Source organism: Jeotgalibacillus malaysiensis, from assembly GCF_044789845.1.
Taxonomy (GTDB): domain Bacteria; phylum Bacillota; class Bacilli; order Bacillales; family Jeotgalibacillaceae; genus Jeotgalibacillus; species Jeotgalibacillus malaysiensis_A.
In genome coordinates, this window is the sequence record NZ_CP085252.1 from 2,078,396 (window position 1) to 2,136,066 (window position 57,671).

A 57,671-nucleotide genomic window follows, 5' to 3' on the forward strand; every position below is an offset into this window, starting at 1 on the left:
AGCTTTACGACAATCAGGTTTTTACCTTCTCCGATGCCGTGCATTTCATTGTTCACATCTGCTTTGTTTGCCTGAACGTAATTGTTCACGTCAACCAGTGCATCGCTGTCTGCAAGTGCACGCTGCGCAGACTGTTTCGATTGAAGGTACACATCGTAAATGTGATAGTTGTACGTTCCGATGTTCTTAACAAGCATTTCACGGTCAAATGTACGTGTTAAAAGCTGTGGACGTTCAGTTTCGGCTAAACCGAGGTTTAAGAAGAATGTAGCAATTGCTACAAGAAAGTACGCTCTTCTATTAACCTTTGTCGGTTCTTTAAACACCATGAATGACGGTTTATATTTTGCAAGTACAATTAAAATCAGCACATCTACAAAATAAAGTGCATCAGTCATATAAATGTTTTCTACGGCACTTCCACCAAGATCTCCAAAGTTACTTGTCTGGAATAATACCGGCAATGTAATAAAGTCATTAAAGAAGCGATAGAAAACCATATTTGCAAACAAAATGGCTGTCAGTACAAAACTTGTAATAATCACGTAGTTGTTTCTGGTTTTTTCTTTTTTAAACAGCAGCCCTACACCAAAGATCAGTAATAGAAAGCTGAGCGGGTTAATAAACAGGATCAGATCCTGCATGAAATTATCTGTGCTGATATTAAAGCTTGCGTGATAGGCAATAAATGTCTTAATCCAAAGGAACGCAATGGCAATAATGACAAGCGACAGCTTTGGCATCGACCATCTTTTGTTCATATAATTTCCTCCTACACTTCCAATTACAATTTGTGGATATAATATCTATCCCATAATCATACTCCTGATTGTAAATAAAATCAAACGGCATCTTTACATACTTAAAATCTTATTTACAATTCCACCTTTATAGACGTCTCAAACATTAAAAAGTTTCGTTTTTCTCAGTTTTAATAAAAATCAGCCAATAGTCTTGCACATCGTTTTTACTATAAATGAAGGATTTAAAATTGAACTAAGCTTTAATTTTACCCGAATTGTGTTAAATGTAAAGCAAATACACTGTTATTGTAAAAGCCTGATTATTCATAAGAATCATGACATAAAAAAACCCCCTGCTTTGCAGGAGGTCACTGAAATCATTAATGTTTATATTTGATCAGCCAGGCAGCTCCAATAACTCCGGCATCATTTCCAAGTGTAGCAATTTTAATGTCTGTTGATTCTGCTACTGTTGGAAAAGCATATAATCTGAATTTCTCATTAATACCGTCAAGTAATATACTTCCGGCTTTTGATACACCGCCGCCAATAACAATTCTCTCCGGATTTAATGCACTCCCGAGATTTGCAAGTGCAAGACCGAGATAAAATGTCAGGCGCTCTACAGCTGCAGAGGCAGCTGGATCACCATTTTTCGCCTCATCAAATACATTTTTAGCACTAATCGCATTATGCTCGCCCATGATTTTGTGAAGTGCTGAAACGCCATCAGCTTTTTCCATCTCTTCTTTTGCAAGTCTAACTACCCCAGTTGCAGAAGCTACTGTCTCAAGACAGCCTTTTTTGCCGCAGTTACACTGGTAGCCTCTTTCAGGTACAGCCGTAATATGACCAATCTCTCCAGCCGCTCCTTTAATACCATGAGCGATATCACCGTTTACAATTACGCCTCCACCGACACCGGTGCCAAGCGTTACGCATACTACATCTCTTGCTCCGCCTCCTGCACCTTTCCACATTTCACCAAGGGCTGCTGCATTTGCATCATTTTCAATCACTACAGGCAGGCCGGTCTGCTGTGACAACTCATCTCTTAATGCTACGGGCTTATCCCACCCGATATTAACGCCTGTATACAAAATCCCTGTCTGCATATTTACCGGACCAGGAGCACCTACTCCGATACCGATGACGGCTTCTTTACCCAGATTCATCTGCGTCATTTTTAACTTAACCGCTGCTGCAATATCAGGTATAATACTGATTCCTTTATTTGATGTATTAGTGGGGATTTCCCACTTTTCAACGATCATTCCTTCATCTGTAATGACTGCCAGTTTCGTTGTTGTTCCACCAATATCTACTCCGAAAATGTATTCTGCTTTCATCTTACTGATCACCTTGACTTTCTTTTCTGATTTCATTTTTTAATACCATTAAAGCTTTTAAATAGTCATCCCGTTCCAGCATACCTGCTTCATATAAATCTCTCACTTCAATTTCCATTAATTCAAGTGTAGCGAGTCTGCCCGGACCGTAGACATATTGTCCGTATCTTTTAAGCAGCATCTGAACGTCATGCATGGTATTGAAATTCATAACTAGGCACTCCCTGTATCATGTATTATTGCTCTGTCAAAATCCGCATGACCGGTATATCAAAGCTTTCAGCAAAATCTTCGTTGATCAGCTGAAAACTGTATGCCATTGATAAACTGTTTCCATTATAATCTTTTAGAAAACGGTCGTAGTATCCCCCGCCAAATCCAATTCTGTAGCCTGAGTGTGAAAAAGCGAGGCCTGGTACGATCACCAGGTCAATCTCATTCTTTTCAGCAGTCGGCAGGTACGGTCCTGGTTCTAGCAAACCGTAGAATGACGGCTTGGCATCACTTAAAGACGTTATGTAGTGAAAAAATAAAGCTTTTGTTGCGGGCTCACATCTGGGCACACAGATTTTTTTCCCCTGCTTCAGTGCGGCTGAAATAAGTGTGGTGGTATCAATTTCCAATCCTTGCGATATTGTTACTGCAATGACTTCAGCATGCTGCCACTCAGGTGAGGTCAGAACTTTTTGATGCACCCTTTTAGTATATAATACTTTCGTCTCTTCAGGAAGATTCTTCAGCTGCTCCTGTATTTGCTGCCTGATGACTTTTTTATTCATAGCCTTCCTCCCCCTCCCAGACATGATAAAAAAGCCGAAAATGCACAATACATTTTCGGCTGTCGTTCATTATTTTGTCTCGCGGTGAAGAGTCACTTTCTTCAGGCGCGGACTGTATTTTTTAAGTTCAATACGATCTGGATTGTTACGCTTGTTCTTAGTAGTGATGTAGTTACGATCACCAGTTTCAGTGCAAGCAAGAGTAATGTTTACACGCATCTTTATCCCTCCAAACATTCAAATGCTGTTTGTTACATACTTCGATTCATACGACTTACTTATAATATCATTGTTCAGAAAAAAAATCTACTATCTTTTTATAAGCTTTTACAAATCATTTACGCTGAACATGGTACAATAGAACCCGAATCCCATGGAGGTGAGTATATGGAATGGATCACGCTTGCTGCAGGCGGCCTGGGCCTTATTCTATTTATATTATCTTTCTTTTTAAGAGACCGATCCAAAGAGACTGAAGAAGAGTTACACGAGTTGTCAATGAGCCTTTATCAGGAGCTGTATCAGCTTAAGAAAAGAACGAAACTGCTTGAAGAGGAATTGATGATTGAACCGGCTGCTGGTCATAAAAAGCCAAAACCTAAACAAATCAATGAGATTCTGATTAATCAGGTGCTTTCTCTTCATAAGCAGGGAATGAAACCCGATCAGATCTCAGCGCTTTCTTCACTCCACGTAAGTGATGTCAGACGCATTATAAATGAGTAAATTAAGGAGTGTACATAAGTGGATCGAAAAATTATCCGCTCGACAGGAGTCGGTATGATGGCAAGTGCGCTTTTCATTTTTGGTGCAGGTGCTCTTACAGAGGAAGCACCAGAAGCACAATCTCCTCTTCAGGAAAATGAAATGATTATCAGCACTGATGAATACGAGTCTCTTCAGAATGAAATTGCAGGATGGGAAGATAGGATGAACCAGATTGAATCAACTGATGAAACGCCAAATGAGGAAATCACACGCATGATTTTATCTGTGGAATCAGGGATGACCTCTCCCGATATTAGTTCAGCTTTATATCAAAATGGTCTGATTCCGGATGAAAGTGCTTTTAATGATTATTTAGCTGATCAGGGGCTGACTGACAGAATTCAGATCGGCGAGTATGATTTAAATTCCACCATGACGATTGAGCAAATGGCAAAGCTGATTACTCAATAATAGTGCTGAAAAAAATGAGTATGAAAAAAGAAGCCCGGGGGCTTCTTTTTTATTTGTTCAAATCGTATCTTTTTCCTTTAACAAGATAAAAAATGTTCTCAGAGATGTTTGTCACGTGATCAGCTGCGCGCTCCAGATAGCGGCAGATAAATGTTAATTGAGTGATTTGTGCAAGCTTTTCTGGCTGAGCAGCGCTTGATGATAACAGGTCTTTAATTGTTTCACCATAAAGCTGGTCGACTCCATCATCAAGTTCTGCAATTTTCTTTGCTTTTACTACGTCTTCATCAGTATAAGCTTCGAGTACAAGTTCAATCATTTCTTCAGTGATATTATACATTTCATGCACATTATCAATCGAGTTAACAAAGCTGTCGTTACCAATGCGGATTGTGGACTTTGCAATATTGACTGCAAAGTCAGCGATCCTTTCAAGATCTGCTGCAATCTTGATTGCGACAATAATTCTTCTGAGATCAGTTGCAACCGGCTGCTGCTTGGCAATTAATAAAATCGCCAGGTCATTAATTTCTTCTTCAATTCTATTCGCTTTAATGTCTTCATCCATAATGATCAGTGACTTTTCAATGTCTCTGTTATCAAGTGCTGTAAGTGAATCTTTCAGTGCGACCTGAGCAAAACGCCCAAGCTCAACAATTTTATTATTCAGTACTTCTAATTCTGTATCATACCGCTCTCTGACTGACAATGTATTCACTCCTTATCCGAATCTGCCTGAAATATAATCTTCTGTTCTTTCATCTGAAGGATTAGAGAATATTTTATTCGTTTCATCGTATTCAACAACCTCACCATGAAGGAAAAATGCCGTTTTATCAGAAATACGTGCTGCCTGCTGCATATTGTGAGTGACAATGATAATGCTGTAATCCTTTTTCAGATCCTGTACAAGCTCTTCAACTTTTAACGTAGAAATCGGGTCAAGCGCTGATGTTGGCTCGTCCATTAATATAACGTCAGGCTCAATGGCAAGACACCTTGCAATACAAATACGCTGCTGCTGACCACCGGAAAGTCCGTAAGCATTCTCACTAAGACGATCTTTTACCTCATCCCAAATTGCTGCTCCACGAAGTGATTTTTCTACAATTTCATCGAGAATCTTTTTATTCTTAATGCCGTGAATTCTCGGTCCATAAGCAATGTTATCGTAGATAGACTTTGGAAATGGATTAGGCTTTTGGAAAACCATACCGACTTTTGTACGCAACTCTTCTACCTGATAATCCTTACCGAAGATGTTACGGTCACGGTAGATGATTTCACCTGAAGTTTTAACAGATGGAATGGTTTCGATCATACGGTTCAGCGTTTTAATATAGGTTGATTTCCCACATCCTGAAGGACCAATGATCGCAGTTACTTCGTTTTCTTTTATATCAAGATCAATATTTTTTAATGCGTGGTTGGATCCATACCATAAATTTAGCTGATTCGTTTTATATACAGAGGCTTTTGACCCCTTTACATGAGGTTCCTTATTTTCAAGAACATCTGTAGCCGGTTTAATTGTCGTAGTCATATTGAAAAGCTCCCTTCACCCAAATAAATTAATAACGCTTTTGGAATTTGTTTCGAATTAACACTGCAATTGAATTCATGATAAGCAGCAGCCCCATCAGTACGATGATCCCCGCAGCAGCTACGTCATGGAATTCAACCTGCGGACGTTTTGTCCAGTCGTAAATCTGCATCGGGAGTGCTGTAAACGTACTCGTCAGACCATCCGGCATAAACATTAAAATTGTTGGTATTCCGATTACAACAAGCGGTGCTGTTTCACCAATCGCTCTTGAAAGTGCAAGAATGCTACCAGTTAGAATCCCAGGGATCGAAGCAGGTAGAATGACACGAAGAATCGTCTGCCATTTAGTAGCACCCATAGCAAAAGAAGCATCTTTGAGCTCATTTGGCACTGCTCTTATTGCCTCCTGTGACGCGACAATAATGATTGGCAGAATAAGCAGACTCATTGTCAGACCTGCTGCTAAGATCGAAATCCCTAAACCAAAATATCGAACAAAAATCGTCAGACCGAGAAGACCGAATACAACAGAAGGTACCCCTGCTAGATTTGAAATATTGACCTTAATTAAATCATTAAATTTATTTTTAGTTGCATATTCCTCAAGATAAATAGCTGTCCCAACTCCCAAGAACATAGAAACAGGAGCTACTACAAGCATTAAATAGATTGAACCGACAACAGCTGCCCGAATGCCGGAATTTTCAGGAATTCGAGAAGAATAATTTGTGAAAAAATCAAGGCTCAAATAGCCAGTTCCTTGAGTGATGATACGATAGAGTAAGATCGCAAGAACAATAAGACCAAATGCAGTCGCTGCTGCAAATACGCCTTTTAATAGCAGGTTTTTTGTTAATCTTTTTTTCGTTCTGACTGCGACTTCTTCATGATTGATATACCTCATATTAATACTCCTCTCTAAAGCGCTTGGAGATGAATTGTGCCAGCATATTCATAAATAGCGTGAATAGGAATAACGTAAATCCTACTGCATAAATGCTGTAATAGATCGTTGTTCCATATCCGGCATCACCAGTTGTAACCTGAACAATATAGGCTGTCATTGTTTGTATAGAGCCCGTAACATCAAGGTTAAATCCTGGAGTTGATCCTGCTGCAAGGGCAACAATCATTGTTTCTCCAATAGCTCGCGAAATCGCAAGGACAGTAGATGCTACAATTCCAGACAGAGCTGCCGGTAAAACAATCTTAATTGCAACTTCGAGTCTGGTTGATCCCAGTGCATATGCCCCGTCCCGCATCGCATTTGGTACTGAAGACATCGCGTCCTCAGAAAGAGAGGCAATCATCGGTATGATCATGATTCCTACAACGATTCCCGGGCTGAGTGCATTAAATATCCCAATCTCGGGAAACAGCGAACGAAGTACAGGTGTGACAAATGTTAATGCAAAATATCCATAAACAATCGTAGGAACGCCGGCAAGCACTTCGAGTACAGGCTTTACAATACGTCTTACTCGCTCACTCGCATACTCACTCAAAAAAATGGCCGTTGCAATACCGATCGGTACAGCAACAACTGTAGCTATTGCTGCGATTTTTAAAGTTCCAGCTATTAAAGGAAGAATCCCATAGGTAGGGGTTGAGTTGGCAAATGGATACCATTCTGTTCCTGTTAAAAAATCAAAGATACTAACCCGTGAGAAAAAAATAGTTGTTTCCACAATCAGCGTTAATACAATGCCGATTGTCGTCAATACAGATACCGCCGCAATAGCCAGCAGTAATTTAGGAATTACTTTTTCGATAAACGCCAGAAGACCCCTGTTGCTTTTCTTGGCGATTAGTTCCTGAACCGATACCTGCTTTGGTTCATTCATTGCCATGGTTGAAAACCTCCTTATTATCCAAGAACATAATGAGACGAGAAGCGTGACCTGCACGCTTCCCGGCTCCTATTTAATTATTCACCTGCAAGTTCTTCAATTGTTGCCATATCTTCGTCATAGATTTCTTGTGGTGCTCTTACATACCCTACCGCTTCAGATAGATCGCCGGCATTTTCAATTGCAAACTTAATGAAGTCTGCAACAGCTGGATCTTCTGCTACCATGTCATTTCTTACATAAGTAAACATTGGACGGGAAAGTGGAGCATATTCGCCTGATTCGATTGTTTCGTTCGTTGGTTCAACAGGACCTTCCCCATTGTCAATCGGTACTACCTTCAACGTGTCCTGATTTTCAATATAATAAGCATATCCGAAGTAGCCAACTGCGTTCGGTGATCCAGTTACACCTTGAACCAGAACGTTATCATCTTCAGAAAGTGTAGCAGAACGCACGATATCTTCATCTTCAAGGATTACTTCATTGAAATAATCATAAGTTCCTGAATCTGTTCCCGGAGAGTAGTACTCAATTGGTTCTTCCGGCCAACCTTCACGGATATCAGCCCAAGTTTTTTCTTCTCCTGTTTCAACCCACATTTCTTTAAGCTCTTCAACTGTTAGGTGATCGATAAAGTCGTTTTCCTGACTCACTACTACTGAAAGTCCATCAAAGCCAAGTTCAACCTCTGTGTACTCAACACCCTGTTCTTCAAGACCTGCTGCTTCTTCTTCTTTAATTGGACGGGATGCATTTGAGAATGAAGTTTCTCCAGCAATAAACTTTTCAAAGCCGCCACCTGTACCAGATACACCTGATGAAACCTGTACGCCTGGCTGAGCAGCTGCGTATTCTTCTACAATTGCCTCCATGATAGGTGCTACAGTTGAAGAACCGTCACCGCGTACCTGACCGCTAAGCTCTTCTGATGAACCTTCAGAAGGAGTACCAGATCCAGTTGATTCATCGTCTCCACCGCAAGCAGCTAAAAATACTGCTGACCCTAAAATAGTAGACATTGCTAGATGTTTTGCGCTTTTCATTCTGTAATTCCCCCTGTGATATGGTTGATTTGTCCTACAGCTAATACAATACACCCCTTCTATTAATCTCATATAAATCTAATGTAAAGGTCTTGTAAAGGTCTTGTAAATGCATAAAAAAACTGAGTACCGCAATATGCGATACTCAGTTTCATATATTTTCATTGCCCTTCTTCAGCCTGTTCTGCTGTTACTTCAACCTGCTGATCCTCGTCAGCTCCGCCTTCATTCATTCGTTGTTCTCTCATATCAAAATAAACTTCAAGCGCTGCTGTTCCTACATTCTCGTTTACATCTTCACGTAATGCAGTACTGCCATCGTTAGGGTAAACCCATGGTGCAAGTACTGAGAACGCTACTTCAGGCTTATCAAATGGCGCAAATCCTACGATTGTAGAATTTGTGGTCTCTGGTGGTGGCAAATCACGTGAACGGTAAAGATCTTCGTATTTAGGTCCAAAATATACAACCTCTGCTGTACCAGTTTTACCCCCGGCTACATATCCGTTGCCTACAAAGTCTCTACCTGTTCCTTGAGGTCCATTGAATGACCGGTAAAATCCTTGTTTTACGTGATCAAGCTCAGCCTGTGAGTTATTGAGTTTATTCAATACACGCGGTTTCATTGCTTTTACTAACGGACCAAGCGTATCATTATCTGAACTAGGCTCACGAATCTCTTTAACAATCGTAGGAGCTACTCTGTTCCCTCCATTAATCACAGTAGAGACGTATTGAACCATTTGCATTGGAGTATATGTGTCAAACTGTCCAATAGATAAGTCGAGCAATTTACCTGGTGTTAAATCCAGTGGATTATTTGTCTGATAACCAACACTTTCACCTGGTAAATCAATACCTGTTTCACTGCCAAGACCAAATTGACCGAAATAGTTTCTCATTTTAGTAAAAGCATTGGCTCCTATATCGATCGGTTCATTCGCTACATAAGTAGCTCCAGCCATATTAATTGCAATTTTAAACATATAACCGTTTGATGAACGTTCCAATGCATAAAGATCGCTAATTGAAATATTTCCTTCACTGGAATAATACCAGGATGCCTTGGGTTCAGTTCCTCTAATTCGAATAACTTCATCATATAAGTAAGAACCGGGCTGAATAATGTTATCCTGATAACCCGAAAGCACAGTAGCCCCCTTAATAGAAGACCCAGCCTCATAAGCACTCGTAAATGTTCCGATATTATAATCCTGAATTTCAGGACCTTCATCAGTTTCTACATACTGTTTACCTGCCATTGCAAGCAGTTCACCTGTATTTGGATCCATCATAACAAGAAACAGCCTGTCCATCAGGTTACGACCCGGATCCTGCTTCAATCGTCTTAATTCATCTTCAACTACCTGTTCAAGTGCCTGCTGCAGTTCAATATCAATAGAAAGTACAAGATCTTTTCCGCGCTCACCCTGCTGAATTAACTGTGAATCGATCACATTTCCAGCTTTGTCCGTGATGGTACGTACTTTTGACTTTTGTCCCTGAAGCACTTCTTCATATTCGAGCTCCAGATAACTTGTACCGACTCTGTCATTTCGTGCATAGTCTCTTGCAAGGTAATATTCGATCTGATCTTCCGGAATTGATCTGACGCTTCCCAGTACAGATCTTAAGACATCACCGTAAGGGTATTCTCTTTGCCAGTCTACAGTTGAATTAACGCCAGGAAGAGAACCTAAATGTTCACTCACAGTAGCAAATTCTTCATCTGTTACACCTTCATTTTTAATGATTTGAGGTGACAGGTTATAACCGGTTTGCATCTGACGATAGATTGCGAGTATTTCCATTTGCTGATCTGTAATTTCTGCCAGTTCTTCTTCAGTAAGACGGTCGCGGATTAGCTTATCATAGTCATTTTGCGATAGATCGCCTTCATCATAAAGGGCACGCTCTTCATCTGTAATTTTTTCCTCGGCCCTGTCTTTATTTTCACGGATCCAGAAATCCTGTATATCCCGGTCCTGTACACCTTTAGTATCCAGCTCAATCATATCTGCGAGCTTTGTTGCAACTTCCATCATTTCTTCCTGGGAAGTCTGCTGGGTTTTTGTATAGGTAATCGCGTTTACAGGTCGATTGTCTACAATCACATTTCCGTTCCGGTCAAAAATCTTACCACGTGGCACACTGGCATTTACAACAACTTCTTCAGTTCTCTCCAGCTGCCTTGTAAAATCTTCTCCGTTAACAATCTGCAGCACACCAAGACGTAAAATGAGTGCTGAAAATAATAAAAATACTGCAAAGAATAGAATATTCATTCTTGCAGCAAGAAAATTCTTTTTAATTTTCTTAGCGTTCTTTGTACGGGACTGATTCTTTTTCAATAAGAGTCTCCCTTTCTTTTATAGATTCACATAACTTAATTTTATAGGAATCTATCAATTATTACTAGAGGATGACGTGTTATTTCATTAAAAGGTCAAATACTTGTATCATTCCTACATTTGGCTCATGAACCATTTACATACAAAAAAGACTGACGAAATGAACTCGTCAGTCTTTTTGAATCAATTATTTTGCTGAAGTATAAAGCTTTTCAACAGCATTCCAGTCAACAACGCTCCAGAAAGCGTTGATGTAGTCAGGACGCTTGTTCTGATACTTCAGATAGTATGCATGCTCCCAAACATCCAGACCAAGAACAGGTGTCTTTCCATCTGTTAATGGTGAATCCTGATTTGGTGTGCTTGTGATTTCAAGCTCTCCATTGTTTACTACAAGCCAAGCCCAGCCTGAACCAAAGCGGCCTGCACCAGCTGCAGCGAATTCTTCTTTGAATTTCTCAAAGCTTCCAAATTTGCTGTTGATTGCAGAAGCAAGGTCACCTGAGGGTTCGCCGCCACCGTTTGGTGATAGAATCTTCCAGAAGAATGAGTGGTTAGCGTGACCGCCACCGTTGTTACGAACTGCTGTGCGGATTGATTCCGGTACGCTGTTCAGATCAGCTACAAGCTCATCAATTGATTTTGCCTGAAGATCATCGTGCCCTTCAAGTGCATCGTTTAATTTTGTTACATAAGTGTTGTGATGTTTCGTGTGGTGGATATTCATTGTTTCCTTGTCAATATGCGGTTCTAACGCATCGTAAGAATAAGGTAGTTCTGGTAAAGTATAAGCCATGATTGAATTCCTCCTTGTATGTAGTATAATTTTCCGCTTGATGCGGAATCAACTGTTTTCAGATTATCAGAATAGATCATTCTATTCAATTAATAAGCATTGCAAACGCTTTTTTCAGTCTTAAGACCGAAATCACACATACAAAAAGAAAATAATGATCATAATTGCCTGTATCGTTCCCTTTGTAATGACAGAAGTGATAAACCCGATCAGTGAGCCAAAACCTATCTTAAGCGCCTGTTTAAATGGTGTTTTATTTACTAACAGTTCACCGATTACTGCACCTGCAAGCGGACCGATCAGAATCCCGATGACCGGGATAATAAATGGCCCGATTAAAAGGCCGATCGTACTTCCCCAGATACCGGCTTTAGAGCCCCCGAACCTTTTAACACCGAACAAATTGGCAGCATAATCAGCACCGAAAAGTAAAATGACAAACAGAATCTGTACAGTCCAGAAAAACCAGGTGAAATCTGAAAAAGTAAAAAACAAACCATACAATATAAACCCAAGCAATATAAATAATACACTTGGAATGATTGGATAAATCAGTCCGATAAATGCGATGGCAAAGCTCAAAATGATGAAGATCCAAAAAATCGCTTCTATGTCTCTCATCCCCCTTCTTAACAATATACTTTCAACCAGTATAACAAAAAATGCCGGCTGAAGTGTCAGCCGGCATGATCTATTATTTTCTGATTCCAAGTACTGCTTCTGCAATATTAACTGAGTGATCCCCGATACGTTCAAGGTTGGAAACAATGTCTACAAACACGATTCCAGCCTGTCCGCTGCAAACACCCTCGTTCAGACGGAGAATATGCTTTTTACGGAATTTACGTTCCATCTTATCGATAAGATCTTCTTTTTCAGCTACACTTCGAGCCTTATCGTGATCATTCGTATCAAGAGATTCGATTGATTGAGATACTGCTTCAATCGTCAATGTGAACATTTCATTCAGATCTGCCATTGCTTCATCAGTCATTTTTACTTTATTTGCCTGCTGATAGTCCACAAGCTCAATCACGTTTTCAAAATGGTCACCGATACGTTCAATATCACGAACTGTGTCCATCAGTACTGAATGACGTTCAGACTCCTGAGCAGATAAAGAACTTCCTGATAATTGAATCAGATAATCTGTAATTTTTGCATCAAGATTGTTTATTGCATCCTCAACCTGATAGCCGAGTTCTGCATTTTTTTTATTTTTAGTTTTCAGATATTCATATGATTCACTCAGACCCTGTACTGCAAATTGTCCCATGCGCAGCACTTCTTCTTTTGCCTGTCCAAGCGCAATAGATGGCGACTGCTCAATAAAATGAGGATCAAGATGTTTCGGTTTGAATTCTACCACCACATCTTTACCTGGCACAATTCGAGTTACAATCCATGCAAGTGCAGCAATGAACGGGAATTGAACAATTGTATTAGTTACATTAAATGTACCGTGAGCGAATGCAATTTGCATAGCCGGCTCAAGATTTAAGAACTGATCGATCCACGTAATAAATGCTGTGAACGGAATCAGTAAAATCATAAATATAGCAGTACCAATAATGTTAAACAATACATGCACTGCAGCAGCACGCTTCGCAGCTACTGAAGCACCGATTGCAGCTAAAACAGCAGTAATTGTTGTTCCAATGTTATCACCGAACAGTACCGGAATTGCGGCGTTCAGTGAAATTAAGTCTTCAGAATATAATCCCTGTAGTACACCAATTGTTGCACTTGAACTTTGAACAATCATAGTAAATACCGTACCTACAACAACACCGAGTATTGGAACATCACTCATGCTTTGAGTCAGGTCAATAAATGCCTGAAGTTCTCTAAGGGGCTTCATTCCCTCACTCATTAACTCCAATCCATAGAAAAGAGCACCGAAACCAAATACAATTTGACCGAAATTATTAACTTTATGATTTTTAACGAAAAACAGAAGTATCGCACCAGCTGCAATAATAGGAAGTGCATAAGCACCAATATCGATCCCGATAATAAATGCTGTAACAGTTGTACCGATATTTGCTCCCATGATCACACCGATTGCCTGACGTAACGTCATAAAACCGGCGCTGACAAGTCCAATTGTGATAACAGTTGTACCTGTGCTAGTTTGTAATAAGACAGTTACAAATATACCTGCTAAAACACCCATAAAAGGATTAGTCGTGAAACGATCCAGGATTTCACGCAGACGATCACCTGCAGACTTTTGCAGGCCATCACCCATATACTTCAAACCAAATAGAAATATCCCAAGTCCCCCAATAAACATAAAGAAGACTTCCTGCCAATTCACTTCCATGATTTCAACCCCTGTTAAACAAATTTAGTCATACTTCTTGAAAACCCTCCACAATTATTAATTCTTTGCAGGACATAAGTAAAGGGGTTAGATGAAATCTTTACAATCGGTTAATAATAGCGGGTTAATATTACAGTTATGTTACAAAAAACAAGCGCTTACTTTCTTATTTTTCTCACATTTGCCCTTTTCTATGTCATAAAAGTACAATATATAAGTGTCTAACTTACATCGGAGGGTTTATGATTGAACATTTTCAAACAACTATTTAAAAGCCTGTATTCACCAAAAGATATTGCCAGATTCCGCTTTCAGGGGATAGGTAAAACGATTTTATTTGTGTTTATCCTTGGATTTCTTTCTATTATACCTGCCATTATTCAGGTTGCTACGATTGGAGAAGGACTATTTTCTGAGGGTGAAGAGCTGCTGCTAAATGACCTTCCTTCATTTGAAGTTCAAAATGGCCAGCTGCAGACTGACGTTTCTTCCACAGTTGAAGCAAGCAGCAGCGGGATTACTTTTTATGTAGACGGATCCGATGAATTGGCTTCTGATGGATTAACGAATGAAGATGCTGCTGTAGCCTTCTTATCTGACCGTCTGGCTGTTGCTACTGGCGGCAGCGTTCAGGAATATCAATATGATACGTTTGAAGGATTTGACTTAAGCAGCGCAGGAATTGCTTCTTTACTCAATTCTCTTGAAGGTGCTAAATTCATCATATACTTTTTCATTCTTGCATTCATTTTTATTCTGGTAGCAGGGATGCTGTTTATTAAAGCGACGATATTCGGGTGGATCGGAACTAAGCTTGCCGCTTCTACAGAAAGGAAACTGACTTACCGTCACAGCTTCAGAATGGCCGCCTATAGTTCTGCACTGCCTGCCGTATTTTTCCTGATAGCAGATCTCGCGGGATCCATTATTCCATTTGGAACACTTATTAACTGGTTTGTTACAGGCTTAATTCTTTACCTGTCGATTAAGGAAATCCCTAAGCCTAAAAAGAAAGCTGTTAGCGCGTAAATGATTAGCGTATTCACCGTTCATTTAGTTGTCAATGTGAATTCAACACTGTTAGAATAAGTAGGAATAGAAATTTGAGTAAATGAAAAAGGAGCGAATGACTGGTGGGAGACATTACACATCGTTCGAATACGCGCCCTGTAAAAGTCGGGGATTTAACTATAGGTGGAAATAATGAACTTGTAATTCAAAGTATGACTACTACAAAAACACATGATGTAGAAGCAACAGTTGCTGAAATCATGCGACTTGAAGAAGCCGGATGCCAGATTGTCCGTGTAGCATGTCCTGATGAAAGAGCTGCTGATGCGATTCCTGAAATTAAAAAAAGAATTAATATTCCTTTAGTCGTAGATATTCATTTTGACTATAAGCTTGCATTAAAAGCAATTGAAGGCGGAGCAGATAAGATCAGAATCAACCCTGGTAATATCGGACGCCGTGAGAAAGTTGAAGCAGTTGTAAAAGCTGCTAAAGAGAAAAATATTCCGATCCGTATTGGAGTAAACGCAGGAAGCCTGGAAAGAAAGATCCTTGAGAAATACGGCTATCCGACTGCTGACGGTATGGTTGAAAGCGCGCTGCATCATATCAAGATTCTTGAAGACCTTGATTTCCATGACATTATTGTGTCAATGAAGGCGTCTGATGTAAATCTTGCGATTGAAGCTTATGAGAAAGCAGCTAAGGCATTTGATTACCCGCTGCATTTGGGTATTACTGAATCAGGTACCCTTTTTGCAGGAACTGTGAAGAGTGCTGCCGGTCTTGGAGCAATCTTAAGTAAAGGCATTGGTAATACACTTAGAATTTCACTTAGTGCAGATCCTGTAGAAGAAGTAAAAGTAGCAAGAGAATTGTTAAAGTCATTTGGTCTGGCATCAAATGCAGCAACACTCATTTCATGCCCTACCTGCGGAAGAATTGAGATTGACCTGATTTCAATTGCGAATGAAGTTGAAGAGTATATTTCAACGATCAAAGCACCACTGAAGGTTGCAGTACTCGGCTGTGCAGTAAATGGTCCTGGGGAAGCCCGTGAAGCGGATATCGGTATTGCAGGTGCCAGAGGCGAAGGTCTTCTCTTTATGAAAGGGAAAACTGTACGCAAAGTACCTGAGGAAACAATGGTTGAAGAACTTAAAGTTGAAATTGATAAGCTTGCTGAAGAGCACTACCGTAAGCAGGCTGAAGAAGCAGCGATGCAGAAATAACCCAATCCCGGCTTTTATGAGCCGGGATTTTTTTATAACAATGGATAAATGATGAGCCCTAGCAGCATGGCAATCAGCCCGATTGCAATTCCGATGCCTCCCGCTTTTGCCTCATCAGATCTTCTCGCAAGAAAACCTAAAATAATGGCTGCTGCTCCAAAAATTACCGGGGCAGTAAAAAATGCCAGAATCCCCAGAATAATCGACGCATATGCGAGCCAGATTCCCTTGTTTGTATTTTTGATTACACCGTCTCTTTTTCTTTCCGTATCTGCATACCATGATGGGCTGAATTGAGACAGTTCATTCCCTACCTCCGTATCATACTCCGTTTTAATAACTTCTTTATTTTTTTCTTCATTTTTCTCATCATTCAATCATATTCCCTCCTCCGGTTTCTTTCTTTAGCTTTAGCAATGCACATGAATCTATGTATAGAAAATTGTTTTTCTGTGTTATTGTATTGATAAAGAATGTAAAAAGGAGTCAATATAACATGCGCTTAGGAATTGACATAGATGGAACAGTAACCTGTCCCTCATCACTGATCCCGTACATTAACCGTGCATTTAACAGTCGTCTGACACTGGATGATATAAAGGAATATGATTTGACTAAGGCTTTGCCTGAAGTGCATCCCCAGACATTTTCAGATTGGTTTGAATCGTCAGAAGCGGAAATTTATGAAGCCTCTCCAATGAATGAGCAGGCCGATACTGTATTAAAGGATTTACAGTCATCCCACGAGCTCATTTATATCAGTGCAAGAGGCACTGAACATCATCATCTGACAAAAGAATGGTTTTACCGCCATAATATACATTTTGATAAGATCGTGTTAACAGGCTCTCATGATAAACTGACTGCAGTAAAAGATCATCATATTGACCTGTTCCTTGAGGACAAACACGATAATGCTGTGGATATTCATGAAGACACAGGAATTCCCGTTCTGCTGTTTGATGCCCCTTATAACAGAGCACCACATCCTGAAGGCGTCATTAGAATTTCTTCGTGGCATGAAGCAAAAATGTATATTCAGCAATTCGAAAAAAAGCTCAGTTCGCAAAAATAAGCGAACTGAGCTTTTCGTTTATTGGCATTCAGGACAGGTGCCGTATATCTCAAATTTGTGTCCCGATACATCATAGCCGCTCAAATTTTCATTTAAAGCTGACATTGGACACGTATGAATCTGTTTAGTCTTGCCACAGTCCAGACAAATAAAATGATGATGGTGATGTCCACTGTCACATACAAAACGGAAATGCTTTTCCCCTGACAATTCAGTTTCCTCAAGTATATTCAGTGAGACAAATGTAGAAAGATTCCTGTAAATTGTATCAAAGCTCAAGCCTTTATGATGCAGACTCATTTCTTCAAGGACTTCTTTAGCAGTCATATAACGGTCATGCTGATCAAACAGCTCGAGCATCATTTTCCTTTTACCTGTTTGCTTGTAGCCCTCTTGCTTTAATAACCCGATTGCTTCCTGAAGGTTCACATCTATCACCCCATTGTTATTTCTTTACAGCGAACCAATTACGATAACCAATTGCAGCGAGCAGGATCAATATAGATGACACGACAATTGTTCCACCTGGTGCAAGATCAAGATAAAATGCACTGATTAAACCAACGATTACTGCAATTTCCCCAAATAATATAGACAGTCCAATTGTTTGTTTAAATCCTTTGGATATTCTCATTGCAGCTGCTACTGGCAGTGTCATCAATGAAGAAACCAGCAGAATCCCGACAATTCTCATCGACGCCGCAATCACGAGCGCTGTCATCACCATGAAGATCAAATGAAGCGCTTTTGTAGATAACCCTGATGCTTTACCGAATTCCTCATCAAATGATAACAAAAACAGTTCTTTATATAATAACGATACTATAATCAGCACGATGATTGCGATCCCTGTGATCAGAAACAGATCGCTTCTGCCAACTGCACTGACACTTCCGAATAAATAACTGAATAAATCAGTGTTAAAGCCGTCAGCAAGTGAAATGAAAATAACCCCTACTCCGATCCCTCCTGATAACAGGATCGGAATCGCAAGCTCCTGGTAATGCTTATAGACGGCTCTAAGTCTTTCGATTAACAGTGAGCCTGCCACAGAGAAGCCCATTCCAAGCCATAACGGATTTAATCCGTTAAAAGCCACTACCGTTTTACTTAAGAACAGGCTGGCTGCAATGCCTGATAAGGTTACGTGACTCAGCGCATCAGCAATTAATGATAGCCTTCTGACAACAATGAATGCCCCAAGTAAAGGTGCAATCAGACCAATTAAAATACCTGCTGCAAATGCATTCTGTAAAAATTCATATCTTAAGATCGCTTCTAACATTTAATGCACCCCGTGACTGTGATCATGGTGAATGGTCTGAACATCATGCCCGTAAAATGCAGACAGTTCACGATCTTTAACCTGTTCAAAATCCGCTGCACTTCCGTGAAAATGTAACGTATTATTCAGACATGCTACATGTGTAATTTTATTTGAAACCGTGCCAGTATCATGTGTGACCAAAACAAGCGTAATACCAAGTTCAACATTCAGGCGTTCAAGCATATCATAAAATGTCTGAACGTTTTTTGCATCTACACCAACTGTCGGCTCATCGAGGATCAGTACCTCCGGCTGGCTGACGATCGCCCGTGCGATGAAAATCCGCTGCTGCTGACCGCCCGAGAGTTCACCAATATTTCTGTACACAAAATCCTGCATATCCACAGCTTTGATTGCTTCCATAATTTCAGCTTTATATTTCCGCTCAACTCTTTTAAACAACCCTGCTTTTTTTGTGAGTCCGCTTGCTACTACCTCATATACTGTGGCAGGAAATCCGGTATTAAAAGCGTTCGCTTTCTGAGAGACATAACCGATTTTTTCCCACTCTCTGAATTTATGAAGCGGCTGACCAAACAGCTTCACTTCACCTTCTCTTGCTTTAAGAAGGCCAAGAATTAATTTCAGCATTGTTGATTTACCAGATCCATTAGGCCCGACTACTGCCAGAAATGAACTTCTTGGAACGGCAAGGTTTATGTCAGTCAGTACCTGCTCCTGGTCATACCGGTAATAAACATGTTTAAGTTCTATGACATGATTGCTCATCGTGCCACCTCTTTCAAATTAGAATCGTTCCGATTTAACAATTCATTAGTATACACCTCTGAATCCACGATGTAAACGAATTTAGTCCCATTTTCTCCGGATCGCATAAAACAGTGGTGAATAAAGAATAAACCTGGAGGCGTTATGAAAAAATATCCGATTAATATTGAGTATCTTTTAACTGTTTCACCGGCAAAAATGCAGCTTTATCTGATCGCTGCAGGCATTTCTTTATCTGTACAGGAATGTACAAAAATGCAGGATCTCTTAAAAAGCAATATCCGCTGTATCCAGTCTCTGCCGCAGATTCTAAATGATGCTGAACAGATATTAGGTAAAAAAAGAACAAAAGAATTAATCACCAAAGCTACGTCATTTCTATAAACATTTAAAAAGGGCTGTCCGCAGACAGCCCTTTTTAAGCATTCCCTTTAATTTCATCAATTAATTGTTCGTTAAATGCTCTGTTTTGAAGCATTTGAATTTCATGTTTATAAGGGGCTTTCTTATCGTTCTTGTCTTCACCGACGTATGGTGTTTCAAGAATCTTTGGAATCTGTGAAAAAACCTCATGGTGAACGATCCGGTCCAGCGCATCATATCCAATATGGCCAAACCCGATATTTTCATGACGGTCTTTAGAAGCACCTTTTGGATTTTTACTATCGTTTACGTGAACAACTTTAATCCGGTCCAGCCCTACAATTCTATCAAACTGCTCTAACACACCGTCTAAATCATTCACAATATCATAACCCGCATCATGCACGTGACATGTATCAAAGCATACTGACAGCCTCTCGTTATGCGTGACGCCATCGATGATCTTTGCAAGTTCATCAAATGAACGGCCGCACTCAGAGCCTTTTCCAGCCATCGTTTCCAGAGCAACCTGAACAGTCTGATCTTTTGTCAGAACTTCATTCAGTCCCTCGATAATTCGTTCAATTCCCTTGTCTGCTCCTGCTCCTACATGGGCACCAGGATGCAATACAATCTGTTTCGCCCCAAGTGCAGCGGTTCTTTCTGTTTCAGACCTCAGGAAATTTACACCTAATTCAAATGTTTCCGGCTTCGTTGTATTAGCGATATTGATGATGTACGGTGCATGTACAACAATATCTTCAATCCCGTGCTCTTTCATATGCGCAAGGCCTGCTTCGATATTTAAATCTTCGATCGGCTTTCTTCTTGTATTCTGAGGGGCGCCTGTATAAATCATAAAAGTGGATGATCCGTATGACACCGCTTCTTCACTTGCTCCGAGAAGCATTTTCTTGCCGCCCATTGACACATGTGATCCGATTTTCAACATACTGATTTCCCCCAATCAACTATTATTTCTTCTATTTTTTCTGCGTTCTTTTTTCTTAATCTGCTCCATCTTATCGTTCATCTTTTTCTTATAGCCCGGTTTAACCTTTTTAGGTTTACGAACAAGTGATTTTGCTTTTTTATCTATTTCATTTTCGCCTTTTGGACGAGTTGACCGTTTATGCCGATCATTCAGGGTAACCCACTCACCGGCTTTTACTTCCTGGTGACTGAACTTAATACCCTTCTTTTCAATTTGTGCAAGTGCATCTTCATCAGATGTCTCATAAATTGTAATGGCTGTACCTGAGTGACCCGCACGTGCAGTTCTTCCTACACGATGGATGAAGAAATCAAGATCCTGCGGAAGTTCAAAGTTAATGATATGGCTGACACCCGGAATATCAATTCCCCGTGCAGCAAGATCAGTTGCAACAATGTACTGATATTCAAGGTCTCTGATCTGCTTCATCATTTTATTTCGCTCACGCGGTGAAAGACCCCCGTGAACACGTCCCGTTTTAAGACCTTTATTAAGAAGGTAATCAGCAACTTCATCCGCTTTGGATTTTGTATTGGTAAATACAATTGCCAGGTAAGGGTTAATCGCATTTAAAGTATCAAGCAGCACAGCCTCACGTGAACGGCTCTTTTGCGGCACAAGAATAAATTCAATGTTCTCTGCCTGAATCTGCTTTGGTTCAATATGGGCATATTGCGGGTTTTCCATGTATTTTTTCAGGAAAGGCTTTAGTTTTTCAGGAATTGTTGCTGAGAAAACATAAATGTTAAGATCCTCTTTCATTCGTGCAGCAATCTGATCCACATCTTCAATAAAGCCCATCTCAAGCATCAAGTCCGCTTCATCTATTACGATCGCTTTGGCAGTATACACCTGAAGTGCCTGTTCAGACACAAGATCATTAATTCTTCCAGGTGTCCCTACTACAATATGAGGCTGCTGCTTCAGCTTTTCAATTGCTCTTTGCTTATCAGTTCCACCTACAAACACTTTTGCCGTTAAAGCAGTATCCTCAATCAGAAACTTGACTTCATGATGAATTTGCTTTGCAAGTTCTCTAGTCGGCGCAGTAATCACGATCTGCACTTCTTGACGGTCAGGGTTTATCTGATTAATCAGTGGAAGCAGGTAAGAATGTGTTTTTCCGGTACCAGTCTGAGACTGCCCGATCGCACTCTGCCCGCGGTTAATCATTGGAATCATTTTCTCCTGAATAGCTGTCGGCGCATGAAATCCAAGTTTCTCAATTGCATCTATCAAAAATGGCTGGAAATTGTATTGTTTAAATGATGACATATACGTCACTCCTTCTATTCGCATCAAAACTTAATTATAGTCTTTTTTAATTAAAAAAGCTATGTATATCTGAACTCCTCCTGATTACGTTTCCCCATTCAGTGAAATTTTGCATATGATAACACTGTACAGGAGGTGTCATTTTATGTATCCTTATCGCCAATATCCCATCCCTTATCAGTTTGTACAGCCTGCATCCAAATCAACCGCTTTTTCTCTTGCATCCATTCAGAAATGGACCGGTACTGCCCAGCAGTTCATTAAAACCGCTAACCGCTACATGCCTTATGTTCAGCAATACGGACCAATGATCAAAAATTTTCCATCAATGTGGAAATTATACAAAGCATTTAATGAGTTAGATTCAGGTGATGAAAAAGAACAGAAGTCACATGATAAACCCAAACAGGTGGCAGTCCCTGATAAAGAACCTGAAAGAACAACATCCGAATCCATACCAAAGCTTTATATATAGCTTTTAATTGTTCCTGTACGTCTTCTGCTTTATACTGATTGTATAAAGTCTTACGTGCAGGAGGATTCTGATGAAGACACTTAAAATAACACCCCGCGGATATTGCTATGGTGTAGTAGACGCAATGGTGATTGCAAGAAATGCCGCAATGGATAAATCACTGCCCCGTCCAATTTATATTCTGGGCATGATCGTTCATAATAAACATGTGACTGATGCGTTTGAGGAAGAAGGTATTATTACGCTTGACGGTGAAAACCGTAAAGACATCCTTGAAAAGGTAAATGAAGGCACTGTTATTTTCACAGCTCACGGCGTCTCACCTGAAGTGAGAGAAATTGCCCGGCAAAAAGGGTTGATCTCCATTGATGCCACCTGTCCTGATGTAACAAGAACGCATGATCTGATCCGTCAGAAGAAAGCTGAAGGTTATCATATTGTGTATATCGGTATAAAAGGGCATCCCGAGCCTGAAGGCGCTGTTGGTGTTGCACCTGATGTCGTACATCTGGTTGAAAAACCTGAAGATGTAGAAGGACTTATAATTGATAACGATAAAATTATCGTGACAAATCAGACAACGATGAGTCAATGGGACGTAGCTGATGTCATGGTGAAAGTAAAAGAAAAATATCCACAGACTGAAGAGCATAAAGAAATCTGTATGGCCACACAGGTTCGTCAGGAAGCAGTAGCTGAGCAGGCCGGGGAAGCTGACCTGTTAATTGTAGTCGGTGACCCGATGAGTAACAATTCAAACAGACTTGCACAAGTATCAGAAGAAATTGCAGGTACACCTGCACACCGAGTAGCTGACGTATCAGAGATTAAACACGAATGGCTTTTAGGGTGTGAAACTGTAGCAGTGACTGCCGGTGCTTCCACACCAACGCCAATCGTTAAAGAAGTGATGAATTATATTAATCAGTTTGATCCGGATAATCCGGACACCTGGCTTGGCGAGAAAAATGTGCCTCTCGAAAAAATTCTGCCAAAAATTAAAACACCGACTAAACCTGAAACGATTCTGCCTTATACAAAATAAAAAGAGCTGCCGCGGCAGCTCTTTTTATTTGAATTTAAATGGTTCTGTTGAAAGCGCTGAAGGGATAAATTCAACATTCAACCCCTCATTTTGTGCTCGTTTATTTAACTCTTCTGCTAAACCTGACTTCATGATTTCTTCTACATGGTGCCCGGGATCAATGATTGAAATACCTGCAGCTTCTGCATCCTGTGCTGTATGGAAATCAACATCCCCGGTAATATATACATCCGCTCCTGCAAATTTAGCTATCTGGAAATACTTACCACCCATTCCACCTAACACAGCCGCTTTTTTAATTTTCTTTTCGGGGTTACCAGTTACTCTTAAAGCAGGGACATTTAATTGTTTTTTAACGTACTTTGTAAAATCACCAAGCGTTACAGGCTCCTTCAGCTTACCTACACGCCCAAGACCATAAGCTTCTCCCTCAATTGACTGAGTGAAAATATCGTAAGCAGGCTCTTCGTATGGGTGTGAAGACTTCAGCGCTTTTAAAATCGTTTTCTTATCTGAACTCAGAAAAATACTTTCTATCTTTACTTCTTTTACTTCTTCCACTGTTTCTCGCTCTCCAATAAATGGGTCGGCATTTGTGCCTGGTTTAAATCGTCCGGTGCCTTCAGATGTAAAAGTGCAGTCAGAATAGTCACCTATATTTCCGGCGCCAGCCGCGGTTATTGCTTCACGCACGGCTGTTGTATGTGATTCAGGTACAAATACAATGAGCTTTTTATATGCATCTTCATATGTTTTAACCAGCACCTGTGAATCCTGCAATTCAAGCGCTTTAGAAAGCATGTCATTTACCCCGCCCTTTGCAACATCTAGATTTGTATGTGCGGCAAAAATGGTGATATCATTTTTAATACATTTTTCTATGAGTGTGCCTGCGTTTGTTTCAAGATTGATTGATTTTAAAGGTCTGAATAGGAGCGGATGGTGAGCAATAATAAAGCTTGCACCCTTTTTAATTGCTTCATCAACCACCTCATGTGTAACATCAAGTGTTGTTAAAACCTTTGTTACTTTCCGGTTTAACGCACCTATCTGCAATCCGACAGGGTCCCCCTCCATTGCAAGTGCTTTGGGAGAAAACTGTTCGAGTAATTGTACTACCTGGTGTCCATTCACCTGTTCCACCTGATCGCCTCCTCAATCATGATAATTTTCTGTTCCAGCTGGTTTTTCTTTTCAGAAAGTGAAGGGCTTGCTTCCGCTCTCTCCATCTGGTTTTGAATTTTTTTAAGCTGGATTAATTCATTGGTCCATTTATCAATAAACACAGCAGATTTTTCTTTTAATAATACCGGTCCCAGCAGAAGCTCCTGTTGAGATAACGTTTGACGCTCACTAGATCGACCGGCAAGAATCACCTCATAAATTTTACGGTCTTCTTCTAATATTTTCTCGTCTTTTATCTCCCAGCCATTATCAAGCAGCCACTGTCTGATTGATATTGCGCTGATATTCGGCTGTAGAATCAGCTTTTGCACGCCTTCGAGTCTGTTTTTTCCGTTTTCAAGTATCTCACTGATTAAAGGACCACCCATACCGGCGATCGTGACAGTTGTGACTTCCCCTGGTGAAAGTACCGTTAACCCATTCCCTTTTCTTACTTCAACATGCTCAGTTAATTCATCTTCTTTTACCTGTTTTAAAGCTGATTGATAGGGTCCTTCCACAACTTCCCCTGCAATGGCGTTGCTGATTTTATTCGTCTTCACTAGATAACAGGGCAGATATGCATGGTCTGATCCGATGTCAGCGACTGTTTCACCCTCGCCGACAAAATCTGCCACTGTTTTTAATCTTTGTGATAATTGATTACTATTCATTTTTACACTTCCTTTGATATAACATTCGGTGCTGAATCGTTGTTTTATGATACCCGTCAGGAATGCTGAGGTAACGTCATTATTTCACAATCCATTTTACTCATGTCGAAAAAAAGAGGCAACCGTTACCCGGTCGCCTCTTCTATCTTTAAGTATAAAGCAGTTTATGCTGCATCTTCTTCAGAAGATTCTTCAGATCCTTCTTCAGCGTCTCCGCCCTCTTCTTCAGAGCCTTCCTCAGCGCCTTCTTCACCGCCGCCTTCAGCTCCAATTTCTGCTACCCATTCAGCCATTGCCTGTGCATTATCCTGTTCAACAAGACCAGCTGGCATTGAGCCTTGTCCGTTGACAAGAATATCTGCGATTTCATCTGTAGATAATCTTTCACCTACACCTGTAAGTTCAGGACCGGCACCGCCTTCATAGTTCTCACCATGACAGCTGATGCATGCGTTTTGATAATGTGCTTCTGGATCGAAGTCACCGCCTGATGCTTCTTCACCGCCGCCTTCTTCTTCTCCTGCCATTTCTTCTGAGTCATCAAGACCCTGAACTGACATAAAGAAAACGACACCAAAACCTAATACCATAATTAGTAAAAATGGAATAATCGGATTCTTATTCAATGGTTTACCCTCCCTTTTGACAAAAAATATGTAATTATCAACCCTATAATTGCAGGTATGAACAATTCATATTTTACTTTACTTTATGGGAATCGGAAAGACCCAATACTCAACTTTTCCCTTTTTGTCGCATTTTAGACACAAACAAAAAATATTTTTTAATATGCGCCTATTTCTCTTGATATCACCATTCTTTGAATTTCCGAAGTTCCTTCACCGATTTCGAGCAGTTTTGCATCACGCAGGTATCTTTCAACATGGTATTCTTTCATATAACCATATCCGCCGTGGATCTGAATTGCTTCATCACACACTTCCATACAAATCTCAGAAGCATATAATTTTGCCATCGAAGCCTCTTTCGTAAACTTCTTACCCTGGTCTTTTAACCAGGCTGCTTTGTAGGTCATTGTTCTTGCGAGTTCAATTTTCATTGCCATGTCAGCAAGCTTGAACTGAGTTGCCTGAAAAGATGAAATGCTTCTGCCAAACTGTTTACGTTCTTTCGAGTAACTGAGCGCTCGCTCGTATGCAGCCTGAGCAATTCCAACAGCCATGGCAGCTATTCCGATTCTTCCCCCGTCAAGCGTCATTAAGAACTGTCTGAACCCTTCACCCTTTTTACCGAGCAGGTTTTCTGCTGGTACTGACACTTCATCTAGTACAAGCTCAGTCGTGTTAGATGAATGAAGACCCATCTTTTCGTAATTATCAATGACTGTAAATCCTTCAGCATCTGTCGGGACAATGATCGCGCTGATCTCTTTTTTACCGTCTGTACTTCCTGTCACTGCAGTTATTGCAAGGAATTTTGCATAGCTCGCATTTGTAATATAGCTTTTGTTTCCGCTGATGGTATAATTTCCATTCTCTTCTTTAGCAGTCGTCTGTGTGCCTCCTGCATCAGATCCCGCATTAGGTTCAGTCAGTCCGAATGATCCGAACGATTCCCCTGAGCAGATCTTGGTCAGATACTTTTCTTTTTGTTCATTCGTTCCGAACATATTAATAGGCGCGCCACCGAGAGATATGTGCGCTGAGTAAGTAATACCGGTAGATCCACAGGCTCTGCTTAATTCTTCAGTAACGATTGCAAAGCTGGTTGTGTCTCCCCCTGCACCTCCATATTCCTCCGGAAACGGTAACCCCATCATCCCCAGTGATGACAGTTCCTTAAAGATTTCTTTAGGGAACTCCTTATGACGATCACGGTCCAATGCACCCGGTGCCACCTTTTCCTGTGAAAATTCCCTGATTGTCCGTTGAATCATCTGCTGTTCCTGTGTTAAATCAAAATTCATGTTGATCCCCCTTGTTTGAATGCGCTTACATTTCTATTATAAAAGAAAAGACTGAAAAGTCACAGTCTTATATTTTTTCAGTGTATTTAAAGATATAAAATAAGTAATACAATGGCTCCTATAGCGCCGGAAATCGTAAAATAATGCTGCCTGGCAAAAAAACCGCCAACTGCCCAGACTATGCACTGAATACCAATAATCAGATACAACATTTGCAGCTGACCTGAAAAATATGTACGCCATAATTCTACTGAAAATAATAAAACGATAAATGCAGCTATAATTCTGCTGAGTATTTTAATTACCGGAGATGTTCCAGGGTTAAAGCTTACGATCATCATTCCTACACTGATTAAAATCGAAATCAGCGCCTGAACGACCAGCGCAAGTTCACCGAAAATGAGTGCAATGACAGTAAAAATCCCCACTGCAAGTGAAACTCCGGACACAAGCCCATTACTTTTACTGTTCATATTGTTTGTTTCACCCTGCTCTTCAAACTCACCTTCACCACTCGTATACAGGTTCATCAAAAAGTCACAATAAGCATCAGGCAGGAGTTTATTCTGTTTCCAATAGTTGATTTCCTGTACGATCGTCTCTTTTCTCTTTTTATCCATTATATAACCTCCGCCACTATATATCTATGACTATACTGGAATAGATCAAGAAAAAAAAGTTAAAAAAAAAAGCTGGCAGCTGCCAGCTTTTTTTCTACTCTAAAAAGTCTTTAAGACGTTTGCTTCTGCTTGGGTGACGAAGTTTTCTTAAAGCTTTTGCTTCAATTTGACGGATACGTTCTCTCGTTACACCGAACACTTTACCTACTTCTTCAAGTGTGCGTGTACGACCGTCATCAAGGCCAAAGCGGAGTCTTAATACGTTTTCTTCTCGATCAGTCAGCGTATCCAATACATCTTCAAGCTGTTCTTTTAACAGTTCATAAGCTGCATGGTCTGACGGTGACTGAGCTTCTGAATCCTCAATAAAGTCTCCCAGATGCGAATCGTCTTCTTCACCGATCGGCGTTTCAAGTGAAACAGGTTCCTGTGCGATCTTCAGGATTTCTCTAACCTTTTCAGGTGTAAGGTCCATTTCCTCCGAGATTTCCTCAGGAGATGGCTCTCTGCCCAGATCCTGAAGAAGCTGACGTTGCACACGGATTAACTTATTAATTGTCTCAACCATGTGTACCGGTATACGGATTGTACGGGCCTGATCGGCAATTGCACGTGTGATCGCCTGTCTGATCCACCATGTAGCATACGTACTGAACTTGAATCCTTTTCTGTGATCAAACTTTTCCACAGCTTTAATAAGACCCATGTTACCTTCCTGAATTAAATCAAGAAATAACATACCTCTCCCAACATAACGCTTGGCTATACTGACTACCAGTCGCAGGTTTGCTTCAGCAAGGCGTCTTTTTGCTTCTTCATCGCCTTCTTCAATTCTTGTAGCAAGATTGATTTCTTCCTGAGCAGAAAGCAGGTCCACACGACCGATTTCCTTAAGGTACATTCTGACCGGGTCATTGATCTTAACGCCTGGTGGTACACTCAGGTCATTCAGATCAAATTCTTCTTCAGCTTCCTTACCAAGCTCAGTTACAGATGGGTCTGCATCGGCATTTTCTTTCATTACTTCAACACCCTGTTCACCAATCTGTTCATAAAATTCTTCAATTTGTTCTGTATCTAATTCAAACCCCGCAAGTTTTTCTGCAATATCCTCATAGGTAATCTCACCATTTTTCTTTGCTGCTTCGAGTAATTGTGCTTTTACCGATTCGAGTGTTGCTGTTTCAGGTTCTGTCTGCTTGGAACGTGTTGACTTCTCAGCCATTAGTCCCCCTCCTTCCAACTTCCTAACGATGTTGCCCCTTTAGAGCTTTCCACAGTTGAAAAATTTCCATTCCAAGAGCTGTGGCTGTTTTTATATCATTCATTTGTTCAGCTTGTTTTAATTCAGCCTCTTTTTGTCTAATTACATTTACTTGCCTGTATTTATTCAGTTCATTTATATAATCTGCTAATTCAGCTTTTGTTACTTCAGCATTTAATTCCAGCATTGTTAATTCAGTCGCTTTAGAACGTAAATGTCTGTCTGGAAGATACTCAATAAAAGCCCCCGGTTCAAGTGATCCGCCCTGCTCTACATATGCGAGAAGATATGTGTATATCGCCTGATAATCATCTGTTGGAAATGCCAGATCTTCCATTAGATCCTGCACTGAATAAGCTGTGTCATTTCCGGTCATCATATAGGCAAGGAGATATCTTTCCGCTCGTTGATATGCTTTAAATATCGAAGCTTTTTTGGAAGCCGGAATGACCGGTTCCTGACTCACTTGAACATCTTTTTTTGCAGGTAAATAAGTTTTGAGCTGCTCTTCAAGGGATGAAAAAGAAACACCCGTATCATCTGACAGCTGCTTTAAATAAAGTTCTTTCTCAACTGCGCTGCTTAAAGTTGAAACTTCAGGCAATACAGCATTAATGTAAGAGAGCCTCCCATCTTCTGATTGAAGATTCTTCCCGGACCGCAGATACCACATTTTAAAAGCCATCAGGGAAGATGCGTGCTGTATGATTTCATCTCTGAATTTTTTGGCCCCGAACTTCTGAATATAATCATCCGGGTCCATACCGTTAGGCAGCCTGGCTACCTTAACAGTCATACCGCTTGCATTCAATTCACCGGCAGCTTTAAATGCGGCTTCTGTACCTGCATTATCTCCATCGTAGCAGATTACAACCGTATCAGTGAGCCTTTTGATTTGCTGGATGTGCTGTTTAGTTAATGAAGTACCCATTGTTGCCACACCATTTGAAACGGTTTCTGATGCTGCAATGACATCTGCGAATCCTTCAAATAATACTGCAAATTTCTCTTTGCGAATCGGGCCTCTGGCTCTATGAAAATTAAAAAGCAGGCTGTTCTTTTGAAACAACGGTGATTCGGGACTGTTGAGGTATTTCGGTTCATTCTTATCAGGTGTGATGATTCTTCCCGAAAACCCTACCGTTCTGCCCTTGGCATCTTCGATTGGAAACATCACACGGTTTCTGAAACGGTCGAAATAAGTTCCATCATCACGCTTGATTAAAAGACCTGCTTCTTCCATCAGTGAAAGGTCAAAGCCTTTTTTTTCAAGAAGCTTGGATGCTGTTTCCCAGCCGGGTAATGACCAGCCGACTTTATAATGGTTAAGCTGTGATTCATTAAACCCCCGATCCAAAAGGTATTCAAGTGCTTCATGTCCTTCTTCTGTATTAATGAGTAAGTGATGAAACAGCTTTTCTAGAAGACTGATACCCTCAAGCTGGGCTTTTTCATTTGTGCTTGCCGGACTCACCTCAGCTTCTTCATTTGAGCTGAATTCAAACTGCACATCAGTCTTATCTCCAAGTGATGCGACTGCCTCATGAAAAGACATGCCGTTATGATCCATTAAGAATGTAAATACATTCCCACCCGCACCGCAGCCAAAGCAGTGAAAGATCTGTTTTTCAGGTGACACAGAAAAGGACGGGGAGTTTTCACCATGAAATGGGCAAAGCCCAAAATAGTTACGTCCCTGCTTTTTCAATTGAACGTATTCACTGATCACATCGACAATATCGGTGTTTAATCTGATTTGATCCACAACTTCTTCCGGTATTCTTTCTGGCACTTATTCACCACCAACTTAACTTGTGATACTGTATTGTTCGTCAAAAATCATTTTTTTCCTGCATTTTCAGTCAAAAAACTTTTTAAGACATGCTGTAAATGTGTCCAGGTCAATTTTTGATACCTTTTTTGGACCAGAATGAAACCTGCCTCTTTTTCTTTCTTCCTGATACAAATATCTAAATGACAAGCTGGTCTCGATCGTGTCTTGATTGTACTCTTTTCCCCGGGGTGAAATAGCATAAACCCTTTTTGGCAGTACAAGTGAAGCAAGACCAATGTCCTGCGTAACAACTAAATCTCCCTCTTTAACGCGGTTAAGAATATATAAATCCACTGCTTCACTGCCTGCATCAATATAGGTCCATAAAGAGGGATCTTCATTCGCGCTGTAGTGATTATACGTTGCTACAAATCTGATATCCGCTTTAGATATATACTCAAGAATTTTATTCTTCACTTCAACCGGACACGCATCTGCATCGACATAAATACATACGTTTTTATTATGTTCCATATAGGTACCATTCTGCGCTTTTACGCAAAAACCCTTTTTTAGCGTATCTTTTATCACAATTTTTTATTATAGTATATTTACTTGTCTACCGCCATTATTTTCGACAAATTGTTTTCTAATATTTTGGTTCTGTTACGCTCATTCTGTACTTTTATTTTTGGCTTTTTTAAAGTTGGCTGTTGATTGCAGCGGGAGGAGACGCTTTCCACGCCCGGGCGGTGAACTCCCAGACTGCGCCATGGCCTCACACGTTTCTTCCTAAGAGCCGCTCCCTTACGATGCAATCACCAGCTGTGCAGAAACAGCAATGACCTTTAACTATGCTTTATTTTTTTATCCATGTAAAAACAGATGTCCCATAGACATCTGTTTTAATCAGTTGTTCATTAAATCATTTAAAATTACATTAGCCGTTTCTTCAACTGCTTTATTCGTCACATCGATAACCGGACATTTCATCCTGCTGATAATCCGGTCAAAATGCTCAAGTTCTTCTTTAATCCGCTCCATTTTAGCATATGTTGCATCATCTTTCAGTCCAAGCGCAATCAGCCGCTCTTTTCTGATATGGTTCAGTTTATCTGAACTGATTTTTAATCCGTAGCATTTATTTGGATTTACCAAAAACAATTCTTCCGGAGGTTCAATTTCTGGGACAAGCGGGACGTTGGCTACTTTCAGCCTCTTATGAGCCAGATATTGCGACAGCGGAGTTTTGGACGTTCTTGAAACACCCACAAGCACGATATCCGCCTTCAATATTCCCCTTGGATCCCGCCCGTCGTCATATTTGACGGCAAATTCAATTGCTTCGATTTTTCTAAAATAATCCTCATCAAGATCGTGTACCATTCCCGGCTCATTTATCGGAGACTCCTCGCACACTTCCTGCAGGGAGCTGACAATCGGCCCCATCACATCATGCGCTGTCAGCTGATGTAATTTCACCTGCTCTTCGATGTAAGAGCGTACGTGCGGTTTTACAAGCGTGTAGACAATAACTGCCTGGTTGTCTTTGGCGAGCGATATCACTTCATCTACATGTCCCTTATCTTCTATATAAGGAAAACGCTTGATTGTAATTGACTTTCTAGACTGCCGGAACTGACTGACGCTGGCTTTTGCAACGAGCTCAGCAGTTTCACCAACAGAGTCTGATACGACATATACGTGCACTTCGTTCATGACTCCACCATCCTATCCTTCATCCTTTGACAAGCTGACAAATGCTTTTGTAATATTAGTCTTTGTGATTCTGCCTGAGACCTCATATCCCGCTTCGGTTTTTTTCACAACCGGTAGAGAATCAATCTGTTTACTGATTAATTTTGAAGCAACCGTTACTAAGAGATCATCCGGCCCGCAATAAGTGACATTTGGCATCCTAGTCATAATAACATTTACGGGCAGGCTCGTTAAGTCCTGTTGTCCGATGCTTGCTCTCAGCAAATCCTTCCGTGAGACTACACCGGCAAGATGCCCTTTTTGATCAAGGACAAATAACGTACCTACATCCTCTAAAAACATATGACAGATTGCATCATATACTGATACATTATCCTGAACTGCCACCGGCATGGACTGATAATCCTTTACATATAGCTTTTTCAGGTTTTCAGTTAATAATTGTGTGCCTGATTTCCCTGTATAAAAATAACCGACTCTGGGCCTTGCATCGAGGAAGCCAGCCATTGTTAAAATGGCTAAATCCGGTCTCAGTGTAGCCCGTGTCAGATGAAGTCTGTCTGCAATTTGTTCCCCTGTAATTGGTCCGTCTGCTTTTACAATCTTGAGAATTTCAGATTGTCTTTTATTCAGTTCGATATTGTTCACCACCCGAAATTCAATAGTGTTATACTGTTTACCAATATTATATACTAAATGAATGCACCATCATAGTAAATGATTTGAGATATATTTTTATTGTCTATTCAATTAAAGCGTGTTAGGATTGTTTAAAGATAAATGACGTGCGCGATGAAAGAGCGATAAGTACCTTTAAAGTAGCGACCGGGGATAGTGAAAGCCCGGATCAAAGGGAAACGGCACTCTGGAGCAATGCAGGTAATCAAGGTGGATGCATCATGCATCAATCAGGGTGGAACCGCGGTCAAGAAGTACCGTCCCTGGACTAGACAGATCTCTAGTCCAGGGACGGTGCTTTTTTCATGCACAGCAACACTAAAAAGGAGTGACAGTACATGACGAAAAATATGGATGATATCGTACACATTGCCAAGCACAGAGGATTTGTATTCCCCGGCTCTGAGATTTATGGAGGACTTGCAAACACATGGGATTACGGTCCACTTGGAATTGAATTAAAAAACAACATTAAAAAAGCATGGTGGAAGAAATTTATTCAGGAATCTCCACATAACGTCGGCCTTGACGCAGCGATTCTGATGAACCCGAAAACATGGGAAGCTTCCGGTCATATCGGAAACTTTAATGATCCTATGGTCGACTGTAAAAGCTGTAAAGCGAGACACCGCGCCGATAAGCTGATTGAAGCTGCAATTGAGGAAAAAGGCGAAGAAATTATTGTGGACGGTCTTCCATTCAGCAAGATGGCAGAGCTGATTGAAGAGTATGATGTAGCATGCCCTACCTGCGGCGCTAAAGACTTTACCGACATCAGACAGTTTAACCTGATGTTCAAAACGCACCAGGGTGTAACTGAAGGCTCTACAAACGAAATCTTCCTGCGCCCGGAAACTGCTCAGGGAATCTTTGTTAACTTTAAAAATGTTCAGCGGACAATGAGAAAACGTGTACCATTTGGAATTGGCCAGATCGGTAAGAGTTTCAGAAATGAAATCACACCTGGTAACTTCACATTCAGAACACGTGAATTCGAACAAATGGAGCTTGAGTTTTTCTGCAAACCCGGTGAAGACCTTGAGTGGTTTGGCTACTGGAGAGAATTCTGTAAGAACTGGCTGTTAAACCTTGGCATGAAAGAAAACAGCATGCGTCTGCGTGACCATGATGAGGATGAACTTTCCCACTACAGTAACGCAACAACTGATATCGAATTTAAATTCCCGTTCGGCTGGGGAGAGCTGTGGGGAATTGCAGACCGTACAGACTTTGACCTGAAGCAGCATATGGAGCACTCAAATGAGGATTTCACCTATCTTGATCAGCAGACAAATGAAAAGTATGTTCCTTATTGTATTGAGCCTTCACTTGGTGCTGACCGTGTAACACTTGCATTCCTGTGTGATGCATATGAAGAAGAAGAACTTGAAAATGACAGCAGAACCGTTCTTCGCTTCCACCCTGCACTGGCTCCTTATAAAGCAGCAGTACTCCCGCTTTCAAAGAAGCTTGGCGGCGATGCAATTAAGGTGTTTGAAGAGCTTTCACAGCACTTTATGGTTGATTATGATGAGTCTCAGTCAATTGGTAAGCGTTACAGACGACAGGATGAAATCGGTACACCTTATTGTATTACTTATGATTTTGATTCTTTAGAGGATCAGCAGGTAACAGTCCGCAACCGCGACACAATGGAGCAGATCCGCATGCCGATTGCTGAAGTACAGTCATTTATTGAGGATAAAATTAAGTTTTAATTAAAAGCAAAAAGCGTGCAGCTCATGAGCTGCACGCTTTTACGTATCCTTAGGACCTTCCATCGTCTTTTTCATGCGGTCCATCTGATCAAGAAATGATCTGGACTTTGCGTAGACACCTACGTACTCATCGTAATAGGTCCTGATGACTTTCTTTAATTCCTGCTTCGTGCTTTCCTGCAGTGATACTTTTCCGAGCCTTCCGAGGTCGATAAAGAAAAAAAGCCTGATGATCCGCACAGTCTTTGCTGAAAGTGGGAGCTTATAATCATCAAGATGCCAGCAGCGGTGACATAGAAAACCATTCATACGGAAAGAAAATGAAAAATCCCCTTCACCCGCTCCACAATTTACACACTGGTTTAAGACCGGCTGTACACCGAAAAGAGGCAACAGTTTTAATTCGAAAATGTAGGAAATGACTTCTTCATCATAGCCTTCATTAATTAACGCGTATGATTGCTGAAGCAGTTCAAATAAAAAAGGGTTTGGTTTACGATCTTCCACCGCTTTATCAAGAAGCTCTGCCATATAAGAGGCGTAAGCGGCCTTGTAAAGATCCTCTTTCATTGTTCTTGATGAGCTGATCATATCTCCTTGCTGCAGTGAACCCATACCGCTGCCGCCATGATAAAGGTATATGCCGTGTGTGAACATTTGTGATACAGATGACAGGCGGCTATTGGTTTTCTTAGCACCGCGAGCCATCAGGGCAACCTTTCCAAGCTCACGGGTGAAAAGAATAACAACTTTATTCGTTTCACCATAATCCCTTGTCCGGATGACGATTCCCTCACATTTATGAAGCATTCATCAAGTCTCCTTTAGACCAGCTCAATACTCCTTATCGTTAAACCCGAAGTCTCTTAAGCTGTTGGCTTTATTCCGCCAGTCTTTTTGTACTTTCACCCATAATTCGAGATATACTTTAGACCCTAGAAGGTTCTCAATATCCTCACGTGCACGCTGACCAATTTCCTTCAGCATTGCACCTCTTTTACCAATCACAATTCCTTTTTGTGAATCTCTCTCCACCACGATCGTTGCCATGATATCAACAACTTCTCTGCCTTTTTCCTTTTTAATCTGCTCAATTGATACGGCAATCGAATGTGGGATTTCCTCCCGTGTTAAGTGAAGCGCTTTTTCACGGATTAGCTCCGAAATAATAAATCGTTCCGGGTGATCTGTCACCTGATCGGCAGGATAATACTGAGGACCTTCAGGAAGGTACTCAGAGATCTGATTTAACAGAACCTCTACGTTATTTCCTTCTAGCGCTGAAATTGGAACCGTTTCTGTAAATTCGAATTTTGATCGGTACTGATCAATAACCGGCAGCAGTTCATCCGGGTGTACTGTATCTATTTTATTTAATACAAGAAAAACAGGTGTCTTAACTCCCTGCAACAGCTCCATAATATACTCGTCACCACGGCCATATCCTTCATCTACATTGACCATGAATAAAATCAGGTCAACTTCACGAAAAGTATTTGTCGCCATTTTAATCATAAAATCCCCAAGCTTGTGCTTAGGTTTATGAATACCAGGTGTATCAATGAAAATCATCTGACTGTCATTCGTCGTCAATACACCCTGAATTTTATTTCTTGTTGTCTGAGGCTTGTCACTCATAATGGCAATTTTCTGTCCAATCACACGATTCAAAAAGGTTGACTTGCCTACATTCGGTCTACCGACAATTGAGATAAATCCCGACTTATGTTTATTATCCATTTAGATCCTCCGGCATAAATGCACCAGGAAGCAGCTCAGCTACGGTTAATTCCTGAATGTCACCTGATAAGTTTGTTAAGTATACAACCATGTCCTGAGGGCACAGTTCTGCTATGACTTGACGGCAGGCTCCACATGGAGGAACTGGGCGCTTTGTATCTGCTACAACTGCAATCGCTTTAAATTTGCGGTCTCCCTCTGCAACCGCTTTAAACAGCGCAGTCCGTTCAGCACAGTTACACATGCTGTATGCTGCGTTTTCAATATTACATCCGTGATGCACTTTTCCGTCTTCAGTCAGAAGGGCAGCACCAACTTTAAATTTAGAATATGGCACGTATGCTTTATCACGTGCTTCTTTCGCTTCTTTAATCAATAAATTAGAATCCATATATTTACTCCTTTAAAAAATTATTGTTTCGTTTTAGGGTTAAAAAAAGGAGAAGACTCACCGAATCGGTTAAGTAATTCTCCTTATACCTTATTATACTATAAATGAGGTCTAAATTAATGTAAAAACTCCGCATTACATAATTGAGATTAATTTCGGGACAAATATGACCGCGCCGGCAATTGCTGCAGCAATCGAAAATACTAATACCGAGGCAGCACCCGCATCTTTAGCTTTCTTTGCCAGCGGATGATTTTCAGGAGAAATCAGATCCACCGTACGTTCGACAGCAGTGTTGATCAGTTCGAGTGCCATCACGTTTCCAATCGCGATCAGTATAATCAGCCATTCCGTCACTGAGATTCGAAAAAAGAAGCCGGCAGCTACTGTTAATACAGCAGCCACCGTATGAAACCTGAAATTCTGCTCCTGTTTAAAAACATCTTTCAGTCCATGTCCGGCGTATTTAAAAGAAAGCATGAATTTCCTGAGCTTCATCATCAGTTCCTCGAAAGTCCGAAGCCTTTTAATAATTCATCCTGCCTCCCAAACATCGCCTTTTCATCCTGCTCGTTCATATGATCATATCCAAGCAGGTGTAAAAAGCCGTGAAGTGCGAGAAAACCGAGCTCTCTTGAAAATGTATGTCCGTATTCCTCAGCCTGCTCTTTCGCTTTTTCAACCGAAATGATAATATCGCCAAGCATTCTTGGCATATCACCTGCTGCGATTACTTCAACTTCATCTTCAGTCATTTCTTCAAGCGCAAAAGAAATCACGTCTGTCGATTTATCTTTTCCTCTGTATTCTTTATTTACTACTCTGATCTCTTCATTTGATACGAATGAAATCGAACACTCAGCTTCATCTATCTTTTCTTCTTTCGCAGCATATGAAAGAAGGTCGCTGATTAAATTTGTGTCTTCATCTGACAGCCATTCTGTTTCATCTATAAAATCAATGTGTAAAGTTGTCATGCTTCCTTCTTCCTCTCTTCTTTTTTAAAATCAGGATATTCGATTCTTGAATGGAAAATCCCGTTTAACGTTTCACAAAACACAGTTTTTATTGTTTCCAGCTGTTTTATTGTAATATCACACTCATTAAATTGTCCATCCTGCAGCCGATCCTGAATAATCGATTCTACAAGCTTTTTAATTTTTTCAGGTGTCGGATCCTTCATTGACCTAACGGCGGCCTCAACACTATCGGCTACAGAAATGACAGCTGTTTCTTTCGTCATCGGTCTTGGTCCGGGATACCTGTATTCCTCTTCATCCGGATCGAGCCCTTTTTCTTTCGCTTTGTAGTAAAAAAACTTCAAAAGCGTTGTGCCGTGATGCTGTTCAGCTATATCAACAAACTCGCTAGGAAGCTTATATTTACGCAGCATGTCCGCACCCTCTTTTGCATGCGAGATGATAATATCTCGGGACGTCTGAGGGTCTAGATGATCGTGCGGGTTATGTCCTGACATCTGATTTTCAATAAAGTAATGAGGTCTTTTCGTTTTTCCAATATCGTGGTAATAACAGCCTACTCTTGCAAGCAGACCGTTTGCTCCAATTGCCTCACATGCAGCTTCAGCGAGATTGGCAACCATTACACTGTGGTGATAAGTGCCTGGTGCTTCAGTCAGAATTTTTTTCAGCAGCGGATGATTTGGGTTGGATAGTTCAACCAGCTTCATTGTTGAAAGGATACCAAAACCTGACTCAAATAATGGCAGCAGCCCTATCGTTAGAATCGATGACAATACACCTGATATGATCGCAAACACAGCAAACAGCGTATAGTCAATTGCTGACAGCTGCCCGCTTTCAATCAGCGTAAGTGAGAACAGAAACATCAGGTTGGCAGCTGACACAAATAGTCCCGCTCTTAACAAATGTGTTCTTCTTTTGCTGTCTGATAGAAACAGGATACCTGCAAGTCCGCTGAATAAAAAGTAAAGTGATACTTCAACATTTACTGCACCAGTCATCATATCATTAAATATAATACTCGCACATAATGCCTGGATCATTGTAATAATCAGAGCCACTCTTGTATTAATCATACTTTTCAAGAGCATTGGCGCCATTGCTGCCGGGAAAATATAACCGACCTGAAGGATTTCAAGCTCTCTGATTAACTCAGCAGCCTTCATTAAAGATAATGAAAGAACAAGAATGATACTGACCAGGACGAGATAAAGCCCTTTTGTTTCTTCACTGATTTTCCACGACGAAAAATGAAAATGAATGATCAGCATAATCAGCAGTGAAAATAGAGCCAGTCCAATATAGGGTTCAGGACTCGCTTCATTCGTTGTGAGACCAAGCGCATCAAGCTGACGGTATACATCTCTGTCAATTAAATATCCTTTTTGCACGATGACCTGACCTTCAAGGATCTGGACAGGTTCAACCGCTTCCACAGCCTGTGCAATCCTTGCTTCTGTCTGCTCAGGGTCATAAATATTATTTTCAACAACAGCAAACCTTGCAAGATCCATCGCAGCGTTCATCAGATTATCATTGAGTGAAAACTGTGCAATATTATCTGCAGCTTCATTCTTTTTCGCAAGCGCTTCTTCCTGCTTAAAGGGCTCCTGCATCACTCTTTCAACCTGATCAATTGTAATATTCTTTGCGTTATCTAGACCATCATCAGTTGCAGCTAACAGCTGTCTGAATGTCTGGTCATTGATTGATTCAGTGACATTTTCTGAAACGTCTTCAGATAACGCGTTTTTCAGACTCTCGAGCATGTCATTTGACACTGTCTGCTCAGTCGGAGGTTCTCCCTCTTCAGGTACCTGATTAAAATCCTTTGCAAATTCATAGATCGAACTGATCAGGGAGGTCCGGTTCTCTGTAATTTCCGGTCTGTATTGATAAACCGGTTCAACTTCAGCAGCAGCTCTTTCCCGCTCAGCTTCTGAAAGACGTTCATCTACAATCGTTTTAGGTGATCTGATCGTTTCATCGGCTACAGAAAACAGACGTGTATTATAAGTATCAGGGCTCACATGAGAAAATAGCAGCAGAAAAGAAGCCAGCCCTACGATTGTTAAGAGAATCCATTTAAAGAAAGTATAATGTAAAAGATCCTTCATGCTTCGGACCCATTTCTGCATAAAATCCTCTCCCGAAATACTAGTATGTATGAAAATTGAATCATCTTGACTTATAGTATAGCAAATAATGTATAGTTCCGATATTAGACATTTGTAAACACAAAAAAAGCTAAGACATTTTGCCCTAGCTTTTAGAATCGGTTCGCTACGCTTCACTGATACAAGTTTTAAAGTTAAAATTTTGTCTATTTTAACTTTAATGAATTAAAAGCAAAAGTTTTATACGCTGCCTTTTTGATCGTAGGCGCCGATAATTTTTGCTACAAGCGGATGTCTGACAACGTCTGCCTGATCGAGATAATTAAAACCGATTCCGGGAACGCCTTTTAATATTTTCTGGGCAGCAACCAGGCCTGATTCCATTCCTTTTGGAAGGTCTACCTGACTCTGATCCCCTGTGATCACCATTTTAGATCCAAATCCAAGGCGTGTTAAAAACATCTTCATCTGTGCGTATGTTGTATTCTGCGCTTCATCAAGAATCACAAATGCATCATCGAGTGTACGGCCTCTCATATAAGCAAGAGGAGCAATTTCAATCACACCTCTCTCGATAAACCGCTGAGTCTGTTCAGTGCCTAATACATCATGCAGCGCATCATAGAGCGGTCTTAAATATGGATCAACCTTTTCTTTCAGGTCGCCTGGTAAAAAACCAAGGCTTTCACCAGCTTCAACAGCAGGCCTGGTTAAAATAATTTTTTTCACTTTATTATTTTTTAAAGCGTGAACTGCCAGCACTACTGCGAGATATGTCTTACCGGTACCTGCAGGACCAATACCAAATACCAGATCTCTTTTCCGGATTTCGTTGATATATTGACGCTGACCCATCGTTTTTGCTCTGATTGACTTACCTTTGGCATTTTTTGTGATCTCTTCATCATACAGTTCATCAAAGTATTCAATTGTTCCTCTATGTGACATTTGAACAGCATAAATGACGTCTCTCTGACTGATCTGGATGCCTTTTCTAATCACACTGAGCAGCTGACTGATCACATTTTTTGCTTTTTCGATGTCTTCATTTTTCCCGGTAATCCGCAGGGATTCTCCCCGGGAAATGATTGATATATCAAGATCTTCTTCAATCGTTTTAAGATGTGAATCAGAATTACCAAACAGCTGAACTGCTTCATTCGGATCTTCCAATTTAATATCTACAGTAATCCGTTCTTCAATCATTCGCGTGTCTCCTCGGTAAAAGGTTTAGTTGCTGCAATATTTTCTAATACTTCGTAGAAAATTGTTAATTTAACTTTACCATTCTCAATATCTTCATGCAAAATTTTCTCCTCCAGAATTTGCCCGCTCCCCTCAGTAAATGATAATACATCTTTTTCAGCGATTTTTTTCAATACATTTTTATAGTCTTCTTCGGAAAAATCCATTTCTGATTCGGATATTTCCTTATATTCCTTTTCCACCAACTTAAACGGCAGATGAAAACCTAAAACAGAAAGCGGCTGATCGCTGATTTGTCTGATCTGGTTTTTAAATGGACTTTTTTTATAGGAGATGAATGGTGTTGTAAAAGATCTGAATTGCAGTGCATATTTACTGTGAGTCTGACCTGTTATTTTTTTTATTTTATTTTTTACAGGCATACTTACACTGACTGTATACCAGGTTAATGCTTTGACTGATCCATCGGCTCTGATTCCTTTCTCATACCCCTCCCGGCCAATATAGCCCGAAACCAGGATTTCTCCTTTCTTTACTACATCCCCTCTTTTAACCAGCGGGGTACCTGAACTGACAGATAAGGTATGTATCGTGCCTGTTTTAGAAGCTACAAGATGTGCCTGTTGATCAGATTTTTTATTATGAAGAGAATCCTTCTCTCTTAATGTCACCTTCAGCTTCGATCCTGTTCTCTCATACCCGATCCATGACAGCTGGTCAATTTCTTTATACAAAACAGAAGCGCTTTGCTGATTCAGTGAAAGGTTGGAATGATGAACGCCTGGTTTAATGCCCTTTTCCTCCAGAATTTCTAATGCTTCATCCCTGATTTCAGGGTTTGGACCTGTCATTTCAACTGCCCATATGTATTGAAATGCCTGAAAGAATATGAATGCTGATAACAAAAATGCTGCAATCGAGGGAATATTCATTTTCGTGAATTCAAGTATTTTATGATTTTCGCCCTCTTTACTCAGTGAGACTTTTACTCCTGATCTCCTCACTGCTTTTCTAAGTGCTGCGAGATCAGTATACCTGATCATAAATGTAGTTTCTTCTTTACATATAACCTGTTCCAGAGAAATGTTATTCAATAGTAGCCTGCTGATCACAAGACTGCTGTTTGTCCCACGGAGAGAAACTTTAACACGGAGATATCCTTTAATCATCTGATTGACCTTTAAAATGAATTTGAACAATATCTCCATGTACTGACGCATACTCATTCGAAAGGCTGCTGGTGACCAGATCTTTTCCTGTAATCGTGAGCGAGCCGTGACTGACAGCAAACACGATAGACGTATCAGAAAAATGGATCAAACCTTTATGGTTTTCTATCTTTACTGTTTTAAGGGCAATCCATTCTATTTTCGGCAAATCGGTTATTAAGTCTTCAGGCAGGTCCAGCCAGTCAGCGGCCCGGCTTAACCAATGTTTTTTAACCATGTAAAAAACCCCCTTCAGTTAAGATTATGTCTTAACTGAAGGGGGCATGACATTCACTGTCTATGTTTACGTTTTGATCTTGGCGGCCCAAGTACTTCGGCAAAGATAATACCGTTCACTACATCGCTTGGTTTTAATTCTTTAGTGATTGTAATATCAGATTCTTTAATCGGATCTGACTTTACAGCAGGTTTCACTCTGCTATCAGCTGCAATTTCCTGAGAAACCACTGGAGCTGCCTGTTTTTTCAACTGACTTTGTTCACGGGATTCACGCTTAGGCCTTTGAGATTCCTCAAAGGTTTTGCGTTGTTTGTCGTATTCCTCTGCCAGCTGTTTTGCATGCTTATCAAATGTTTCTTTCAGGTTTCTCGGTTTAGATACTGTAGGCTTTTGTACCGGCGGTTTTTCTGCAGGTGCTTCCTTCTTCTGTTTATTTAGAAGACTGATGACACCCGCAATGACCGCCATGATGAGAATCTCCACGGAGTCAGCCTCCTAACTTAGTTTTTGCTGCCACCTTTATCATCTTTGTTGCCTGTAATCTTTCCAATTGAATCTCTCATATCAGTGTCTGCATCAATGTTTTTAATATTCATATAATCCATTACACCGATATTTCCTTCACGGAGTGCTTCAGCCATCGCAAGTGGTACCTCTGCTTCAGCTTCCACAACTTTCGCACGCATTTCTTCTACGCGCGCTTTCATTTCCTGCTCCTGTGCTACGGCCATTGCACGGCGTTCTTCAGCTTTCGCCTGTGCAATATTCTTATCAGCTTCAGCCTGCTCTGTTTGAAGTTCTGCACCAATATTTTTACCGATATCAACATCAGCAATATCAATCGATAGAATTTCAAACGCTGTTCCTGAATCTAATCCTTTACCTAATACTGTTTGTGAAATAAGATCTGGATTTTCAAGTACTTTTTTATGGTTATCACTCGAACCAATTGTGCTGACAATCCCTTCACCTACACGGGCTACGATTGTATCTTCACCTGCACCACCGACCAGTCGGTCAATGTTGGCACGTACTGTAATTCTTGCTTTCGCCTTTACTTCAATTCCGTCCATTGCCACACCGGCAATAAATGGTGTTTCAATTACTTTAGGGTTTACACTCATTTGAACTGCCTGCAGTACATCACGGCCGGCAAGATCAATTGCTGCACATCGTTCAAAAGCAAGCTCGATATTTGCTCGCTGTGCTGCAATCAGTGCGTTGACAACGCGGTCAACGTTACCGCCTGCAAGATAGTGACTCTCAAGCTGGTTGATCGTTACATCAACACCTGCTTTATGTGCTTTGATCATCGGGTTAATGACTCTGCTTGGAATAACCCGTCTTAATCTCATCCCTACTAAAGTAAAGATACTAACTTTAACACCTGCTGCTAGTGCTGAAATCCAAAGTGCCACTGGTACAAACGTAAAGATGACACTTAGCAAAATCACTGCAGCAACAACAATAATAATTAACGTAATTGCTTCTGTTCCCATTTAATTCACTCCTTAAAATTAATCAACTTCTCTAACAACAATACGTGATCCTTCAACTTTCACAACTAACACTTTCACATCTTTATTAATGTAACTGCCTTCACTCACTGCATCAATACGCTCGTTCTCTATAATAATTGTGCCTGAAGGTCTTAAGGCGGTTCTGGTTATGCCGGTCTGTCCAATCAGCTCATGGCGATTCACATTGGACACATAACCACTTTCAGTATTGGTTGAATCACTCAATATAATTTTCTTCAGCATATGAAGATTTTTACCAAGAAATTTCACCATTATCACCATCCCGATCACTGCAGCTAAAAGCGCTACAGATAATGCAATACCCATAAATGCAATGCTCTCTCCTGCAAGCAGGATACTGACAACAATTGCAACAAGTCCAGCGATACCAAGAATACCTCCTGGCACAAAGAACTCTGCAATCACGAGGGCTAATCCGATCAGGAATAAAATTAACACTTCCATTCCCGCAAGCCCTGCAATTAGATGACCAAAGAAGAATAGTAATAGTGCCCCAAGTCCCAGCGAACCTGCTATACCAAATCCTGGCGAATACAATTCAAGTATAAGACCAAGACTTGCCATTGAAAGGAGAATCGGTACTACAATCGGATTCGTGACAAAACGTGCCAGGTTTTCAGTAAAAGTTGGTTCTACAGAAACCACTTCAGCATCACTAAACCCGAGTCCAGCGACCAATTCATCAAGGCTCGCATAAGTCCCTTCAGAGTAATTGTTTTCTTCCGCTGTTGAAGGCGTAAAGGTTAACAGCTCACCTTCATCAACAACTCCATCAATCTCAATGGACTGATCAACCATTGCTTCAGCGAATTTCGGATCTCTGTTTTTATCAGAAGACTCAGCAGCATTGATCATCGCAGCAAGCCATGCGCTTTGAGCTTTTCTATCAGCATCTCCACCTGCACTTGTAATCACAGCAGAAGCACCCATCTTACCTGAAGGCGACATATAAATTTCATCTGCATACAGTGCAATATAAGAACCTGCTGACAAAGCATTCGGATTAATGTATGCAATGAGATCAACTTCACTGTTCAGCATAATCTCACCGATTTCCTCAGCAGCGTTTACAGCTCCTCCTGGCGTGTTAATATCCAGTATTAACGCTTCAGCATCATTTTCTTCAGCTTCATTAATCGACCTTTCAAGGAATGCTGCCAATCCTCTTTCAACCTCTTTTTTAACCGGAGCCACATACACTTTCTGACCATTTGCATCTGCCGGCTGAACAAAAGAGAACAGTGACAATAAGACAACAAAGGCAGCTAACAGTTTCACTCCGATAATCTTCATTTTACTCCCCCCTTCTATCTGCCAGTGACTGGGTAGCTATTAATGACTTACCTACTATACGTATGTATCAAAAAAAGGTTTCACTTTTAACCTTACTTTTATTCTGAATGTTTAATATAAAAAAATCAAGCCGTGTTGCACATTGCAAACACGGCTTGATTGGTCTGAACCTGAATAAACAAATTCAGTTTTATGATAAGTGTTGGAGAACCATTTTATTAATACGGGCTCCATCAGCCTTGCCTTTGACCTTAGGCATAATACTGCTCATCACTTTGCCCATATCAGCTTTAGAGGAAGCATTTGTTTCATTGATCGTTTCGATCACAATGACTTCAAGCTCTTCTTCTGTCAATTGACGGGGCATATAGGTTTCAATTAAGGCGATTTCATCAAGAAGCTTATCAGACAGATCATCTCTACCTGCAGATTTAAATTCAGCATAAGAATCTTTCCGCTGTTTTAACTCGCGGGAAAGCACAGTCAATTCTTCATCTTCAGTTAAATCACTATGGCCAACTTTATATCCTTCATTTTGCAACGAAGACTTAAGCATCCGGATTACTGAAAGACGTTCCTTTTCCTTATTTCTCATTGCTGTTTTCATATCTTCATTCAGACGATCTAACATACTCACTTCATGCACCTGCTCCTATATTAGAATTTGCGCTTTCTTGCAGCTTCAGACTTTTTCTTACGCTTAACGCTTGGCTTTTCATAGAATTCACGCTTTCTGAACTCCTGAAGAGTACCAGCCTTTGATGTAGTCTTTTTAAAGCGGCGAAGAGCATCTTCGAGTGATTCGTTTTTACGAACGACCGTTTTTGACATCTCTAATTCCCTCCCTCCGAACACTACGCTTACATATTCAAGCAAAGAGAAACACGAATGTGAATTCTTCATTGCATGCAGTAAGATAGGGATACTTACTGACATTCATGGGTAATCCCATGTACTTATACAGTATAAACCAAGTATAAGTGCTGGTCAACAGGTATTCGAAAGAATAAGAAGCCTTTTCAGCGCTCAATTAAGAGTTGAAAAGACTTCGAGATTCAGCTGATGATCATTTGTTGAATTAAACTTTAATAATCACTGTCAGCCGTTTGTCCCTGAACGATCTTGATGCCGGCACTTGCACCTAAACGTGTAGCTCCTGCATCAATCATTGCCTGTGCATCTTCTGCAGATCGTACTCCGCCTGAAGCTTTTACGCCCAGGTCAGGTCCCACAGTCTTTCTCATCAGTGCGATATCTTCAGGTGTTGCACCGCCCCCTGAGAAACCAGTGGAAGTTTTTACATAGTCAGTACCTGCTTCAACTGCAAGCTTACAAGCCTTCACTTTTTCTTCTTCAGTCAGAAGTGAAGTTTCAATAATCACTTTTGATAGTGCTTTTCCTTTTGCAGCAGCAGTTACAGCCTGAATATCCTGCTTTACTGTGTCAAAGTCACCGCTTTTCAGTGCGCCGATGTTAATCACCATATCCACTTCAGTTGCACCATCTTCAATTGCCTGTTTCGTTTCAAAAGCTTTTGTCTCAGTCGCAGATGCGCCGAGTGGGAAGCCGATTACTGTGCAGACTTTTACATCTGTTGAATGCAGAAGTTCTGCCGAAAGCTTCACCCAGTATGGGTTTACGCATACAGACATAAAACCGTGCTCTGCTGCTTCTTCACACAGTTTAGTTATCTGTTCTTTCGTTGCTTCCGGTTTTAGTAGTGTATGGTCGATCATTTTTGCGATTTGTGTCATGGTAATACCCCTTTTCATTTAGATGTACGTACCTATTTTAACACTTAGCGGTTGAAATGCCTAATATAAAAGGACTTAGACAAAATTATTGTCTAAGTCTTTTAAAATCATTCCATCAAATTGAACTTTTTTATCTTATTGGCGATTTGTTTTAAAAAAATCTATTACTTAACGCTTTATACCGTTAATTCTTCTTCAAGCACTCTTACAAATTCACCTTTATTGTAAGGGTATCCTGATTCTGTGATTTTAACTTTCACAAGCTTGCCAACCATCTCTTCATTAGCAGGGAATACGACTTTCAGATAGTTGCTTGTGTAACCGACATATAAAGAGCCTGTTGTATCTTCTTTAAATGGTTCTTCAGGGATCACTTCGAGTACTTCATTCTGGTAATTAGAAGCATATTCTTTTGCCAGCTGATCTGAAAGTGAAATCAGTCTGTGTACACGCTCATTTTTAACCTCTTCATCTACCTGATCATCCATTCTCGCTGCAGGTGTACCGGTACGTTTTGAATACGGGAACACGTGAAGCTCTGAGAACTTCTGCTCGCGGATGAAGTTATATGTTTCCATAAATTCTTCTTCCGTTTCACCAGGGAAACCAACAATTACATCAGAAGTAACCGCAAGTCCTGGAAGTGCTTTTTTGAGCTTTTCCAGTCTTTCAGCAAAAAATTCCATTGTATATTTACGTCTCATTCTTTTCAGGACTGTATTTGAACCTGACTGAAGAGGAACGTGGAGGTGATTTACAACCATGTTTGAGCGGTCAATGACTTCGATTACTTCATCAGTCAGCTGACTCGCTTCAATTGATGAAATACGGATCCGCTTAAGTCCTGTTACTTTTTCTTCAAGGTCTGTAAGAAGCATTGCCAGGTTATAATCCTTCATATCTTCTCCATACCCACCTGTGTGAATACCTGTCAAAACGATTTCCTTATAGCCTGCATCTACAAGCTGCTGAGCCTGTCTGAGGACCTCTTCAGGATCTCTTGAACGCATAAGGCCCCGAGCCCACGGAATAATACAGAATGTGCAAAAATTATTGCACCCTTCCTGAATTTTCAGTGAGGCCCGTGTACGATCAGTAAAGGCCGGTACATCCAGTTCTTCGTAGACGCGGTTTTTCATGATGTTTGTCACACCGTTAATTGGCTGTCTTTCCTGTCTGTATTGTTCAATATAATCAAGCATCTTTGTACGGTCCTGTGTACCAACGACAATATCTACGCCAGGAATCGCCATAATTTCTGCAGGAGACGTCTGGGCATAGCACCCGGTCACACAAATAACAGCATCAGGATTTTTGCGGATCGCCCGCCTGATTACCTGACGGCTCTTCTTGTCACCTGTGTTTGTTACTGTACAGGTGTTAATCACGTACACATCAGATGACTCTTCATACTCTACTCTGTCATATCCGTTTGCTTTAAACAGCTGCCAGATTGCCTCTGTTTCGTAATGGTTCACTTTACATCCCAACGTATGAAATGCGACTGTTCCCATTTTTTCACCTCATTAATTCAAAATGATAGGAAATCGCAGCCAATATGTATAATGGTGCGGTTTCAGTTCTTAATATTCTCGGTCCCAAACCACAGCTGACTGCCCCGTCATGCGTAAACTCGTTCACTTCATTTTCAGAGAAACCGCCCTCAGGACCAATAATGACAAGCACATTAGCATTTGTCTCCAACTGATTCAGGAATTGATAAAAGTTCGACACCTCTCCAGATTTGGCATCTTCTTCATATGCCATCATAATAGCATCAAATTCATGAAAAGACGAACGTAATTGTTTTGAAGTTACAGGCTCTTCCACCTCCGGAATAATAGACCGGTGTGACTGCTCAGCAGCCTCTTTTGCAATTTTGTTCCAGCGTTCAGCCTTCTTCTTACCTTTTTTCTGATCCCACTTTACAATCGATCTTTCAGCAGTGAACGGCTTCAGTGCTGTCATACCCAGTTCAGTTGATTTTTGAATCACATAGTCGAGCTTATCGCCTTTTGGCAGTCCATGAGCAATTGTTACATTTACAGGCAGCTCAGACTGAAGTTCAATTTTACTGACCGGCTTGAGAGAAAGGTGATTCTCTTCGATTTTTACAATTTCTGATTCGTAAACGGTATGCTGATCAAGAACTGCAATGACGCTGTCACCTTCAGTCATTCTCATCACACGGACAATATGTTTATAATCTTCACCATCGATTAATAATATCCCGTTTTCACCCGGTTTGTGTTGAATAAAATAACGCTGCATCCCTGATCACGCTTCCGGCTTAGTAGCGATAATCGCTACCCAGTCTTCCATTGTCATTACTTCATCAATTTCAAAACCTGAAGTTTTGAGCGCTTCTTTTACTGTTTCTTTTTTCTGTTTAATAATGCCTGAAGTGATAAATGTGCCGCCCGGCTTTGTCATTAAATAAGCATCATCTGTGAAAGTCATAATGACTTCAGCCAGTATATTCGCTACTATGACATCAACCGGCTCTGAAGTCCCGCTTAACAGATTTCCCTGGGAAACAGAAACCGTTTCTTCCACACGGTTCAGTTTGATGTTTTCAGTTGCTGACTTGACTGCAACTTCGTCAAGATCAAGTGCGAGTACCGACGAAGCTTCAAGCAAAGCTGCCGCAATACTTAACACACCCGAGCCGGTTCCTACATCAATCACCGTATCGCCTTTAATCACTGTACGTTCGAGCGCCTGGATGCACATAACAGTAGTTGGATGAGTTCCTGTTCCAAAAGCCATGCCCGGGTCAAGTTCGATGATCAGCTCATCACTTGAAACCCTTTCATAATCTTCCCATGTAGGTACGATTGTAAAGGTTGAAGAAATTTTTACAGGGTTATAATATTTTTTCCACGCAGTAGCCCAATCCTCTTCATTCACTTCACTGACGGCAACTGTATTTTCACCAATATCAATATTAAATGAAATCAGATTACTAATTTCCTGTTTAATGCCATCAACCGTTTCAGCAAGAAAACTGTTAACAGGAAGGTAGGCTTTCACCATGACACCTGTATCTGGATAATCTTCAGGGTTCAGGTCATATATTTCGCCGAACTGATCTTCCCTGTCTTTTAATAGTTCACCCGGATCCTCAATAACAACGCCACTGGCACCAGACTCATGCAGGATATTGGAAATTGGCTCAATTGCTTCATTTGTTGTATGAATACTTATTTCTGACCACTTCATCAGACCAGCTCCATTTCACTTCAGGCTGTCAGGGCGGCTGCCCCGACAGTTCATATTTTATTATTCACCTTTGAATGCGCGTTTTACTTTTTCAAAGAAGTTGTCGTGCTGTTCATCAGGCACATCTCCGCTGATCTCTGCAAATTCACGGAGCAGCGTCTTTTGTCTGTCTGTGAGCTTTTTCGGTGTAATGACTTTTACACGGATCTGCTGATCTCCCTGTCCATAGCCATGAACATTTTTAACACCTTTACCTTTCATCCGGAAAGTTGTTCCTGACTGAGTACCTGCCGGCAGCTTCCATTTTACTTTGCCGTGAACAGTAGGTACTTCAAGCTCATCTCCAAGTGCCGCCTGGACAAAAGTAATCGGCATATCAAGGAAGATATCGTCTCCTTCACGTTCAAAAATTTCATGCGCTCTCACGCGGAAAACAACATACAGATCTCCTGGAGGTCCGCCGTTAAAACCGGGTTCACCCTGACCTGCAACTCTCATCTGCTGACCATCATCAACACCGGCAGGAATTTTCACATGAATTTTCTTGCGCTTCTTCACTTTTCCATTACCGCCACAAGTTGTACACTTATCTTTCACAAGCTTGCCTGAACCTTCACAATGATGACACACTCTGCGATTCACAATACGGCCAAATGGGGTCTGCTGTTCAACGTTCAGCTGACCTGAACCGTTACAATAATGACATGTTTCAGGCGTTGTGCCTGGCTTCGCACCATCTCCGCCACATGTTTCACATTGTTCCTCTTTTGGAATTTCAATATCTGTTTCTTTTCCGAACACTGCTTCTTCAAATTGGATTGTCATTGTGTATTGAAGATCATTCCCCTGTCTTGGTGCATTCGGGTCACGTCTTCTGCCGCCACCGCCAAAGAACGAACTGAAAATATCTTCAAATCCGCCGAAGCCGTCGAAGCCTGCACCGCCGCCAAAGCCCTGATTCGGGTCGGTATGACCGAATTGATCATAATGTGCACGCTTTTGGTCATCACTTAATACTTCATAGGCTTCTTTTACTTCTTTAAACTTGTCGCCTGCATCTTCATCTTTATTAATGTCCGGATGATATTTTTTTGAAAGCTTTCTGTAAGCTTTTTTGATTTCATCTTTAGAAGCACCTTCTGATAGTCCAAGTACTTCGTAGTAATCTCGTTTACTCATGATTCCACTCCCCGGTCCTTTTGCATAAAGGTTATTTTAGCATTTTTCCTGCTGCCCTTGCAATGGCAAAGAAAAAGCCAAAGTACCGTGACTTTGACTTTTTCCGCTTGTGCTATTATTTCTTCTCGTCGTCAACCTCTTCAAAGTCTGCGTCAACAACATCGTCTTCAGGCTTTCCGCCTTCAGCCTGCTGCTCTGCTTCAGCTTGCTGTGCAGCTTCTTCATAAAGCTTCATTGAAAGTGCCTGTAGAATTTCCTGAAGTGCGTCTTTCTTCGTTTTAATTTCTTCAAGTTCTTTCTTTTCAATTGCTTCTTTCAGCTCATCGCGTGCTGCTTCAGCTTTTTTCTTTTCTTCTTCATCAACTTTTTCTCCAAGATCAGATAATGTTTTATCTGTCTGGAATACCAGCTGATCAGCTTCATTGCGAACTTCCGCTTCTTCTTTACGCTTTTTATCCGCTTCAGCATTTTCCTCAGCTTCTTTTACCATACGTTCGATATCTTCATCTGATAGAGAAGTAGAAGATTTAATCGTGATCTTCTGCTCTTTACCAGTACCAAGATCTTTTGCACTTACATTTACAATACCGTTTTTGTCGATATCAAATGTTACTTCGATCTGTGGCACGCCACGTGGTGCAGGCGGGATATCTCCAAGCTGGAAACGCCCAAGTGTTTTGTTATCCGCTGCCATTGGTCGTTCACCCTGAAGCACGTGGATATCAACTGCGTTCTGGTTATCAGCCGCAGTAGAGAAAGTCTGTGATTTAGATGTCGGGATTGTTGTATTACGTTCAATAAGAACTGTGGATACGCCACCCATTGTTTCGATTCCAAGTGATAATGGTGTTACGTCAAGAAGAACAACATCTTTAACGTCTCCTGTCAGTACACCACCCTGGATTGCTGCACCCATTGCAACAACTTCATCAGGGTTAACGCCTTTTGAAGGTTCTTTACCTGTTTCTTTCTTAATTGCTTCCTGAACAGCAGGGATACGTGTAGATCCACCTACTAGAATTACTTTATCAATTTCAGAAGCAGACATACCTGCATCTTTAATTGCCTGACGGGTTGGTCCCATTGTACGCTCGATTAATGAAGAAGCAAGGTCTTCAAACTTCGCACGAGACAGGTTCATTTCAAGGTGAAGCGGTCCTGCTTCCCCGGCTGTAATAAATGGCAGTGAAATCTGTGTTGAAGTGACACCTGAAAGGTCCTTCTTCGCTTTTTCAGCTGCATCTTTCAAACGCTGAAGTGCCATTTTATCCTTTGAAAGGTCAATGCTGTTTTCTTTTTTAAATTCTGCTACAAGGTGATCAATGATGACCTGGTCAAAGTCGTCACCACCAAGACGGTTATCACCGGCAGTTGAGCGCACTTCAAATACACCATCACCAAGCTCAAGAATTGATACGTCAAATGTACCGCCACCAAGGTCATATACAAGAATCGTCTGATCTTCGTCCATCTTGTCAAGACCGTATGCAAGTGCTGCTGCAGTTGGCTCGTTAATAATACGCTCTACTTCAAGACCTGCAATTTTACCAGCGTCTTTAGTCGCCTGGCGCTCAGCATCATTGAAATATGCCGGAACAGTAACAACCGCTTTAGTTACTTCTTCGCCAAGGTAGCTTTCAGCATATCCTTTTAAGTATTGTAAAATCATTGCAGAAATTTCCTGAGGTGAATACTCTTTGCCTTCTGCTTCTACTTTGTGGTCTGTACCCATATGTCTTTTTACAGACATGATTGTGTTAGGGTTTGTAATTGCCTGACGCTTAGCTACTTCCCCAACCTGCATTTCACCATTTTTAAATGATACAACTGATGGTGATGTACGGTTACCTTCAGGGTTCGCAATTACTTTTGCTTCTCCGCCTTCAAGTACAGCGACACATGAATTTGTTGTACCTAAGTCAATTCCAATAATCTTACTCATTTTAACATCATCCTCCCAAATACAATTATTCGTTTACTTTTACCATTGAAGGACGGATCACACGGTCCTTCAGTTTATAGCCTTTTTGGAGTTCTTCAATGACTGTATTTGATTCATATCCTTCTTCAGAAACTTGCATCACTGCCTGATGAAGGTTCGGGTCAAATTGCTGACCTGTTGACTCAATAATTTCAACACCCTCAGCCTTAAGCGCTTCTAAAAGGCTTGAGTGAACCATCTGCATACCTTTTAACAGTGATGCAGATTCATCATTTGAAGTCTCTATATTAAGCGCGCGTTCAAAATTATCCAGTGCAGGTAATATGCCTGTCACTATATTTTGAGCACGATACTTTTGTAATGTTTCATTTTCTTTTTGAATACGGCGTCTGTAGTTATTAAATTCAGCGTGAAGACGTAAATACTTATCTTCAGCTTCCTCAGCTTTTTGCTGCCAGTTAACTTCTTGAGCTTCAACTGATTCCTCCTGATCAACTGCCTGATCTGCAGTCTCCTCAGTTTCTTCAACCGCTTCATTTTTTACCTCTTCTGTTGTTTCATGTTGTACATCTTTTTCTGACACGATCTTTCACCTCCTTGAAATGCTTTCCCTTTTTCACCTTCGCTAAACGCCCGGATTAAAGAACGATCCAGACCCGCTCAGTAAAATGCACTGCCAGGGTAAAATCCCCGACAGGCATCAATTTTCATCTGAATCATAAAAATGTGACAATGCTTTAGACAGGTCCATGCTAATAACATTCAGCAGGCTGATCACACGGGAATATTCCATCCTTGTGGGACCAAGAATGGCTAGTGAGCCGCTTTGTCCTCCGATAACCGGAAAGGATGCTGTGATCAGGGAAACGTCTTTCAAAGCTTCATTATTATTTTCCTTGCCAATCCTGATCTGAATGCCTGAGCCACTGTTCTCTTTAATAAGCGGATATAAATAATCTTCCTTATCAATGACATCCATCAACATTCTGAGCTTATCAATATCATTAAATTCAGGCTGATTCAGCATATTCATTTTCCCGCCGAAAAACAGTTTGTCATAGACCGGTATGTTCATGATTTGCGCAAATGCTTCAATCATCAGATCATAGTTCGCTATATGACGCTTCAGAAATAATGCGACTTCTTTATACATTTTGTCATGAAGCTCTGCAAGCGGTGTGCCTGTCAGCTTATCATTCAGTATCTTAACCATCTGTTCAATATCCTCAGGGTTCAAACCGGGCGGAATGGTAAATCGTTTGTTTTCAACATGCCCGGTATCTGTCACGATAATGGCTATTGCGCTATCCTGATTCAGCGGAATAATCTGTACACTTTTCACTTTATTATCCTGATGATCTGGACCGAGCACAATTGAAGTATAATTTGTCATTTGCGACAGTATTTCAGCTGAACGCTGAACGACGTTTTCAATTTCAAGAATTCTGTCTGCAAAGATAGATTGTATCTGAGACATATCTTTTTTCTTTAAAGCCTGCGGTGAGAGCAGATGATCCACATAAAAACGATAGCCTTTCTCTGAAGGAATACGCCCTGATGAAGTATGGGTTTTTTCTAACAGTCCCATTTCTTCAAGATCGTACATTTCATTTCGGATTGTAGCCGAGCTGAAAGGAATCTCAACTTTTTTGGACAGGCTTCTCGAACCTACCGGCTGGGCAGAGCGAATAAAATCATCAATAATCACTTGAAGAATAAGTAATTGCCGATCTGTTAGCATCTTTTATCACCCCTGTTAGCACTCACTTATCACGAGTGCTAAATCTAATTCTTAAGTTATCAAATGATGATTTTACTGTCAACGACTATGCATTAATTTAATCCAAGAAATGATTGAAAAACTTCATTTCCGAGAAACCGCCCTTCCCGGGTTAATCTGATGCGGTCGTTTTCAGCTACCAAGAGTTTTCTTTCAGTCATGTTTTTAACCGGTGCATCAAATATATCCATCAGTTCAACATCGAACTTTTGTTTGAAGTGCGAAATTGATACGCCATCTGTTTTTCTTAAACCGAGGAACATCTCTTCTTCCATCTTTTCATAAAGCGTAACCTCCGCTTCATGAAAAACGGGTAAATTTCCGTCTTTAAGAGTTTGAATGTATTTGGATACGGGTCCGATATTTGAGTATCTGATGCCATTCACATATCCGTGTGCGCCTGCACCAAAACCGTAGTAGCTTTCATTCTCCCAGTAGGTTAGGTTATGAAGACTTTCGTGACCGGGTTTGGCAAAGTTGCTTATTTCATATTGATGAAGCCCTTTCGCTGCCATTTTTTCCATGAGCAAATCATACATGGCTGCTTCAGTATCTTCACCCGGGAGTGGCAGTCGCCCTTTTCTCATCAGATTATAAAACACGGTTTTCGGTTCTACAATCAGTGAGTAGCCAGAGTAATGAGGCAGATCGAGCTCGAGCGCACGATCGATTGTATCTTCGAAATCTTCGAGCGTTTGTTCAGGTAGCGCATAGATCAGATCAATACTGATGTTACTAAAGCCTCCTTCCTGCGCTTCTCTTACCGAGCGGTACACATCATCAGCGCGGTGATTTCTTCCGATTTTCTCGAGCAGCCGGTCGTTAAATGACTGCACGCCAAAGCTGAGTCTGTTCACCCCTGAGGCTTTCAGGACACTAATTTTATCTTTACTGAGATCGCCCGGGTTTGCTTCAAACGTATACTCGGTTTCTTCTGTGATCCGGAAGGTTGACTGAATTCCTTCGCACAGTTTTTTTAGCTGTTCAGCAGATAATGCGGTAGGTGTGCCTCCTCCGACAAAAATACTTTTCATCGGTTCAGAGCCTGTATGCACTGTTTTCATTTCCTGTATCAGCATATCAATATACAAATCAACCGGCTGATTTTTCATAAACACTTTATTAAAATCACAGTAGTGACATATATGGTGACAAAATGGAATGTGTATATATACTGCAGATGTCATGTCTTTCCTCATTTCTTTAACATAGAAAAAGGGACGTTTCCTGCCGTAAGCAGAACCCGCTCCCCATTCTGATGTATCAAAATTATTTTTCGCCTTCATCCATCTGCAGGACAGCCATAAACGCTTCCTGAGGGACTTCAACTGAGCCGACCATCTTCATACGTTTCTTACCGGCCTTTTGTTTTTCAAGCAGCTTACGCTTACGTGAAATATCTCCGCCATAGCATTTAGCAAGTACGTTTTTACGAATCGCTTTAATAGATGATCTGGCAATGATTTTATTTCCGATAGCTGCCTGTACAGGTACCTCGAACTGCTGGCGTGGAATTAATTTCTTCAGCTTTTCAACAATCAGCTTACCGCGTTCGTAGGCAAAATCCTTATGAACGATAAAGCTCAGCGCATCAACCTTTTCAGCATTTAGAAGAATATCCATTTTAACCAGCTTAGATTCATGGTATCCGATTAGCTCATAATCAAATGAGGCATATCCTTTTGTGCTCGATTTCAGCTGATCAAAGAAATCATACACAATTTCAGCAAGAGGAATTTCATATACGACGTTTACACGGGATTCGTCCATGTATTTCATATCGATAAAATTACCACGCTTTGCCTGTGAAAGCTCCATAACAGGACCAACATAATCGTTAGGGACCATGATTGTTGCTTTAACATACGGCTCTTCCACGTGATGAACAGATTGTGCATCAGGCATTGCTGCAGGGTTGTCCACTTTTACGTGGCTGCCGTCTTCAAGATAAACGTCATAAATTACACTCGGTGCAGTTGTAATCAGATCAATATTAAATTCACGTTCGATTCGCTCCTGAATGATCTCCATGTGCAGAAGTCCAAG

Annotated in this window: 63 protein-coding genes (2 of these 63 running past the window's edge); 9 read left to right on the forward strand and 54 right to left on the reverse strand. The window is 40.9% G+C overall.

Annotated elements, in window-relative coordinates; genetic code table 11:
* The 5 genes from LG330_RS11240 to rpmG all read right to left on the reverse strand — a co-directional run.
* Positions 1-761, reverse strand: the start of a protein-coding gene (locus LG330_RS11240) for an LTA synthase family protein (RefSeq protein WP_404403871.1). 1,147 nt of this gene lie to the left of the window's left edge; the window shows 761 of its 1,908 coding nt (coding positions 1-761); its start codon is at positions 759-761; its stop codon lies off the left edge, out of view.
* 362 nt (positions 762-1,123) lie between these two features.
* On the reverse strand, positions 1,124-2,092 hold the full coding sequence (locus LG330_RS11245; RefSeq protein WP_404403873.1) for an ROK family glucokinase: 969 nt from the start codon (positions 2,090-2,092) through the stop codon (positions 1,124-1,126).
* 1 nt (position 2,093) lies between these two features.
* Positions 2,094-2,303, reverse strand: a complete 210-nt coding sequence (locus LG330_RS11250; protein ID WP_404403875.1) for a YqgQ family protein — start codon at positions 2,301-2,303, stop codon at positions 2,094-2,096.
* A 25-nt stretch (positions 2,304-2,328) separates the two neighbouring features.
* Positions 2,329-2,871 carry a 5-formyltetrahydrofolate cyclo-ligase gene (locus tag LG330_RS11255; RefSeq protein WP_404403877.1) on the reverse strand — a complete coding sequence of 181 codons (543 nt, stop codon included), beginning with the start codon at positions 2,869-2,871 and terminating at the stop codon, positions 2,329-2,331.
* A gap of 69 nt (positions 2,872-2,940) precedes the next feature.
* Positions 2,941-3,090 (reverse strand): 50S ribosomal protein L33, encoded by a 150-nt coding sequence (gene rpmG / locus LG330_RS11260; protein ID WP_039809691.1) that lies wholly within the window; start codon positions 3,088-3,090, stop codon positions 2,941-2,943.
* Between the two features lie 168 nt (positions 3,091-3,258).
* On the opposite strand from rpmG, the gene LG330_RS11265 reads away from it, so the two are divergent.
* Both LG330_RS11265 and LG330_RS11270 read left to right on the forward strand, forming a co-directional pair.
* A complete protein-coding gene (locus LG330_RS11265; protein ID WP_404403879.1) occupies positions 3,259-3,597 on the forward strand; it encodes a hypothetical protein in 339 nt (112 codons plus the stop codon).
* A gap of 18 nt (positions 3,598-3,615) precedes the next feature.
* A complete protein-coding gene (locus LG330_RS11270; protein ID WP_404403881.1) occupies positions 3,616-4,050 on the forward strand; it encodes a hypothetical protein in 435 nt (144 codons plus the stop codon).
* A gap of 49 nt (positions 4,051-4,099) precedes the next feature.
* Here the strand turns inward: LG330_RS11270 and phoU are convergent, their stop codons facing one another.
* From phoU to LG330_RS11315, 9 genes are all read right to left on the reverse strand, one after another.
* A complete protein-coding gene (gene phoU, locus LG330_RS11275) occupies positions 4,100-4,759 on the reverse strand; it encodes a phosphate signaling complex protein PhoU (RefSeq protein ID WP_404403883.1) in 660 nt (219 codons plus the stop codon).
* A gap of 12 nt (positions 4,760-4,771) precedes the next feature.
* The gene (gene pstB, locus LG330_RS11280; RefSeq protein ID WP_404403885.1) at positions 4,772-5,593 is read right to left on the reverse strand and encodes a phosphate ABC transporter ATP-binding protein PstB; all 822 of its coding nucleotides are present in this window, start codon (positions 5,591-5,593) and stop codon (positions 4,772-4,774) included.
* A 28-nt stretch (positions 5,594-5,621) separates the two neighbouring features.
* Positions 5,622-6,500 carry a phosphate ABC transporter permease PstA gene (gene pstA, locus LG330_RS11285; RefSeq protein WP_404403887.1) on the reverse strand — a complete coding sequence of 293 codons (879 nt, stop codon included), beginning with the start codon at positions 6,498-6,500 and terminating at the stop codon, positions 5,622-5,624.
* Between the two features lies 1 nt (position 6,501).
* The gene (gene pstC / locus LG330_RS11290) at positions 6,502-7,446 is read right to left on the reverse strand and encodes a phosphate ABC transporter permease subunit PstC (RefSeq protein ID WP_404403889.1); all 945 of its coding nucleotides are present in this window, start codon (positions 7,444-7,446) and stop codon (positions 6,502-6,504) included.
* A gap of 77 nt (positions 7,447-7,523) precedes the next feature.
* Positions 7,524-8,492, reverse strand: a complete 969-nt coding sequence (locus tag LG330_RS11295; protein WP_404403891.1) for a phosphate ABC transporter substrate-binding protein PstS family protein — start codon at positions 8,490-8,492, stop codon at positions 7,524-7,526.
* 161 nt (positions 8,493-8,653) lie between these two features.
* The gene (locus LG330_RS11300; RefSeq protein WP_404403893.1) at positions 8,654-10,843 is read right to left on the reverse strand and encodes a penicillin-binding transpeptidase domain-containing protein; all 2,190 of its coding nucleotides are present in this window, start codon (positions 10,841-10,843) and stop codon (positions 8,654-8,656) included.
* A gap of 187 nt (positions 10,844-11,030) precedes the next feature.
* Positions 11,031-11,639, reverse strand: coding sequence for a superoxide dismutase (locus tag LG330_RS11305; RefSeq protein WP_404403895.1), 609 nt, complete (start codon positions 11,637-11,639; stop codon positions 11,031-11,033).
* A gap of 132 nt (positions 11,640-11,771) precedes the next feature.
* Positions 11,772-12,251 (reverse strand): DUF456 domain-containing protein, encoded by a 480-nt coding sequence (locus tag LG330_RS11310; RefSeq protein WP_404409576.1) that lies wholly within the window; start codon positions 12,249-12,251, stop codon positions 11,772-11,774.
* Positions 12,252-12,333: 82 nt separating this feature from the next.
* On the reverse strand, positions 12,334-13,965 hold the full coding sequence (locus tag LG330_RS11315) for a Na/Pi cotransporter family protein (RefSeq protein ID WP_404403897.1): 1,632 nt from the start codon (positions 13,963-13,965) through the stop codon (positions 12,334-12,336).
* Positions 13,966-14,211: 246 nt separating this feature from the next.
* Between LG330_RS11315 and LG330_RS11320 the strand changes: the two genes are divergently transcribed.
* Both LG330_RS11320 and ispG read left to right on the forward strand, forming a co-directional pair.
* A complete protein-coding gene (locus tag LG330_RS11320) occupies positions 14,212-14,994 on the forward strand; it encodes a DUF1189 domain-containing protein (protein WP_404403899.1) in 783 nt (260 codons plus the stop codon).
* Positions 14,995-15,098: 104 nt separating this feature from the next.
* A complete protein-coding gene (gene ispG / locus LG330_RS11325) occupies positions 15,099-16,208 on the forward strand; it encodes a flavodoxin-dependent (E)-4-hydroxy-3-methylbut-2-enyl-diphosphate synthase (RefSeq protein WP_039809723.1) in 1,110 nt (369 codons plus the stop codon).
* A 32-nt stretch (positions 16,209-16,240) separates the two neighbouring features.
* On the opposite strand, the gene LG330_RS11330 is transcribed toward ispG, so the two are convergent.
* Entirely contained in the window at positions 16,241-16,585 is a 345-nt protein-coding gene (locus LG330_RS11330; protein WP_404403901.1) for a hypothetical protein, read from the reverse strand.
* A 119-nt stretch (positions 16,586-16,704) separates the two neighbouring features.
* On the opposite strand from LG330_RS11330, the gene LG330_RS11335 reads away from it, so the two are divergent.
* Positions 16,705-17,283 carry a 5' nucleotidase, NT5C type gene (locus LG330_RS11335; protein WP_404403903.1) on the forward strand — a complete coding sequence of 193 codons (579 nt, stop codon included), beginning with the start codon at positions 16,705-16,707 and terminating at the stop codon, positions 17,281-17,283.
* 18 nt (positions 17,284-17,301) lie between these two features.
* On the opposite strand, the gene LG330_RS11340 is transcribed toward LG330_RS11335, so the two are convergent.
* From LG330_RS11340 to LG330_RS11350, 3 genes are read right to left on the reverse strand one after another with little or no spacing between them, the layout of a single operon-like run.
* Entirely contained in the window at positions 17,302-17,712 is a 411-nt protein-coding gene (locus LG330_RS11340; protein WP_404403905.1) for a Fur family transcriptional regulator, read from the reverse strand.
* A gap of 16 nt (positions 17,713-17,728) precedes the next feature.
* Positions 17,729-18,568, reverse strand: coding sequence for a metal ABC transporter permease (locus LG330_RS11345; protein WP_404403907.1), 840 nt, complete (start codon positions 18,566-18,568; stop codon positions 17,729-17,731).
* The gene (locus tag LG330_RS11350; protein WP_404403909.1) at positions 18,569-19,339 is read right to left on the reverse strand and encodes a metal ABC transporter ATP-binding protein; all 771 of its coding nucleotides are present in this window, start codon (positions 19,337-19,339) and stop codon (positions 18,569-18,571) included.
* A 144-nt stretch (positions 19,340-19,483) separates the two neighbouring features.
* On the opposite strand from LG330_RS11350, the gene LG330_RS11355 reads away from it, so the two are divergent.
* Complete coding sequence (locus tag LG330_RS11355) at positions 19,484-19,723, forward strand: hypothetical protein (RefSeq protein WP_404403911.1); 240 nt, start codon at positions 19,484-19,486, stop codon at positions 19,721-19,723.
* A 34-nt stretch (positions 19,724-19,757) separates the two neighbouring features.
* Here the strand turns inward: LG330_RS11355 and LG330_RS11360 are convergent, their stop codons facing one another.
* The gene (locus LG330_RS11360) at positions 19,758-20,654 is read right to left on the reverse strand and encodes a deoxyribonuclease IV (RefSeq protein ID WP_404403913.1); all 897 of its coding nucleotides are present in this window, start codon (positions 20,652-20,654) and stop codon (positions 19,758-19,760) included.
* 15 nt (positions 20,655-20,669) lie between these two features.
* Positions 20,670-21,971 (reverse strand): DEAD/DEAH box helicase, encoded by a 1,302-nt coding sequence (locus tag LG330_RS11365; protein ID WP_404403915.1) that lies wholly within the window; start codon positions 21,969-21,971, stop codon positions 20,670-20,672.
* Positions 21,972-22,116: 145 nt separating this feature from the next.
* On the opposite strand from LG330_RS11365, the gene vrrA reads away from it, so the two are divergent.
* A complete protein-coding gene (gene vrrA / locus LG330_RS11370; RefSeq protein WP_404403917.1) occupies positions 22,117-22,446 on the forward strand; it encodes a VrrA/YqfQ family protein in 330 nt (109 codons plus the stop codon).
* A gap of 70 nt (positions 22,447-22,516) precedes the next feature.
* Entirely contained in the window at positions 22,517-23,491 is a 975-nt protein-coding gene (locus LG330_RS11375; protein WP_404403919.1) for a 4-hydroxy-3-methylbut-2-enyl diphosphate reductase, read from the forward strand.
* 24 nt (positions 23,492-23,515) lie between these two features.
* On the opposite strand, the gene LG330_RS11380 is transcribed toward LG330_RS11375, so the two are convergent.
* The 10 genes from LG330_RS11380 to LG330_RS11425 all read right to left on the reverse strand — a co-directional run bounded on the left by LG330_RS11380 (position 23,516) and on the right by LG330_RS11425 (position 33,284).
* The gene (locus LG330_RS11380) at positions 23,516-24,634 is read right to left on the reverse strand and encodes a Nif3-like dinuclear metal center hexameric protein (RefSeq protein ID WP_404403921.1); all 1,119 of its coding nucleotides are present in this window, start codon (positions 24,632-24,634) and stop codon (positions 23,516-23,518) included.
* On the reverse strand, positions 24,622-25,329 hold the full coding sequence (locus LG330_RS11385; protein WP_404403923.1) for a tRNA (adenine(22)-N(1))-methyltransferase: 708 nt from the start codon (positions 25,327-25,329) through the stop codon (positions 24,622-24,624). Before LG330_RS11385 ends, LG330_RS11380 begins: the two co-directional genes overlap by 13 nt.
* A gap of 164 nt (positions 25,330-25,493) precedes the next feature.
* Positions 25,494-25,955 carry a cytochrome c550 gene (gene cccA / locus LG330_RS11390; RefSeq protein WP_404403925.1) on the reverse strand — a complete coding sequence of 154 codons (462 nt, stop codon included), beginning with the start codon at positions 25,953-25,955 and terminating at the stop codon, positions 25,494-25,496.
* A 158-nt stretch (positions 25,956-26,113) separates the two neighbouring features.
* Complete coding sequence (locus LG330_RS11395) at positions 26,114-27,256, reverse strand: acyl-CoA dehydrogenase family protein (protein WP_404403927.1); 1,143 nt, start codon at positions 27,254-27,256, stop codon at positions 26,114-26,116.
* A gap of 86 nt (positions 27,257-27,342) precedes the next feature.
* On the reverse strand, positions 27,343-27,876 hold the full coding sequence (locus tag LG330_RS11400) for a hypothetical protein (protein ID WP_404403929.1): 534 nt from the start codon (positions 27,874-27,876) through the stop codon (positions 27,343-27,345).
* 94 nt (positions 27,877-27,970) lie between these two features.
* On the reverse strand, positions 27,971-29,101 hold the full coding sequence (gene rpoD / locus LG330_RS11405; protein WP_404403931.1) for an RNA polymerase sigma factor RpoD: 1,131 nt from the start codon (positions 29,099-29,101) through the stop codon (positions 27,971-27,973).
* Between the two features lie 22 nt (positions 29,102-29,123).
* Complete coding sequence (gene dnaG / locus LG330_RS11410; RefSeq protein ID WP_404403933.1) at positions 29,124-30,932, reverse strand: DNA primase; 1,809 nt, start codon at positions 30,930-30,932, stop codon at positions 29,124-29,126.
* A gap of 66 nt (positions 30,933-30,998) precedes the next feature.
* A complete protein-coding gene (locus tag LG330_RS11415) occupies positions 30,999-31,448 on the reverse strand; it encodes a DUF188 domain-containing protein (protein ID WP_404403935.1) in 450 nt (149 codons plus the stop codon).
* Positions 31,449-31,823: 375 nt separating this feature from the next.
* Positions 31,824-32,633 (reverse strand): pyruvate, water dikinase regulatory protein, encoded by an 810-nt coding sequence (locus tag LG330_RS11420; protein WP_404403937.1) that lies wholly within the window; start codon positions 32,631-32,633, stop codon positions 31,824-31,826.
* A gap of 12 nt (positions 32,634-32,645) precedes the next feature.
* On the reverse strand, positions 32,646-33,284 hold the full coding sequence (locus tag LG330_RS11425; RefSeq protein WP_404403939.1) for a helix-turn-helix transcriptional regulator: 639 nt from the start codon (positions 33,282-33,284) through the stop codon (positions 32,646-32,648).
* Positions 33,285-33,661: 377 nt separating this feature from the next.
* Between LG330_RS11425 and LG330_RS11430 the strand changes: the two genes are divergently transcribed.
* Positions 33,662-35,029: a glycine--tRNA ligase gene (locus LG330_RS11430; protein WP_404409577.1), complete on the forward strand. Its 1,368-nt coding sequence runs from the start codon at positions 33,662-33,664 to the stop codon at positions 35,027-35,029.
* 39 nt (positions 35,030-35,068) lie between these two features.
* On the opposite strand, the gene recO is transcribed toward LG330_RS11430, so the two are convergent.
* The 24 genes from recO to lepA form a co-directional block, all read right to left on the reverse strand.
* The gene (recO, locus tag LG330_RS11435; protein ID WP_404403941.1) at positions 35,069-35,839 is read right to left on the reverse strand and encodes a DNA repair protein RecO; all 771 of its coding nucleotides are present in this window, start codon (positions 35,837-35,839) and stop codon (positions 35,069-35,071) included.
* Positions 35,840-35,863: 24 nt separating this feature from the next.
* Complete coding sequence (era, locus tag LG330_RS11440; protein ID WP_404403943.1) at positions 35,864-36,769, reverse strand: GTPase Era; 906 nt, start codon at positions 36,767-36,769, stop codon at positions 35,864-35,866.
* Positions 36,762-37,160 carry a cytidine deaminase gene (locus tag LG330_RS11445; RefSeq protein WP_404403945.1) on the reverse strand — a complete coding sequence of 133 codons (399 nt, stop codon included), beginning with the start codon at positions 37,158-37,160 and terminating at the stop codon, positions 36,762-36,764. The genes era and LG330_RS11445 overlap by 8 nt, the downstream gene beginning before the upstream one ends.
* 135 nt (positions 37,161-37,295) lie before the next feature.
* Complete coding sequence (locus LG330_RS11450; RefSeq protein WP_404403947.1) at positions 37,296-37,658, reverse strand: diacylglycerol kinase family protein; 363 nt, start codon at positions 37,656-37,658, stop codon at positions 37,296-37,298.
* A 2-nt stretch (positions 37,659-37,660) separates the two neighbouring features.
* Positions 37,661-38,137: an rRNA maturation RNase YbeY gene (ybeY, locus tag LG330_RS11455; protein WP_404403949.1), complete on the reverse strand. Its 477-nt coding sequence runs from the start codon at positions 38,135-38,137 to the stop codon at positions 37,661-37,663.
* A complete protein-coding gene (locus LG330_RS11460; protein WP_404403951.1) occupies positions 38,134-40,281 on the reverse strand; it encodes an HD family phosphohydrolase in 2,148 nt (715 codons plus the stop codon). Before LG330_RS11460 ends, ybeY begins: the two co-directional genes overlap by 4 nt.
* 219 nt (positions 40,282-40,500) lie before the next feature.
* Positions 40,501-41,466, reverse strand: coding sequence for a PhoH family protein (locus LG330_RS11465; RefSeq protein WP_404403953.1), 966 nt, complete (start codon positions 41,464-41,466; stop codon positions 40,501-40,503).
* Positions 41,463-42,692: a sporulation protein YqfD gene (locus LG330_RS11470; RefSeq protein ID WP_404403955.1), complete on the reverse strand. Its 1,230-nt coding sequence runs from the start codon at positions 42,690-42,692 to the stop codon at positions 41,463-41,465. The genes LG330_RS11465 and LG330_RS11470 overlap by 4 nt, the downstream gene beginning before the upstream one ends.
* The gene (locus LG330_RS11475; protein ID WP_404403957.1) at positions 42,628-42,912 is read right to left on the reverse strand and encodes a YabP/YqfC family sporulation protein; all 285 of its coding nucleotides are present in this window, start codon (positions 42,910-42,912) and stop codon (positions 42,628-42,630) included. Before LG330_RS11475 ends, LG330_RS11470 begins: the two co-directional genes overlap by 65 nt.
* A 53-nt stretch (positions 42,913-42,965) precedes the next feature.
* Entirely contained in the window at positions 42,966-43,397 is a 432-nt protein-coding gene (locus LG330_RS11480; RefSeq protein WP_404403959.1) for a hypothetical protein, read from the reverse strand.
* 17 nt (positions 43,398-43,414) lie between these two features.
* The gene (gene floA / locus LG330_RS11485; RefSeq protein WP_404403961.1) at positions 43,415-44,413 is read right to left on the reverse strand and encodes a flotillin-like protein FloA; all 999 of its coding nucleotides are present in this window, start codon (positions 44,411-44,413) and stop codon (positions 43,415-43,417) included.
* An 18-nt stretch (positions 44,414-44,431) separates the two neighbouring features.
* Entirely contained in the window at positions 44,432-45,748 is a 1,317-nt protein-coding gene (locus LG330_RS11490; RefSeq protein ID WP_404403963.1) for a nodulation protein NfeD, read from the reverse strand.
* 190 nt (positions 45,749-45,938) lie between these two features.
* Entirely contained in the window at positions 45,939-46,385 is a 447-nt protein-coding gene (locus LG330_RS11495; RefSeq protein ID WP_404403965.1) for a GatB/YqeY domain-containing protein, read from the reverse strand.
* 20 nt (positions 46,386-46,405) lie between these two features.
* The gene (rpsU, locus tag LG330_RS11500; protein ID WP_039809800.1) at positions 46,406-46,579 is read right to left on the reverse strand and encodes a 30S ribosomal protein S21; all 174 of its coding nucleotides are present in this window, start codon (positions 46,577-46,579) and stop codon (positions 46,406-46,408) included.
* A 254-nt stretch (positions 46,580-46,833) separates the two neighbouring features.
* Entirely contained in the window at positions 46,834-47,502 is a 669-nt protein-coding gene (gene deoC, locus LG330_RS11505) for a deoxyribose-phosphate aldolase (protein ID WP_404403967.1), read from the reverse strand.
* Between the two features lie 176 nt (positions 47,503-47,678).
* A complete protein-coding gene (gene mtaB, locus LG330_RS11510) occupies positions 47,679-49,016 on the reverse strand; it encodes a tRNA (N(6)-L-threonylcarbamoyladenosine(37)-C(2))-methylthiotransferase MtaB (RefSeq protein WP_404403969.1) in 1,338 nt (445 codons plus the stop codon).
* A gap of 4 nt (positions 49,017-49,020) precedes the next feature.
* Positions 49,021-49,773: a 16S rRNA (uracil(1498)-N(3))-methyltransferase gene (locus tag LG330_RS11515; RefSeq protein ID WP_404403971.1), complete on the reverse strand. Its 753-nt coding sequence runs from the start codon at positions 49,771-49,773 to the stop codon at positions 49,021-49,023.
* Positions 49,774-49,779: 6 nt separating this feature from the next.
* A complete protein-coding gene (prmA, locus tag LG330_RS11520; RefSeq protein WP_404403973.1) occupies positions 49,780-50,724 on the reverse strand; it encodes a 50S ribosomal protein L11 methyltransferase in 945 nt (314 codons plus the stop codon).
* Between the two features lie 60 nt (positions 50,725-50,784).
* Entirely contained in the window at positions 50,785-51,903 is a 1,119-nt protein-coding gene (gene dnaJ, locus LG330_RS11525) for a molecular chaperone DnaJ (protein WP_404403975.1), read from the reverse strand.
* A gap of 115 nt (positions 51,904-52,018) precedes the next feature.
* Positions 52,019-53,845: a molecular chaperone DnaK gene (gene dnaK, locus LG330_RS11530; protein ID WP_404403977.1), complete on the reverse strand. Its 1,827-nt coding sequence runs from the start codon at positions 53,843-53,845 to the stop codon at positions 52,019-52,021.
* 25 nt (positions 53,846-53,870) lie between these two features.
* Positions 53,871-54,428 carry a nucleotide exchange factor GrpE gene (gene grpE, locus LG330_RS11535; protein WP_404403979.1) on the reverse strand — a complete coding sequence of 186 codons (558 nt, stop codon included), beginning with the start codon at positions 54,426-54,428 and terminating at the stop codon, positions 53,871-53,873.
* 117 nt (positions 54,429-54,545) lie between these two features.
* The gene (gene hrcA, locus LG330_RS11540; protein ID WP_404403981.1) at positions 54,546-55,586 is read right to left on the reverse strand and encodes a heat-inducible transcriptional repressor HrcA; all 1,041 of its coding nucleotides are present in this window, start codon (positions 55,584-55,586) and stop codon (positions 54,546-54,548) included.
* Between the two features lie 92 nt (positions 55,587-55,678).
* A complete protein-coding gene (gene hemW, locus LG330_RS11545; protein ID WP_404403983.1) occupies positions 55,679-56,812 on the reverse strand; it encodes a radical SAM family heme chaperone HemW in 1,134 nt (377 codons plus the stop codon).
* An 82-nt stretch (positions 56,813-56,894) separates the two neighbouring features.
* A protein-coding gene (gene lepA, locus LG330_RS11550; protein WP_404403985.1) for a translation elongation factor 4 crosses the window boundary here: on the reverse strand, positions 56,895-57,671 show its final stretch. 1,053 nt of this gene lie beyond the right edge of the window; 777 of the gene's 1,830 nt are visible here — the last part of the coding sequence; its start codon lies beyond the right edge, outside the window; the stop codon is at positions 56,895-56,897.

Bases quoted from the DNA above. Each gene is read 5' to 3' on its own strand.
- LG330_RS11245 (WP_404403873.1), bottom strand. From the start codon at position 2,092: ATGAAAGCAGAATACATTTTCGGAGTAGATATTGGTGGAACAACAACG.
- LG330_RS11250 (WP_404403875.1), bottom strand. From the start codon at position 2,303: ATGAATTTCAATACCATGCATGACGTTCAGATGCTGCTTAAAAGATAC.
- LG330_RS11255 (WP_404403877.1), bottom strand. From the start codon at position 2,871: ATGAATAAAAAAGTCATCAGGCAGCAAATACAGGAGCAGCTGAAGAAT.
- rpmG (WP_039809691.1), bottom strand. From the start codon at position 3,090: ATGCGTGTAAACATTACTCTTGCTTGCACTGAAACTGGTGATCGTAAC.
- LG330_RS11265 (WP_404403879.1), top strand. From the start codon at position 3,259: ATGGAATGGATCACGCTTGCTGCAGGCGGCCTGGGCCTTATTCTATTT.
- pstB (WP_404403885.1), bottom strand. From the start codon at position 5,593: ATGACTACGACAATTAAACCGGCTACAGATGTTCTTGAAAATAAGGAA.
- pstA (WP_404403887.1), bottom strand. From the start codon at position 6,500: ATGAGGTATATCAATCATGAAGAAGTCGCAGTCAGAACGAAAAAAAGA.
- pstC (WP_404403889.1), bottom strand. From the start codon at position 7,446: ATGGCAATGAATGAACCAAAGCAGGTATCGGTTCAGGAACTAATCGCC.
- LG330_RS11295 (WP_404403891.1), bottom strand. From the start codon at position 8,492: ATGAAAAGCGCAAAACATCTAGCAATGTCTACTATTTTAGGGTCAGCA.
- LG330_RS11305 (WP_404403895.1), bottom strand. From the start codon at position 11,639: ATGGCTTATACTTTACCAGAACTACCTTATTCTTACGATGCGTTAGAA.
- LG330_RS11315 (WP_404403897.1), bottom strand. From the start codon at position 13,965: ATGGAAGTGAATTGGCAGGAAGTCTTCTTTATGTTTATTGGGGGACTT.
- LG330_RS11335 (WP_404403903.1), top strand. From the start codon at position 16,705: ATGCGCTTAGGAATTGACATAGATGGAACAGTAACCTGTCCCTCATCA.
- LG330_RS11345 (WP_404403907.1), bottom strand. From the start codon at position 18,568: ATGTTAGAAGCGATCTTAAGATATGAATTTTTACAGAATGCATTTGCA.
- LG330_RS11350 (WP_404403909.1), bottom strand. From the start codon at position 19,339: ATGAGCAATCATGTCATAGAACTTAAACATGTTTATTACCGGTATGAC.
- LG330_RS11355 (WP_404403911.1), top strand. From the start codon at position 19,484: ATGAAAAAATATCCGATTAATATTGAGTATCTTTTAACTGTTTCACCG.
- LG330_RS11360 (WP_404403913.1), bottom strand. From the start codon at position 20,654: ATGTTGAAAATCGGATCACATGTGTCAATGGGCGGCAAGAAAATGCTT.
- LG330_RS11365 (WP_404403915.1), bottom strand. From the start codon at position 21,971: ATGTCATCATTTAAACAATACAATTTCCAGCCATTTTTGATAGATGCA.
- vrrA (WP_404403917.1), top strand. From the start codon at position 22,117: ATGTATCCTTATCGCCAATATCCCATCCCTTATCAGTTTGTACAGCCT.
- LG330_RS11375 (WP_404403919.1), top strand. From the start codon at position 22,517: ATGAAGACACTTAAAATAACACCCCGCGGATATTGCTATGGTGTAGTA.
- LG330_RS11385 (WP_404403923.1), bottom strand. From the start codon at position 25,329: ATGAATAGTAATCAATTATCACAAAGATTAAAAACAGTGGCAGATTTT.
- LG330_RS11395 (WP_404403927.1), bottom strand. From the start codon at position 27,256: ATGAATTTTGATTTAACACAGGAACAGCAGATGATTCAACGGACAATC.
- LG330_RS11400 (WP_404403929.1), bottom strand. From the start codon at position 27,876: ATGGATAAAAAGAGAAAAGAGACGATCGTACAGGAAATCAACTATTGG.
- rpoD (WP_404403931.1), bottom strand. From the start codon at position 29,101: ATGGCTGAGAAGTCAACACGTTCCAAGCAGACAGAACCTGAAACAGCA.
- LG330_RS11415 (WP_404403935.1), bottom strand. From the start codon at position 31,448: ATGGAACATAATAAAAACGTATGTATTTATGTCGATGCAGATGCGTGT.
- LG330_RS11420 (WP_404403937.1), bottom strand. From the start codon at position 32,633: ATGAACGAAGTGCACGTATATGTCGTATCAGACTCTGTTGGTGAAACT.
- LG330_RS11430 (WP_404409577.1), top strand. From the start codon at position 33,662: ATGGATGATATCGTACACATTGCCAAGCACAGAGGATTTGTATTCCCC.
- recO (WP_404403941.1), bottom strand. From the start codon at position 35,839: ATGCTTCATAAATGTGAGGGAATCGTCATCCGGACAAGGGATTATGGT.
- era (WP_404403943.1), bottom strand. From the start codon at position 36,769: ATGGATAATAAACATAAGTCGGGATTTATCTCAATTGTCGGTAGACCG.
- LG330_RS11445 (WP_404403945.1), bottom strand. From the start codon at position 37,160: ATGGATTCTAATTTATTGATTAAAGAAGCGAAAGAAGCACGTGATAAA.
- LG330_RS11450 (WP_404403947.1), bottom strand. From the start codon at position 37,658: ATGAAGCTCAGGAAATTCATGCTTTCTTTTAAATACGCCGGACATGGA.
- ybeY (WP_404403949.1), bottom strand. From the start codon at position 38,137: ATGACAACTTTACACATTGATTTTATAGATGAAACAGAATGGCTGTCA.
- LG330_RS11460 (WP_404403951.1), bottom strand. From the start codon at position 40,281: ATGCAGAAATGGGTCCGAAGCATGAAGGATCTTTTACATTATACTTTC.
- LG330_RS11465 (WP_404403953.1), bottom strand. From the start codon at position 41,466: ATGATTGAAGAACGGATTACTGTAGATATTAAATTGGAAGATCCGAAT.
- LG330_RS11470 (WP_404403955.1), bottom strand. From the start codon at position 42,692: ATGAGTATGCGTCAGTACATGGAGATATTGTTCAAATTCATTTTAAAG.
- LG330_RS11475 (WP_404403957.1), bottom strand. From the start codon at position 42,912: ATGGTTAAAAAACATTGGTTAAGCCGGGCCGCTGACTGGCTGGACCTG.
- floA (WP_404403961.1), bottom strand. From the start codon at position 44,413: ATGGGAACAGAAGCAATTACGTTAATTATTATTGTTGTTGCTGCAGTG.
- LG330_RS11490 (WP_404403963.1), bottom strand. From the start codon at position 45,748: ATGAAGATTATCGGAGTGAAACTGTTAGCTGCCTTTGTTGTCTTATTG.
- rpsU (WP_039809800.1), bottom strand. From the start codon at position 46,579: ATGTCAAAAACGGTCGTTCGTAAAAACGAATCACTCGAAGATGCTCTT.
- deoC (WP_404403967.1), bottom strand. From the start codon at position 47,502: ATGACACAAATCGCAAAAATGATCGACCATACACTACTAAAACCGGAA.
- mtaB (WP_404403969.1), bottom strand. From the start codon at position 49,016: ATGGGAACAGTCGCATTTCATACGTTGGGATGTAAAGTGAACCATTAC.
- LG330_RS11515 (WP_404403971.1), bottom strand. From the start codon at position 49,773: ATGCAGCGTTATTTTATTCAACACAAACCGGGTGAAAACGGGATATTA.
- prmA (WP_404403973.1), bottom strand. From the start codon at position 50,724: ATGAAGTGGTCAGAAATAAGTATTCATACAACAAATGAAGCAATTGAG.
- dnaJ (WP_404403975.1), bottom strand. From the start codon at position 51,903: ATGAGTAAACGAGATTACTACGAAGTACTTGGACTATCAGAAGGTGCT.
- dnaK (WP_404403977.1), bottom strand. From the start codon at position 53,845: ATGAGTAAGATTATTGGAATTGACTTAGGTACAACAAATTCATGTGTC.
- hrcA (WP_404403981.1), bottom strand. From the start codon at position 55,586: ATGCTAACAGATCGGCAATTACTTATTCTTCAAGTGATTATTGATGAT.
- hemW (WP_404403983.1), bottom strand. From the start codon at position 56,812: ATGACATCTGCAGTATATATACACATTCCATTTTGTCACCATATATGT.